This is a genomic window from Agromyces sp. NPDC058136 (assembly GCF_042884375.1).
Lineage (GTDB): Bacteria > Actinomycetota > Actinomycetes > Actinomycetales > Microbacteriaceae > Agromyces.
Window position 1 is genome coordinate 621058 of sequence record NZ_JBHVUA010000001.1, and the last position, 55562, is coordinate 676619.

Sequence of the window (55562 nt, forward strand, 5' to 3'; positions counted from 1 at the left end):
ACCGCGCCGACGATCGGGATGAACGAGCCGAGGAAGACGAGGATCGCGATCGGGACGGCGAGGGGCACCCCGAGCAGCAGGGCGCCGAGTCCGATGCCGATGGCATCGATCGTCGCGACGAGGATCTGCACCTTGACGAAGTTCTGCAGGGTCGTCCAGCCGGCCCCTCCGGCGCCGTCGACGGCGGCGCGGGCGCGTCGCGGGAAGATCCCGACGATCCAGTTCCAGATGCCGCGGCCGTCGATGAGCATGAAGAGCGTCGCGAAGAGGGCGAGCAGCATACCGGCGAGGAAGTGGCCGAGGCTCGAGCCGACCGACAGCGCGCCGCTCCAGACGATGCCCAGGTCCTGCTGCACGGCCGAGACCGCGCGATCGACCAGGTCGTTGAGCTGGGCCTCGGTGATGTGCAACGGCCCTTCGAGGAGCCACTCGCGGAACTTCTCCCAGGCGACGAGCGACTGCGCGGCGAGCTCGTCGGCGCCGCGGGCGATCTGCCAGATGCCGAGCGTGAGCAGGCCCCCGACGACGGCGAGGGCCGAGAGCATCGCCGTCGCGACGGCGAGCCACTTGGGCCAGCGGTGGCGCTGGAGGAAGCCCGAGAACGGGACCAGGAGGGCGCTGAGCAGCACGGCCACGAGGATCGGGATGACGATCAGCCGGAGCTGGATGATGAGGAAGACCACGACCGCGAGCACGCCGCCGACGAGGAGCAGGCGCCACGACCACGCGCCCGCGAGCCGCATGCCGAAGGGGATCGACTCGACCGGGTCGCGCACGGGCTCGGCGGGCTTCGGCGAGGGCTCGGCCGCACGCTCGGCCCACCGTCGCGACCATCGGCCGCGCTTCCCCGCCCCACCAGTCGAGTCCGCCATTGCACCAGTCTAGGCACCGCGTATGCGCGGTTCGGCATGTCGACTGCGACGAGCTCGTGAACGGCGAGCGCAGTGTCGGTCGTCAGCGATAGCGTCGGATGCATCATGGTCGACGTCGTCAGTCCCGCTCTCGCCCGCCGCATCGCCCTCGCAGCGCAGGGTTTCGCCCGGCCGCATCCCTCGGCGGCGGGCACCCGCGCCCTGAACGGGGTGGTCGACCGGCTCGGCCTCCTGCAGATCGACTCGGTCAACGTGTTCGAGCGCAGCCACTACCTGCCCGCGTTCAGCCGCGTCGGGCACTACGATCGGGCCGCGCTCGACCGCATCACCACCGGTCATCGGGGCCGCATGGTCGAGTACTGGGCGCACCAGGCGGCGTACATCCCGCGCGAGCTGTGGCCGCTGTTCGAGTTCCGTCGCGAGGAGTACCGGCGCGCGGGGCACGACTGGGGCGGCTGGGTCGCCGAGCAGCGCGACCTCGCGGTGTGGCTTCGGGCCGAGCTCGCGGAGAACGGGCCGATGCGGGCGAGCGAGATCGAGCACGACGCGAACGAGCGGCGCGGCCCCTGGTGGGGCTGGTCCGACGTCAAGCGCACGCTCGAGATGATGTTCCGCACGGGCGACGTCGTGTGCGTCGACCGGGTGCGCTTCGAGCGGGTGTACGCCCTGCCCGAGCAGGCGCTGCCCGCCGACCTCCTCGGCACCGCCCCGGCCGAGGCCGACGCGGTGCGCGAGCTCGTCGAACGTGCGGCCGCAGCGCAGGGCATCGCGACCGAGGCCGACCTCGCCGACTACTGGCGGATGAAGCGTGCGCCGGTGCGGCAGGCCGTCGCCGAACTCGTCGACGCCGGCGTGCTGCTGCCCGTCGAGGTCCCGGGCTGGCAGACGGGCTCGCGCCCGACACCCGCCTGGCTGCACCGCGACGCGCGCAAGCCCCGTCGCATCGATGCCACGGCGCTGCTCTCGCCGTTCGACCCGGTCGTGTGGTTCCGCCCGCGCACCGAGCGGCTCTTCGACTTCCACTACCGCATCGAGATCTACACGCCCGAGCCCGACCGCAAGTTCGGCTACTACTCGCTGCCGGTGCTCCTCGACGACCGCGTCGTGGGCCGCATCGACCTCAAGAGCGACCGCAAGGCGCGCACCCTGCGGGTGCAGTCCGCGTGGGCCGAGCCAGGTGCGCCCGCCGAGACGGCGGCGCGCCTCGTGCCGGTGCTGCGGCGCGCGGCGGCGTGGCAGGGGCTCGACGAGGTGGTCGTGGCGGGCCGGGGCGACCTCTCCCCCGCGCTTGCGAGCGAGCTGGCCGCAGCTTAGAAGCTGCCGCCCATCTTCTCGAGCCGCTCGATGCGGTCGGCGATCGGCGGGTGGGTGGCGAAGAGGCGGTCCATGACGCCGGGCTTCAGCGGGTCGGCGATCCAGAGGTGCGCCATCGACGAGTTCTGGCGTTGCATGGGCCGGCCGTAGGCGTCGAGCTTCGCGAGGGCTCGGGCCAGCGCGTCGGGGTGACGGGTGGTCATCGCGCCCGTGGCATCCGCCAGGTATTCGCGCTGTCGCGACACCGCGAGTTGCACGAGGCTCGCGACGAGCGGGGCGATGAGCATCGCGACGAGCCCGAAGATCATGACGATGGGGTTGCCGTTGTTGTTGTTCCGGCCGAAGAACGCCATGCGCACGAGCATGTCGGAGATGAACCCGACGGCCACCACGAGGCCGAACACGACCATCGAGAGCCGGATGTCGTAGTTGCGCACGTGCCCGAGCTCGTGCGCCATGACGCCCTCGAGTTCGGCGTCGTCCATGATCTCGAGGAGGCCGGTGGTCGCGGCGACGACGGCGTGCTCGGGGTCGCGCCCGGTGGCGAAGGCGTTCGGCGCCGGGTCGGAGACGACGAAGACGCGAGGCATCGGCGTGCCGGTCGCGATCGAGAGGTTCTCGACGGTGCGCCAGAGGCGCGGGTGCTCGGCCTTCGAGGTGATCTCGACGGCGCCCGACATCGACAGCGCCTGCCGGTCGGCCGTGAAGTACTGGATGAGGGCGTAGCCGGTCGCGACGACGAGCGTCACGATCACGATCGTCAGGTCGTTGTAGATGGCGGCGGCGAGCCAGCCGAGCCCGCCGATGATGGCGAGGAAGAACAGGATGATGAAGACGGTGTTGCGTTTGTTCTTGGCGATCGCGCGGTACAACGACGTCCCTTAGATCAGAACTGGACGCGCGGCGGCTCGGCGATCGCCGCCGGCTCGGTGACCTCGAAGAAGTCGCGCTCGTGGAACCCGAGGCCGCGCACGAACAGCGTGTTCGGGAACACCTTGATCTTCGTGTTGAGCTCGCGCACCCCGCCGTTGTAGAAGCGGCGCGACGCCTGGATCTTGTCTTCGGTGTCGACCAGCTCGGACTGCAGCTGCAGGAAGTTCTGGCTGGCCTGCAGCTGCGGGTACGCCTCGGCGACGGCGAAGATCGACTTCAGCGCCTGCTGCATGTGGTTCTCGGCGGCACCGGCCTGCGCGGGGCCCTGCGCCTGCAGGGTCTCGGCGCGCGCCTGGGTGACCGACTCGAAGACGCTCTTCTCGTGCGCGGCGTAGCCCTTGACGGCCTCGATGAGGTTCGGGATCAGGTCGGCACGGCGCTTCAGCTGCACCGTGATGTCGCTCCACGCCTCATCGACGCGAACGTTCAGCGTGACGAGCGAGTTGTAGGTGGCCCACAGGTAGATGCCGATGATGAGCACGAGTGCGACGACGATGAGGACGGGAATGAGCCATTCCATGGCGCGGACTCCTAGTGCGTTCGGCTGTGATTCTGAGGCTCTGCAATCCTACCGAGCGCCCTTCTCCGCGGCGTCCGTTCCCATGAGACTCGGAGGAACCGCGGTGGATGCTCCGGGGTTAGGCTCAGACTGTGACGGAGCGCTCCACCCCGCGACGCCCCGGTCGTCCGCGCGGCGCGGAGCAGGGCGACCTGCGGGCACGGATCCTCGCCGCGGCGACGGCCGAGTTCGGCGAGCGCGGCTACGAAGCCGCCTCGATGCGGGCGATCGCGCGCCGAGCGGGCGTCGACCCGGCGCTCGTCCACCACTACTTCGACGACAAGCAGCGGCTCGTCGCCGAGGTCGTCGAGGTCCCGCTCCGGCCCGACCGGCTGGTGCGCACCGCGCTCGACGGACCGATCGACGAACTCGGCGCGCGGCTGGTGCGCGCCGTCCTCACCGCATGGGACTCGCCCGCCGTCCGCCCGGCCGCCGTCGCGGCCCTCCGCTCGGCGATCGGGCACGGCCCGGTCGCCCGCATGCTGCGGGAGTTCCTGCGCGGCGAGATCATGCACCGGATCGCCGTGCGGCTCGCCGACGGCGACCTCGACGAGGCGGCCGCCGCCGACGCCGAGCTTCGCGCCGAGCTCGCGGCATCCCAACTCGTCGGGGTGATCATGGTGCGGTACGTGCTCGAGTTCGAACCCCTCGCTTCGCTCCCGGTCGACGAACTCGTCGCACGCGTCGGGCCGGCCGTGCAGTGGCACCTGACCGGTCGTCCCCCGGGGGCTTGACAGGCCTCTGGCGCAGCGAGATATTCAGCACATGCTGAATACTCCGGATGCTCCGGCACCTCAGCCGGGCGCGACCGCCGCGATCATCGCGGAGGACCTCCATGTCGATCGCGGGGGAACGCCCGTGCTCGAGGGGCTCTCGCTCGCGGTGCCGAGCGGCATGATCGTCGGGCTGCTCGGCCCGAGCGGCAGCGGCAAGACCACGCTAATGCGCTCCATCGTGGGCGTGCAGGTCGTGAAGTCGGGCACCATCGACGTGCTCGGTCGACCCGCCGGCAGCAGGGAGCTCCGCCACCGGGTGTCGTACGTCACCCAGCAGGCGAGCGTCTACGACGACCTCACAGTCCGGCAGAACCTGAGCTACTTCCGTCGGGTGCTGGGCGCACCGGCCAGCGACGTCGATCGCGTCATCGAGCGGACCGACCTCGGATCGGTCGAGCATCGCCTCGTGGGCGCGCTCTCGGGCGGCCAGCGCAGCAGGGTCTCACTCGCGGCGGCGCTGCTCGGCAGCCCCGAGCTGCTCGTGCTCGACGAGCCGACGGTCGGCCTCGACCCCGTGCTGCGGGTCGAGCTCTGGAACATGTTCCGCACCCTCGCCGACGAGGGGGTCACCCTCCTCGTGTCGAGCCATGTGATGGACGAGGCGAAGCGCTGCGATCGCCTCCTGCTCATGCGCGACGGGGCACTGCTCGCCGACGACACCGTGCGCGGCGTGCTCGAGGTGACCGGCACCGACGACGTCGAGACGGCGTTCCTCCGGCTCATCGAGCGCGGCGAGCCCGATCTCCGTCCGCGCGACGCCGACGAGGAGGCATCCCGATGAACCTCACCCGGACCTTCGCCACCGCAGGCCGCGTGCTCGGGCAGATCAGGCACGATCACCGCACCATCGCGCTCCTGCTCGTCGTCCCGAGCCTCCTGATCGGCCTCGTCGCGTGGATCTTCGTCGACACCGACGTGTTCGCCGACATCGGCCCGGCGATGATCGCGCTGTTCCCGTTCATCGTGATGTTCCTCGTCACGAGCATCGCGACCCTGCGCGAACGTCGCAGCGGCACCCTCGAACGGCTGCTGTCGATGCCGCTCGGCAAGGGCGACTTCATCCTCGGCTACGCGCTCGCGTTCGGGTTGCTCGCGGTCGCGCAGACCGCGATCGCCGTGTCGTTCGCGGTGTGGGTGTGCGGCCTCGAGATCGAGGGCTCCATCTGGCTGCTCTTCGCCGTGGCGGTCGCCGACGCCCTGCTCGGCACCGCGCTCGGGCTCCTCGCGAGCGCGTTCGCGCGCACCGAGTTCCAGGTCGTGCAGTTCATGCCCTTGCTCGTCTTCCCGCAGATCCTGCTCGGCGGCATCTTCATCCCGACCGATCAACTGCCCGAGGCGCTCGAGGCGATCAGCTCCTGGCTCCCGCTCACCTTCGCGATCGATGCGCTGCAGGCGGTCGCCGCCGACAGCGAGTCGGCCGCGTGGATCACGGCGAAGCTCCTCGTGATCGCGGCGTGGATCGTCGGGTGCATCGTGCTCGGCTCGATCACGCTGCGGCGTCGCACGCCCTGAGACGAGCAGGGGCGGATGCCACGGGCTCCGCCCCGCCCGTGCCGTGCGACCCGCTCGTGCTCGTCAGGCCGTGACGCGCACCCCGTCGAGCACCCGCTCGAGGTAGGGGTTCTGGAAGCGACGCTCTGGGTCGAGCTCGTCCCGCACGGCGAGGAAGTCGTCGAAGCGCGGGTACACCCGGCTGAGCGACTCCGCGGTCTGCGTGTGCATCTTGCCCCAGTGCGGGCGGCCCTCGTGGGCGCGCATGATGTCCTCGACGGCGGAGAAGTACTCGCGCTCGTCCTCGCGGAAGTAGCGGTGCACGGCGATGTAGCCCGACTCGCGGCCGTGCGCGGTCGAGAGCCAGTTGTCGTCGGCGGCCGCGGCGCGCACCTCGATCGGGAAGCTCACCCGCCAGCCCTTGCGCTCGATGAGGGCGCGCACCTCGCGGAACGCCTCGGGCACCGCCGCAAGCGGGATCGCGTACTCCATCTCGCGGAACCGCACGGTGCGGTTCGTGATGAAGACCGACGGCGAGAAGTCGGCGAAGTCGCGGTCGCCCGTGAACTTGTCGACCTGCCTGGCGAAGAAGGGCGTGGTGGCGGGCGCCAGCCGGCCCAGGGCGCAGATGCCCCGGTACAGGCCGTTCGCGAGCACTTCGTCGTCGACCCAGCGCGAGATCCGGCCGAGGGGGTTTCGCGGGGCATCGCCCGGCAGGCGGGTGTTCGTCTTCGTGAGCGCCTGCTCGGTGTGCGGGAACCAGTAGAACTCGAAGTGGTCGGCGCCGCGCACCCGGCCCATCCAGTCGTCGAGCACCTTGTCGAGCGGTTCGGGCTTCTCGACCGCGTGCAGCACGTAGCGCGGCACGAGCTGCAGCGTGAGCTCGACGATGACGCCGAGGGCGCCGAGGCCGAGGCGCACGGCCGGGAGCAGTTCGGGCCGTTCGGTCTCGCTCACGGTGATGAGCTCCCCCGTGCCGGTCACGAGCTTCGCCGCGACGATCTGGGTCGCGAGTCCGCCGAATCCGAGGCCGGTGCCGTGGGTGCCCGTCGAGGTCGCGCCCGAGATCGTCTGCCGGTCGATGTCGCCCATGTTCGGCAGCGCGAGACCGTAGGGTGCGAGCAGCCCGGGCAACTGGTGCAGGCGGGTGCCGGCCGCGAGCGTGACCCGGCCGGTCTCGACGTCGGCGTGGATGACGCCCGAGAGCGAGGTGAGGTCGAGCTGCACGCCCGGCGCCACCGCGATGCCCGTGAAGCTGTGGCCCGAACCGACCGGCTTGATGCGGAGATCGCTCGCGGCGGCCGCGGCGACCGCGCGCTGCACGGCCTCGGGCGAATCGGGTCGCTCGACCCGAATCGGGCGCACCTGTTCGGTGCGGCCCCAGTTGCGCCACGTTGCTCCGGTCGCGGTCACAGGAACGCCTGCCCTTCTCCCCGATACGTCGGGATCATCGCCACGGTCTCGTCGCCGTCGACGACGGCGAACTCGTTCAGGTGCTCGGCGAGCTCACCCGACTTCGTGTGCCGGAACCACACCCGGTCGCCGACGCCCATGCGTCGCGCTGCGCGCCCCGAGACGGGGGTCTGCACCTCGCCGGCCATCTCGCGCGGTTCCATCGTGAGCCCCTCGGGCCAGACGATGCGCGGCAGCCGGTCGGGCGCGGGCGGGCCGGAGGCGATCCAGCCGCCGCCGAGGATCGTGGCGTGCGCCGCGCTCGGGCGGCGCACCACGTCGAGGGCGAAGGCCGCGGCCGGCGCCGGGGTGAAGTGCTCGTAGCCGTCGAAGAGGTGCCCGCCGAACAGCCCCGAACCCGCCGCGATCTCGGTGATCGCGGGGTCGGCCGAGGTGCGTTCGAGCGAACCGGTGCCGCCGCCGTTGACGAACTCGAGTTCGGCGTGCTCGCGCACCGCAGCGACCGCGCGGGCGCGGCGTTCGAGGAGCTCGGGCATCGACCGCGACTGCATCCACCGGTTCACGGCGCCGTCGACGGGGCGTCCGGCCGGCCGGTTCACGACGCCCGCGATCTGCGCCTCGTACGACATCATGCCGACCAGTTCGAACCCGGGGCGCCGCACGATGTACGCGGCGAGCGCGCCCGCGTCGGCCGGGGCGTGCACCGGGGAGCGCCGGACGCCGAGATGGCCGAGCACCGGGGCGTCCCACGAGGCATCCAGTTCGAGGCAGACGCGGATCGTCTCGCGCTTGCCGGGCGGGAGCACCGAATCGATGAGGTCGAGCTGCGCGGGCGAGTCGACCATGAGCGTGACGCGCGCCGCGAAGTCGGGGTCGGTCGCGAGGCGGCGGAGGCTCGCCTTCTCGGCCGTCGGGTAGCCGACGACGACGTCGTCGACCGTGTCGGCGAGCCACAGCGCCTCGGCGAGCGTGTAGGCGAGCACGCCGCGGTACCCGGGCATCGCGAGCAGCGACTCGATGACGCTGCGCACCCGCACCGACTTCGAGGCCACGCGGATCGGAGTGCCGTTCGCGCGCTGGAGCATGTCGAGCGCGTTGTGCCGCAGGGCGCCGAGGTGCAGCGCGCCGACGGGGGCGTCGAGGTGCGTGGTCGCGGCGGTGAGGCGCGGCCAGTACTCGGCGGGTGTGCTCCACGTCTTCGCGTCGCGCTCGACGCTGCCGGTCATGCGCAGTTCGAGGAGGTTCATCGCACGCTCCGCACCCGCGCGACGGCGAACGCCCCGGCGGTCGAGAGCGCCGCACCGAGCAGGAACACGAGCACGAACGATCCCGACACGACGACCGCGGCCGCCCCGATCATCGGTGCGATGGCCTGCGGCACGGCGGAGGCGATGTTCATGATGCCGAGGTCCTTTCCGCGCGACGCGGCGTCGGGCAGCACCTGCGTCGCGAGCGCCTGGTCGACCGAGAGGAAGCAGCCGTAGCCGAGCCCGAGGAGGCCGGCGCCGATCATCGCGACGGTGAGGTCGGGGAAGAGGCCGAGCATGAGCGCGGCGACGCCCTGCAGCGCCGAGGCGACGAACACGAACTGCTTGCGGCGGCCGAGCTTGTCGGAGAGCCGGCCGCCGATGAGCGAGGCGAGGATCACGAACACCATGTAGACGAGCGTCAGCACGATGAGGTCGGCCTCGGCGTTCTCGTCGTTCAGCTGGAACATGAGGAAGTACAGCAGGAGGCTCGTGCCGAGCGCGTTGCCCGTGGAGACGAGCACCCGGCTGAGCAGCGTCCACCCGAAGTCGGGGTGCTTGCGGGGGCTGATCCAGAAGCCCGAGATGATCGTGCGCAGCGTCATCGGGGTGCGCAGCGCGGGCGCGAGGGGTTCGTCGTGCCGGGTGAGGAACGGCACGGCGAGCACGACGAGGATGACGGCGAGCAGCACGTAGCCGAGCGCCGCGTCGGTGACGAGCTCGGTCACGAGCACGAGCCCGACGATGATGCCGACCGCCTGCGGCGCAGACATCCACCCCGACACGAAACCGCGCTGGTTCACCGGAACCTGGTCGGAGATCGTCGCGGTGAGCGCCGCGGTCATGATGCAGAAGCCGATGGATGCCACGACCCATGCCGTGCCGATCGCCCACATCTCGGTCTGCTGGCCGAGCGCGACGAGCGCACCGGCGAAGACGAGCGCGCCGACGAGGATCCACGGGCGACGTCGGCCGAAGCGCGAGGTCGTGCGGTCGGAGAGCGCGCCCGTCAGCGGGTAGGCGATGATCGTCGCGATCGCGGCGATACCCGAGATCGTGCCGAACGCGACGACGGAGTCGACCCAGTGCTCGGGCTGCAGCTCCGCGTCGATCTGTGCGGGCAGGAGCAGCTGCACCGGGGTGAGCTGGGCCATCCAGATGCCGAGCCACACCGTGGCGAACGAGGCGATCCACCCGGCGCCGATGCGGCGGGTCGGTTCGGCGTAGGCGGCCGGTGTGCCGGCCGTGGTGGTGGTCGCGGAGGCGCCGGGGGCGTCTGGGACGTCGGCACGCGTCATCGGGTGTCGGCCATTCTCGTGAGGGCGTCGGCGGCCGCGTGTGCGACCGCCCGGGCGGCGGCATCGTCGCGATCGACGAGCCAGGTCATGGTGAGGCCGTCGGTGAACGCGACGAGCACGCGGGCGACGCGTTCGACGGGCACCGTCCACCGGGCGCCGGCGAGTTCGGCGCCGAGCTCGAGGGTCTCCGCCGCGAGGGCGATGTACTTCGCGTACTGGGCGGCGGCCAGCGGCTGGCGTTCGGGCGAACGCAGCGCGTACTGGGTGAGCTCGAGCATCGCCTGCTCGTGCTCAGGGTCGGCCTTGAGGTGTTCGAAATAGCGCAGGATGCCGGCCTCGATGAGTTCGTGGAGGCTGAGCCCCTGGACCTCGTCCGGGGTGACGGCCTGCTGCTCGCGCGCGACGACGGTGGCGATGAGTTCGTCGATGAGCTCGTCGCGCGACTCGAACGCGTAGTGGAAGCTCGCGAGGCTCATACCGGCCTCGGCGACGATCGCCCGGGTGGTCGCCTGGGCGAGGCCCTTGCGCGAGACGACGGTGAGCGCGGCAGCGATGAGCGCTGCGCGGCGCTCCGAAGCGGAAATGCGGGCCACGATGTCCTCTCGACTCCGATGCCGACGAAGTGGGACGATCGTCCCAGTCGCATCAGTATGCATGAAAACGCTACGACATGCATGCGCGGCAGCCAGTACGCTCGCAACATGCGTCTCGGTGTTCTCGATGTCGGATCCAATACGGTGCACCTCCTGGTGGTCGACGCGCACCGCGGCGCGCGCCCCATCCCGATGACCTCGCACAAGTCGGTGCTGCGCCTCATGCGCTATCTCGACGCGGACGGCGCCATCAGCGAGGAGGGCGTCCGGGCCATCATCGACGCCGTCGGCTCAGCGGCCGCCGCCGCACGTGAGGCCGACATCGACGAGTTCCTCCCCTTCGCGACGTCCGCGATCCGCGAGGCCGCGAACGGCGAGGAGGTCCTCGCCCGCGTCGCCCGCGAGACCGGCGTCGAGCTCCAGGTCCTCCCCGGGGAGGACGAGGCGAACCTCACCTTCCTCGCGGTACGGCGCTGGTACGGCTGGTCGGCCGACAACCTCCTCCTCTTCGACATCGGCGGCGGTTCGCTCGAACTCACCCAGGGCGTCGACGAGATCCCCGAGGTCGCGAGGTCGGTGCCGCTCGGCGCCGGACGCTCGACCGTCGAATTCCTCCCCGACGACCCGCCCACCGAGGCGCAGGTCGCCCGGCTCCGCGCGCACGCCAGGGAGCTCCTCGCGGGCGAGGTCGGCGCGTTCCGCGGGCTCGCCTCCCCCGACCACGTCGTCGGCTCGTCGAAGACGATCCGCTCGCTCGCCCGGCTCGCCGGACACGTCGCCGACGGGGTCGGCTCGAGCGACCGCTACGTGCTCACCCGCCGCGGCCTCGACGACTGGACGCCGAGGCTCGCGAAGATCCCAGCCGACGCCCGCCCGGCGCTACCGGGCATCACCGCCGACCGAACCTTCCAGATCGTGGCGGGCGCCGTCGTGCTCTCCGAGGCCATGCGCGCCTTCGACGTGCGCGAACTCGAGGTGTCCCCGTGGGCGCTCCGCGAAGGGATCATCCTCCGGCGGCTCGACCACATGGACTGAGCGAGGCGAGCGCGAGGCATCTGCTCACGCGCGAAACGGCGGCCGCACAGCCCCCACTGCACGGCCGCCGTCGGTTCTCGTCGGCTGCCGCCTACCCCGCGATCGCCTTCGCCTTCAGCTGCTCGTACTCGGCTTGGTTGATCGCGCCCGAGTCGAGCAGGCGCTTCGCTGTCTCGATCTCGCTCGCCGAGGACGCTCCGCCGCCCGTGCCCGCCACCGTCCTGATGTAGTCGGCGTTCTGGGCCTGCATCTGCTGCACCTCCTGCATGCGGCGCTCCGACATGGACTTGCCACGCGCGATCAGGTAGATGAACGCCGCCAGGAACGGCAGGAACACGAGGAAGATCACCCACAGCGCCTTCGCCCACCCGTTCAGGGTGTGGTCGCGGAAGATGTCGATGATCACCGTGATGAAGATCCAGATGCACGCGACCATCACGTAGAACCAGAAGAGCCAGACCAAGAAGTCCCAGAAGCTGTTGTTCACTGCGGTGTCCTTCCCTCCACGACACGGCCATCGCGCCGTTGTGGCCGAGACTAGACCCGCGAGCGCCCGGGGCGCAGCACATTTCTCGGAGTTCGCCCACGGAGTCTGCCGACACCCGATTCTCGCCCGACACTCGTCCGGTGCTCATCCGGTGCTCCCGCTGGGATTCGAACCCAGACTCGAGCGGGTTTAAGCCGCCTGCCTCTGCCGGTTGGGCTACGGGAGCGCACGTCGTGAGACGCGGAAACGCGGCGCGCCCCGAGGGGCGACGCCGCGTTTCAGCTTAGTCAGCGGCCGACCGCTACTTGGCGGCGACGGGCTCCTTCGCCGCGGGCTTGGCGGCCTTCGCCGGCGCAGGCGCCTCGGCTGCCGGAGGCTTCGGGCGCGCGGCGAACAGCTCGAACTGGGCGCGCGGGTTCTGGACCGCCTCGAGCGAGACGATGTCGCGGCCGAGCCAGAAGTTGTTCCACCAGCCCCAGAACACGCGGAACTTGCGCTCCCAGCTGGGCATCGCGAGGCCGTGGTAGCCGCGGTGCGCGAACCAGGCGATGAGGCCCTTGATCGCGATCTTGCCCGACTGGAACACACCCGAGCCGATGCCGAGACCGGCGACCGCACCGAGGTTCTTGTGGAAGTAGTCCTTCGGCTCCTCGCCGCGGAGCACCGCGACGATGTTCTTCGCGAGGAGCTTGCCCTGACGCACCGCGTGCTGTGCGTTCGGCACGCAGTAACCGCCGACGCCGCCGCCAGAGAGGTCGGGCACGGCCGAGATGTCGCCGGCCGCCCAGGCGTCGGCGATGATCTCCTCGTCGTCGCCGACGCGGAGGTCGGCGCGGGTCTTGATGCGGCCGCGCTCCTCGACCGGCAGGTCGCTCGTGCGCACGATGGCGGGGTTCGCCATGACGCCGGCCGTCCAGACGATGAGGTCGGACTCGAAGCTCTCACCCGTCGACAGCTCGATCTTGCCGTCCTGCGCGCTCGTGAGCTGCGTGTCGAGGTGGATCTCGGCACCGCGCTGCGCGAGGTGCTTGATGACCCAGTGGCTCGTCTCGAGCGACACCTCGGGCATGATGCGGCCCATCGCCTCGATGAGGTGGAAGTGGGTCTCTTCGAACGAGAGCTGCGGGTAGTACTCGAGCAGCGAGCTCGCGAAGGAGCGGAGCTCGGCGAACACCTCGATGCCGGCGAAACCGCCGCCGACGACGGTGACGGTGAGCAGGCGCTCGCGCTCGGGGCCGGCGGGCAGCGTGGCCGCCTTGTCGAAGTTCGAGACGAGTCGGTCGCGGATCGCCACGGCCTCTTCGATCGTCTTCAGGCCGATCGCGTTGTCGGCGATGCCGGGGATCGGGAAGGTGCGCGACACGGCGCCGCCGGTGACGACGACCACGTCGTAGTCGAACTCCCACGGCTCGCCGAGCTCGGGGGTGATCGTCGCGGTCTTGGCGGCGTGGTCGATCTTCGTGACCTTCGCCGTGATGACGTTGGTCTTCTTCAGGTGGCGGCGCTGCGAGGTGACCGCGTGGCGGGCCTCGATCGAACCGGCGGCGACCTCGGGAAGGAACGGCTGGTAGGTCATGTAGGGCAGCGGGTCGACGACCGTCACCTCGGCCTCGCCGGCGCGCAGCCACTTCTCGAGCTTCCACGCCGTGTAGAACCCCGCATAACCACCGCCGACGATGAGAATCTTGGGCACGGTGAATGGACTCCTCAGTATCTGGTGATGCGGATTGATTCGTGCGATCACTGCTCGCGAATGCGCACAGTCCGCCTGGTATGCCGAGTGGCGCCGATGCCCAACAGCGTTGCTAGCGTACCAAATCCTGCGACGAGCGAGAGCGGCACCGTGATGTAGGCCAGCGTCCACGGGGTCGGGAGCAGGGTCGCCGTGCCCTCGTCGGCCGGCGGCGGCGGATCGGCGATCGGCACGATCTCGGATTCGGAGGGTTCGGTGGGCGGTTCCGTCGACGAGGCCCGTCGATGCAGGGTGATCCATTCGGCGAGGCTGCCGAGCGGATTCGCGTCGATCTCCTCCACGTCGGCGTTGAGCGCCGGCACCGGGTCGATGAGCCCGAACCCGTAGAGCGGGCTCGGCACCTCGTGCCCGTTCGGGTCGGCGGTGCGGATGACCCGGTTGATGACGTTCGCCGCGTCGAGGTCGGGGTACTCCGCACGGACCAGTGCGACGAGGCCCGACACGATCGGGGTCGCCGCGCTCGTGCCGTCCCAGATGACGACGCGGCCGTCGGGTCGGACCCCGACGAGGTCTTCGCTCGGCGCGGCGACGCCGAGGGTGATGCCCTGCGAGCTCGCGTCGAGGCTCGCGTTCCCCTCCTTGTCGACACCGGCGACGGCGAGCACCCCTGGGATCGTCGCGGGAGCCCCCACCTCGGTCGTCCCGCTGCCCCGATTGCCCGCTGCGGCGACGACGACGACGTCGTGCTCGAAGGCGTACATGAACGCGTCGTCCCAGCTCTCGGGCCAGTCGCGGGTGTTGCGGGTGAGCGACATGTTGATGACATCGGCGCCGTTGTCGACGGCCCACCGCACGCCCTCGGCGATCTGCTCGTCGTTCGTCTTCGCGGCGCCCGTCTCCTGTCCGAAGGCGACCGACACGGTCAGCAGGGATGCCTCGGGCGCGACGCCGATCACGCCGTTGCCCTCGCCCGTGCCGCGCCCGGCGAGGAGCGAGGCGACCATCGTGCCGTGCCCGCTCTCGTCGGGGTCGCCGACCGGGGTCTGCCCGTCGGGGGTGCCGAGGCCCGAGACATCCGTGCCGCCGGTGACGGCGCCGCGCAGTTCGGTGACGTTGCCGTTGACGCCCGTGTCGATGATCGCGACCGTGACGCCCTTGCCCTTGGTCGAGTTCCACGCGGTCGTGAAGCCGTAGTCGCCGAGCCAGTACTCGTAGTCGCGCACCGTGTCGGCGTGGGCCGGAGCCGCGCCCGCGAGCAGCACCGCGGCAGCCGCGACCGCGGCGGTCGCGGTCTTCGCGAGCGTCGTGGCGAGCCTGCCCCGGCGGCGGGTCACTCTGCGTCGACTCCGTAGTCGGGGCAGCGGCAGACGTTCGGCGACCAGCTCGAGCGTTCGAGCGCGAGGTCGCCGATCGGGTTGAGGCCCGGGCCCGCGGCGAGCGACTGGGCGGCGAGCGCGTGCAGGCACTTCACCCGGGTCGGCATGCCGCCGGCCGAGATGCCCTCGACCTCGGCGACGTCGCCGAACTGCGCGCGGTCGGCGAGGTACTCGCGGTGCGCCTGCTCGTAGGCGGCGCGCACCTCGTCGTCGCTCGCGAGCAGCTCGGTGCACTCGACCATGAGCTGCGCGGCCTCGAGGAACGACATCGCGGCCGTCGCACCCGGGTGCGAGAGGTAGTAGAAGGTCGGGAACGGCGTGCCGTCGGCCAGGCGCGGCGAGGTCGCGACGACGGTCGGGGCGCCGCAGACGCAGCGCGCCGCGATGCCGACGACGTTGCGGGCGGGTCGGCCGAGCTGGGCGGAGACGATGGCGAGGTCGCGCTCGGTGACCTCGTCGAACGGGGGCCGGGTCATCGCGCGCCCTCCGCTTCGGGGGCCGGAGCCGCCGGGTCGCCCGCCTCGGGGGCGAGCCCCGCGGTCATCACGGAGTCGAGCAGGGTGCGCATCCAATCGCCCTTCGATTCGGTCACTTCGGCGGAGACCTCGCGGGTCTCCTCCGTCTTCGCAGCCTGGCTGCGGTCGTCGATGACGAGGTAGCTGACCTCGCCCGGCATCACGTAGTACAGGCGCTCGCGCGCCTGCGTGACGATGAAGGTCTCATCATTCCAGCGTTCGCGCTCGTCGCGCAGACGCTGCACCTCGGTCTCCTGCGCGGCGACCGCGGCGCGCAGCTCGGCGAGCTGCGCCCGCTGCTGCGCGTAGGCCGCGACCGTCGGCGCGAGCACGACGACGGCGAGCACGAGCACTCCCAGCATGATGAGCGAGAAACCTGAGAATCGGATGCCACTGAGCCACCCCGCGCGCACGGCCGCCGTCGATTCGCCGACGACCGGCTTCGCCGAGCTGCGGGGCTTCGCTGAAGCCGTGCTCGCCTTCGCCTTCGCGGTGTTCTTCGCCTTCGCGGACTTCGCGGGCTTCGCAGACTTCGCGGGCTTCGCCGGCGAGGTCGGCGCCGAGGCATCCGGCCGTGAGCCCTGCGGTGCGCGCGAACGCGGCGTGCGCGCGCCCGCCGGATTCGCCGGTCGCCGGGGGTTGCGGGGGGAATCGTCGTTCATCGCCCCTCCTCCGACATGCCCGGCGGACGACGACGGGGGCGGCCACCCGGCCGCCCCCGTCGCTGCTGATCAGCTACGCTGTCACGCCGTGAAGCGCGGGAACGCCGTGCGACCGGCGTACACCGCGGCCTCACCGAGCTCTTCTTCGATCCTCAGAAGCTGATTGTACTTCGCGACGCGCTCCGAGCGGGCGGGCGCGCCCGTCTTGATCTGACCGCAGTTGGTCGCGACCGCGAGGTCGGCGATCGTGGTGTCCTCGGTCTCGCCCGAACGGTGCGAGAGCACCGCGGTGTAGCCCGAGCGCTGCGCGAGCGACACGGCGTCGAGGGTCTCGGTCAGGGTGCCGATCTGGTTGACCTTCACGAGGATCGAGTTGCCCGCGTGCTTCGCGATGCCGTCGGCGAGGCGCTTCGGGTTCGTGACGAACAGGTCGTCGCCGACGAGCTGGAGCTTCTGCCCGAGCTCGGCGGTGAGGGCCGTCCAGCCCTCCCAGTCGGCCTCGTCCAGGGGGTCCTCGATCGAGATGAGGGGGTACGCGGCGGCGAGCTCGGCGTAGTACGCGCTCATCTCGGCCGAGGTGCGGTCCTTGCCCTCGAAGCGGTAGACGCCGTTCTCGAAGAACTCGGATGCGGCGACGTCGAGGCCGAGCGCGATGTCGGTGCCGAGCGTGAAGCCGGCCTTCTCAACGGCCTCCGAGATGAAGTCGAGCGCGGCGCGGTTGTGCTCGAAGTCGGGGGCGAAGCCGCCCTCGTCGCCGAGGCCCGTCGAGAGGCCCTTCGACTTCAGCAGGCTCTTCAGCGAGTGGTAGGTCTCGACGCCCCAGCGGAGGCCCTCGGAGTACGTCGGCGCGCCGATCGGCAGCACCATGAACTCCTGGATGTCGACGCCGGTGTCGGCGTGCGCGCCGCCGTTGATGATGTTCATCATCGGCACGGGCAGCACGTGCGCGTTCGGGCCGCCGAGGTAGCGGAAGAGCGGCAGGTCGGCGGCGTCGGCGGCCGCCTTCGCGACGGCGAGCGAGACGCCGAGGATGGCGTTCGCGCCGAGCGCGCTCTTGTTGTCGGTGCCGTCGGCCTCGATGAGCGCGGCGTCGACGAGGCGCTGGTCGCTCGCGTCGAGGTCTTCGATGGCCGGGCCGAGCTGGTCGAGCACGGCGTCGACGGCCTTCTGCACGCCCTTGCCGAGGTAGCGGTCGGCGTCGCCGTCGCGCAGCTCGTAGGCCTCGAATGCGCCGGTCGAGGCGCCCGAGGGCACCGCCGCGCGGGCCAGGGTGCCGTCGTCGAGCAGCACCTCCACCTCGACGGTCGGGTTGCCGCGCGAATCGAGAATCTCGCGCGCGCCTACAGCTTCGATGAATGCCACAGTGGACTCCTCGTGTGGTGGGGTGACTGGGTGGAAGACTCCGTCGTGATCCGCGGACAAGTCTAGAGGTCGAGGATGTCTCGCGCTTGCGCCCGATCCCGACCGCGACCGGGTGGGCGAAGTTGGCGCGATCCATGCGCAGATTGACGCCGGATCACCCCTCGACGAGCGCCGCTACGCGCGGAGCTCGCGGAACTCGAGCGACGCCGCGCCCTCGGTCGCCGCGGTCACCGTCGCGAAGGCGTCGAAGCCGTCGGCGGTCACCCGGTCGAGCAGCGCCCGGAAGTTCTTCACGCGGCGTTCGAGACGAACGCGGGTTCCGGATGCCACGAGCTCGGCCTTGAGGGCGAGCAGGCGCCCCTGCGGGACATCCCCGTCGTAGACGAGCACGATCGCGCGCGGGCGCGCGTCGTCGTCGATCTCGAGGAGGTCGACGATGCGCTCGAAGCCGATCGAGAAGCCGCAGGCCGGGACGTCCTGCCCGAGGAATCGGCCGATCATGCCGTCGTAGCGGCCGCCGCCGCCGAGCGAGTAGCCGAACCCGGGGTGCGCGATCTCGAAGATCGTGCCGGTGTAGTAGCCCATGCCGCGCACGAGCGTCGGGTCGAACTCGATCGACGCCTCGGGCAGCGCGGCGCGGAGCGCGAGGAGGTCGGCGTACGCGGCCTGGTCGAGCCACGCGGGCGGCGGAGCGATGCCGTCGTGGAGGTGCCAGTCGGCGGTCGTGAGCCCCCCGAGCGCGGTCGCCACGTCGACGTCGGCCGAGACGGCGCCCGTCTCGGCGAGTTCGGCGGCGACGCCCGCGACGCCGATCTTGTCGAGCTTGTCGACCGTGATGAGGGCGCGCTCGCGCAGCGCCTCGTCGACGCCCCACGAGGCGAGGATGCCCTGCAGGATGCGCCGGTCGTTGATGCGGATCGTCGTGCCCGTGAGCCCGAGCGCGTCGAGCGTCGCGACGGTCGCGGTGAGCAGTTCGAGCTCGGCGAGCTGCCCCGCCTCGCCGATGATGTCGATGTCGCACTGCACGAACTGGCGGTAGCGGCCCTTCTGCGGGCGCTCGGCGCGCCACACGGGTGCGATCTGGATCGAGCGGAACACGGGCGGCAGCGCCGCACGGTGCGTCGCGTAGAAGCGGGCGAGCGGCACGGTCAGGTCGTAGCGCAGGCCGAGGTCGGCGAGGGCGAGGGCATCGCCGGATGCCGCGGCCGCCGCGAGGTCGTCGGACGTGAGGCCGCGCTTCATCACCGCGAAGGCGAGCTTCTCGTTGTCGCCGCCGAGGCCGGCGTGCAGGCGGCTCGAGTCCTCCATCACGGGGGTTTCGATCTCGTCGAAGCCGTGCGCCGCGTAGACGCCGCGGATCACGCCGAGGGCGTGCTCGCGGCGGGCCTTCTCGGCGGGGAGGAAGTCGCGCATGCCGCGCGGAGGAGTGACGGAAGCGGCCATGCGTGCCATTCTTCCAGTTGTGCGGGTCGCCTCGGTGCGAGGCCCCGTCTCACCCGGGGAAGGGGCACGATGGCGGGCATCACGGTGCAGCAGGCCGCACGTTCGTTCGGCGAGGTGCACGCGGTCAGGCGGGCGAGCTTCGAGGTCGCGCCCGGCACGGTCGCCGGGCTCATCGGCCCGAACGGCGCCGGGAAGACGACGCTGCTCCTGATGCTCGCGACCCTGCTCGCCCCCGACACCGGGACGATCCGCGTCGCGGGGTACGACCCCGTCACCGAACCCCACCAGGTGCGGCGACGCATGGGCTGGATGCCCGACGTGCTCGGCTCCTGGCCGACGCTGTCGGTGCGCACCGCACTCGCCACGAGCGGCCGCATGTACGGGATGGGTGTCGACGAGGCATCCCGCCGTGCGCAGCAGCTCATCGACCTCGTCGACCTCGCCCCGCTCGCCGAACAGCCCACCCGGGTGCTCTCGCGAGGGCAGAAGCAGCGTCTGAGCCTCGCCCGTGCGCTCGTGCACGACCCCGAGGTGCTCCTCCTCGACGAACCGGCCTCGGGGCTCGACCCCGGCGCGCGCACGCAGCTGCGCGAACTCGTGCGCCGGCTCGCCGGCGAGGGCAAGACGATCCTCGTGTCGAGCCACGTGCTCGCCGAGCTCGAGGAGATGGCCGACACCGCGGTCTATCTCGCGGCGGGCACGACCGCCGCCCCCGAGGAGGTCGCCCGCGCGGGCCGGACCGCGCGAAGCTGGCGCATCCGATCGCTCGACGCAGAACGCCTCGCCGCGGCGCTCGCGGCCGCGGGCTTCGGGGAGGTCGCCGTCGCCGACCGCGCGGGCACCGTCGTGCCGCTCGCGAGCGAGGAGGATGCGGCGCAGCTCGTCGCGCACCTCGTCGGCTCGGGGGTGCCGATCTCCTCGTTCGCCCCGGCGGTCGGCGACCTCGAGCACGTCTTCCACGACCTCAACCGCGAGGCGCGGGCGCCCGACGGCGACGAGCACGATCCCGGCCGCGAGGGAGGCGGGGCATGAGCGGGTTCCTGCAGGGCATGTGGCTCATCGTCGTGCTCGACCTCAGGCAGCGGGTACGGGGCGTCGCCTGGTACGTGCTGCTCGGCGTGTTCGTGCTGCTCGTCACGGCGGTCACGGCGCTCGTCGTCGTCGCGACGAACGCGTGGGACACGGGCGGCGGCGGCGTGTTCTCGACGGTCGTGTTCTTCGTGCTGCTGCTTGGCACGCTCGTCTCCCCCGCGCTGAGCGGCAACGCGATCAACGGCGAGCGCGAGGCGGGCACCCTCGCGACGACGCAGGTCACCCTCGTCACGACGGCGCAGCTCGTCGTCGGCAAGTGGTTGGCGGCGTGGATGACGGCGCTCGCGTTCCTCGCGGCCTCGGTGCCGTTCCTCGTGTTCGGGGTCGTGCTCGGGCAGGTGGAGGCCTCGACGATCGCAGTGTCGCTGCTCGTGCTGGCGATCGAGGTCGGCGTGATCGCGGCGATCGGCGTCGGCCTGTCGGGTGTGCTGACGCGCCCGCTGTTCTCGGTGGTCGTCACATACCTCGTCGTCGCGGCGCTCTCGATCGGCACGGTCATCGCGTTCGCGCTCGGCGGTTTCGCGATGCAGTCGCCGACGACGCACACCTACATCAGGGTCGACTACGACCGGCTCGACGAGGACGGCACGGTGCCCGAGGGCGAGGAGGTGCCGTGCCTGCCGCCCGAGGTCTCCGAGTCCCGGACGCCGCGGTTCGACTACGTGTGGGGCGTCCTCGCGGCGAACCCGTACGTCGTCGTCGCTGACGCCGCGCCGGGAGCCTTCGACGAGCACGGCTCGCCGCGCGACCTGTTCGGCTGGATCGCGGTGGGAGTGCGCCAGGCGCAGCACGCCCCCGAGCTCGAGACCGTGTACGACGAGTGCACGGAGTGGCGCGAGTACGGCGCGTACGGCTACACCGGCGACGTGGACTACGAGACCACCCAGGAGATCTACGACCGCTCGGTGCCGTCGTGGTTCGTCGGCCTCGCCATCCACGTGCTGCTCGGCGCGGGTGCGCTCGCGTGGGCGTGGCGGCGCACCGAGGTTCCCGCGCGGCGGCTCGCGGCAGGGAGCCGCATCGCCTGAGCCGAGCGAGGGACAAGTCGGTCGAGTAGGGAGCGAAGCGACCGTATCGAGACCACGGCGACAGGGTCTCGATACGCTGCGCTACTCGACCGGCGAGGGCTGCTCGGTGCGGCGCACCTCGGCCTCGAACTCGCGCACGGCGGCGCGCAGCGCGCGCTCGGCGTCGAGGCCCTGTGCACGGGCGGATGCCACGAGCCCGAACAGCTGCCGGCCGAGCTCCTCCTCCGTGGCGGGTGCGACGACGGCGTGTTCCGCGGGCGTCGGCCACGGGGCATCCGACGCCGCCACCCCCGCGTTCTCGGCCTTGCCGAGCACCTTGCGCGCGAGCGCGAGCGCCGGCATGCCGCGCGGGACCCCGTCGAGCACGCTCGTGCGATGCGGCTTCTCGTCGGCCTTCAGGTCCTCCCAGAAGGCGACGACGTCGTCGGCGGTCTCGGCCTCGCGGTCGCCGAAGACGTGCGGATGCCGCGACACCATCTTGGCCGTCATGTGCCGGGCGACGTCGTCGATGTCGAAGCGCTCGTCGCCTGTGTGCGCGGCGATGTCGGCGTGGAAGAGCACCTGGTAGAGCACGTCGCCGAGCTCTTCGAGCATCTCGGCGCGGTCACCCGCCTCGATCGCGTCGATGAGCTCCCAGCACTCCTCGACGAGGTACTGCACGAGCGACTCGTGGGTCTGGTCGGCGTCCCACGGGCACCCGCCGGGGGCGCGCAGCAGGGCGACGGTGGCGACGAGCTCGTCGAGGCCGGGGTGGGGTGCTGGCTGCGGTGCGCTCATACCGGCAGCCTAGGCGGCGGCCCCGACCGCCGCACGAAGCCGCAGTGCTCGGTGGCTCGGCTCTCGTCGGTTCAGTGCACGAGGGCGAGCAACAGGCCCACGCCGATGAACAGCACGCCGAAGACGGTGTTCATGACGCGCTGCCCCCGCACGGATCGGGTGAAGCGGCGCATGCCGTGCGCGGCGAGCGCGAAGAAGCCCCACATGACGATCACGTCGACCGCGATCACCGTCGCCGCGACCACGAGGTACTGCGGCAGCAGCGGCTCGTTCGGGCGGATGAACTGCGGGAGGAAGGCGAGGAAGAACACGATCGCCTTCGGGTTCAGGAGGTTCACCCAGAGGCCCCTGCGGAACATCGACCAGCGCGACTCGGGGGCCGCGGCCGGCGCCTGCACCGAGGCATCCGCCCCGCCCGCTTCATCGCCGCCTGCGACGTCGGGCTCGTCGACCGGGCGGGGCTTCGCGATCAACTGCCGGATGCCGAGGTAGACGAGGTAGGCCGCGCCCGCATAGCGGATCACCTCGAACGCGATCGGCGAGCTCGCGACGAGGACGCCGACGCCCGCGGCGACGATGAGGATGTGCACGACGAGCGCAGCCTGCTGCCCGAGGATGCCCCAGATGGAACGCCGGAACCCGTGCGCGAGCGAGTTGCCCATCGTGTTGATCGCCCCCGCGCCCGGCGTGAAGCTGATGACGAAGCAGGCGGCGAGGAGCGTCGCCCAGAGCGAGAGGGTCACCGCTCAAGCGTAGGCGCGGCGAAGAGGTGCGCGTGCCGCCCCGTGCGCGCCCGGCGCGCGCCGCCCGATGTGCCCGGCGGCCGCCCGATAGACTCGATCGCGGAGTGCCGGGAAGTCTGGTCGGCCGGCGGGAGACCGTCGTCATCGTCCTTCGGCGTCACCTCACGGCCTCGGTCCGTACGTGCACGCGACTTCCCGAACTGGGGTCCCATGAACTTCCTCCGATCCGAGCGCTGGTCCGCGGGCCTGCTCCTCATCGCCGCGGCGCTCGGCCTGCTCCTCGCGAACACCGCCGCCGGCCCCGCGCTCATCGAGCTGAACGACACGCACCTCGACCTGTCGTGGATCGGGCTCGACCTGTCGATCGGGCACTGGATCAGCGACGGCCTCCTCGCGATCTTCTTCTTCATCGTCGCCGTCGAGCTGAAGCGCGAACTCGTCATCGGCGAGCTCAACAGCCTCTCGAAGGCACTGCTGCCCGCGATCGCCGCCGTCGGCGGGGTCGTCGTGCCCGCGCTCATCTTCATCGGCTTCACCGCCGGCACGCCGACGGTCGACGGCTGGCCCATCCCCACGGCGACCGACATCGCCTTCGCGCTCGGCGTGCTCGCCGTGTTCGGCACGTGGATCCCGACGCGCGTGCGCGTGTTCCTCCTCGCGCTCGCGGTGCTCGACGACCTCATCGCGATCCTCATCATCGCGTTCTTCTTCACGAGCGACGCCGACCTCGCCTCGATCGGCTTCGCGGGCATCGCGATCGCCCTGTTCGGGGCGGTGAGCAAGCTCCTGAAGCCGCGCTCGAACTGGATCCTCTCGCGTCGCGCGCAGTGGCCGATCATGCTGCTGCTCGTGGTGCTCGGCGTGCTCGCCTGGTACTTCACCTACCGTTCGGGCGTGCACGCGACCATCGCGGGCGTCGCCCTCGGCCTCGTCATGGCCCGGCGCCCCGGCGGCCGCGCGGTGCACGCCCTCGAGCCCTGGTCGAACGGCGTGATCCTGCCGCTGTTCGCGTTCTCGGCGGCGATGGTCGCCATCCCGCAGGTGCAGCCGAGCGAGCTCGACCCGGCGTTCTGGGGCATCCTCGTGGGCCTGCCCGTCGGCAAGATCATCGGCATCATGCTCGCCGGCGGCATCGGCGGGCTCATCGCGCGACGCCGCTCGGGCACCCCGCTCACGATGGGCGACCTGCTCATCGTCGGCGCGCTCGGCGGCATCGGCTTCACCGTGTCACTGCTGATGAACGAGCTCGCCTTCGCCGGGCTCCCCGAGGTCGCCGACGAGGGCACCCTCGCCGTGCTGCTCGGCTCGGGCATTGCGATCGTCGTGTCCGGCGTGCTCGTCAGCGTCCGTTCGGCGCAGTACCGACGAAGCGGGGCGCAGGCCGGGCCGGGCGGGGCGTTCTCGCGATGAGCGGGCAGCAGACGCCCGGCGGCGAGCACGCCGAGGGATTCGACCCCGCCGCCCGTCATCTCACTGCGGCGCTGCACGAACGGCGACTCCGTGGCATCCGCAAGGCCGTGCACCTGATGCTCCTCGTCGGCGGCGAGGCGACCGGTCTCGGCGGGCCCTCCATCGCCGACCTCATCGTGACGCGCACCGACACCGGAGCCCCCGTCATCCGCACGAGCGCAGGCAGCCTCGAGGAGGCCGATGCGCTGCTCCGGCAGATCAACGACGACCTCGAGGCGCTCACCGTCGAGGAGTTCCTCGCCGAGTGGGGGCACCTGAAGCCCTGAGGCCCGCCACACCATCGGAGATCGCCGCAACCTCGGTCGCATCGGCACCGATCGGTCCGAACCGGTGGTGATCTCCGAGGTCGTGGCGGAGCTCAGACCGCCGAGACCGGCGGCGCCGCCGTCCCGTCGCTCGGCTCGAAGATGTTCGTGACGAGCCGCGACACCCACTCGATGAGCTCGGCGTCGGGCAGCATCTCGCCGCCCGGCATCGGGAACGGCACGAGGATGACGTCGTTCTGCGCGAAGTGCTTGGCACCCTGGTACATGCGCTCGAGACGCACGCGACGCGAATCGGGGATCTTCGCGGGCGCGATGCGCAGCTTCGACCCGGTCGCGAGCAGGTCGCTGAGCCCCGCGAGCTGCGCCTGCCGGCGCAGGCGCGAGACGGCGATGAGGTGCTGTACCTGTTCGGGCGGGGTGCCGTAGCGGTCGACGAGCTCCTCGATCACCGTGTCGATCTGCTCCGGCTTCGCCGACGGCGCACTCGCGGCCGAGAGCTTCTGGTACGCCTCGAGGCGCAGCCGCTCGCTGTCGACGTACTCCTCGGGGATGTGCGCATCCACCGGGAGCTCGAGGCGCAGCTCGGTCTGCCCCTCGGCGACGTCGCCGCGGAACGCGGACACCGCCTCGCCGATCATCCGCAGGTACAGGTCGAACCCGACGCCCGCGATGTGCCCGGCCTGCTCGGCGCCGAGCAGGTTGCCCGCGCCGCGGATCTCGAGGTCCTTCAAGGCGATCTGCATGCCGCCGCCGAGCTCGTTGTTCGCGGCGATCGTGGAGAGCCGGTCGTGCGCCGTCTCGGAGAGCGGCTTCGCCGGGTCGTAGAGGAAGTACGCGTACGCCCGCTCGCGACCGCGACCGACGCGCCCGCGCAGCTGGTGCAGCTGGCTGAGCCCGTACTTGTCGGCCTTGTCGATGATGATCGTGTTCGCGTTCGAGATGTCGAGGCCCGTCTCGATGATCGTCGTCGAGACGAGCACGTCGAACTTGCGCTCCCAGAAGTCGTTCACGATCTGCTCGAGCACGTGCTCGTTGAGCTGGCCGTGAGCGACGGCGATGCGCGCCTCGGGCACGAGCTCCGCGAGCTGCGCGGCGACCCGGTTGATCGACGAGACCCGGTTGTGCACGAAGAAGACCTGGCCTTCGCGCAGCATCTCGCGACGGATCGCGGCACCCACCTGCTGCTCGGAGTACGGCCCCACGAAGGTGAGGATCGGGTGGCGGTCCTCGGGGGGCGTCGCGAGGGTCGACATCTCGCGGATCCCGGTGACGGCCATCTCGAGGGTGCGCGGAATGGGCGTCGCGCTCATCGCGAGGATGTCGACGTTCGTCTTCAGCTTCTTCAGCGCGTCCTTGTGCTCGACGCCGAACCGCTGCTCTTCGTCGATGATCATGAGGCCGAGGTCTTTGAACTGCACCTTCTCGGTGAGGATGCGGTGGGTTCCGATGACCATGTCGACGGTGCCGTCGGCGAGACCCGCGAGCGTTTCGCGCACCTCCTTGTCGGTCTGGAACCGGCTGAGCGGGCGCACCCGCACCGGGAACCCGGCGAAGCGCTCGCTGAACGTCTCGAGGTGCTGCTTCGCGAGCAGGGTCGTCGGGACGAGCATCGCGGCCTGCTTGCCGTCCTGGATGGCCTTGAACGCGGCACGCACCGCGACCTCGGTCTTGCCGAAGCCGACGTCGCCGGCGAGCAGGCGGTCCATCGGGATGGGCCGCTCCATGTCGGCCTTCACCTCGTCGATGGTCTGCAGCTGGTCGTTCGTCTCGACGAACGGGAACGCCTCCTCGAGCTCCTGCTGCCACGGGGTGTCGGGGCCGAAGGCGTGCCCCTTCGCGGCCATGCGCGCCGAGTAGAGCTTCACGAGCTCGACGGCGATGTCGCGCACCGCCTTGCGGGCCTTGTTCTTCGCCTGCGACCAGTCGCTGCCGCCCATCTTCGACAGCGACGGCGCCTCGCCGCCGACGTACCGCGAGAGCAGGTCGAGCTGGTCGGTCGGCACGAAGAGGCGGTCGCCCGCCTGCCCGCGCTTCGACGCCGCGTACTCGAGCACGAGGTACTCGCGCACCGAGGTGGGCTGCTGCTGGATGCCGGCGGTGCGGCTCGGCCCCTTGGGCCGCGTGCCGGTCGCCACCTCGCGCTGCACCATCTCGACGAACTTGCCGATGCCGTGGGTCTGGTGCACCACGTAGTCGCCGGCCTTGAGCTGGAGCGGGTCGACGACGTTGCGTCGACGCGTCGCGAGCTTCTTGCCCTGCCGCGCGTCGTAGCCGGCGGCACGACCGTAGAACTCGGCCTCGGCGATGAGGCCGAGCTTCGCCTCGGGCACCTCGAAGCCGCGGGCCGCGTCGGCCTGCACGAGGTAGGCGACACCGGCCTCGAACTCGTCGGGCGTCTCGTCGACGATGCGTGCCGCGAGGCCCGCCTCGGCGAGCACGTCGCGGGCGCGCTCGACGAGGCCGTGCCCCGCCGAGGCCATGACGAGCGACCAGCCCTCGCGGAGGCGCTCGCCGACGTGCTCGACCGCGCCCTCGACGTTGCCCTGGAAGCTCGGCATCGCGTTCGCCGCGACCCGCCGGGTGGCTGCGGCCGCACGCGCCGCCTGCTCGGCGGCGTCGCCGGCCACCGCACCGCCCGCGGCTCCGGCCGCAGCGACCACTTCGGCGGCGTCGCCGAGGTCGAAGCTCGAGAAGTTCCACCACACGCGGGCCGGGTCGGGCTCGCCGGGGGCGCTGTAGAGCGTGGCGTCGCGGAGCGCGCGCACGGTGAGGAAGTCGCCCGCCGCGAGGTCGATGGGCGCCTCCGCGCCATGGGTCGCCGCCATCCACGCGGCCGAGAGGAACTCGCGGTTCGTCTCGCCGAGGCTCACGGCGCGGCCCGCGACGCGCTCGGGTTCGAGCACCGCGACCGCCGCGCCCTCTGGCAGGTAGTGGGCGATCGAGACGAGCCGGTCGAGCAGCGCGGGCGCGAGCGACTCCATGCCCTCGACCGGGATGCCCTCGGCGACCTTCTCGAGCAGGGCCGAGAGGCTCGGGAACTCGTGCACCATCTCGCGGGCGCGCTGGCGCACCTGCTCGGTGAGCAGGAGTTCGCGGCTCGGCGAGAGCACGACGCGTTCGACGGGTTCGGGCAGCGAGCGCTGGTCGGCCACCGAGAAGGCGCGCAGCTCTTCGACCTCGTCGCCGAAGAACTCGACGCGCACCGGGTGGTCGGCGGTCGGCGGGAACACGTCGAGGATGCCGCCGCGGACGGCGAACTCGCCGCGTCGGGCGACCATGTCGACCCGCGCGTAGGCGAGGTCGACGAGCTCGACGGCGAGCTTGGAGAGCTCGTGCCCGCGGGCGCCCTGCACGAGCTCGATGGGGGCGCGGTCGGCGAGGTTGTCGGCGAGCGGCTGCAGGGCGGCGCGCACCGAGGCGACGATGACGAGCGGATGCTTCGCGGCCGACGCCGACCACTCGCGCATGCGGCGCAGGGCGTGCAGTCGCCGACCGACCGTCTCGGCGCTCGGCGAGAGGCGCTCGTGCGGCAGCGTCTCCCATGCGGGGAACTCGAGGATCTCGGCGTCGCCCGGCAGATACGGCGCGAGCGAGGCGCGCATCGCCTCGCCCTCGCGGCTCGTCGCGGTGACGACGAGCAGGGCGGGCGGATGCCCCGCCTCGACGCGCCGCGAGAGCAGGCCCGCCAGCAGCGGGGCGTCGAGCCCGGCCGGGGCCGAGAAGTCGGCGCTCAGCAGGGCCTCGGAGAGGGCGCCGTCGATGGTGGAGGCGCGCGAAAGCGCCGTGTTCAGACCCTGCAGATTCACCCGACGAGTCTACGCGCGGCCACCGACACGGTCAGAGGGACCCGAGCAGCTGCGTCGCCTTCTTCCGGGAGACCGGGTTCTGCGGATCGGAGACCCCGGCGATCGGCGCGTCGGCGGAGACGAATGCGTCGGCCTCCTCGGCGACCGTGCGCACCCCCGCGATGGCGGTGCGCACGAGCGGAGCCGCGCCGAAACCCGCCGTGGGGTCGCCCTTGCGCGTGCTCAGCGGCACCACGAAGAGCTCGGTCTGCGCCTCGGGAAGCGCTCGGGCCGCGACGACGACGACCGTCGGCGCGATCGCGCGACGGAGGCCAGGGACGAGGTCGATCGGCACGAAGTCCTCGAGCAGGTCGGCGACGATGCCACGGCGCCACGACTTCCCGCGGTCGCCGATGCGCACCGCCTGCGCCGTCCAGGGCGAGCCCTCGGCGCGCAGGGACGCGTCGAGGTCCTCCTCGCGACGGACGAAGCCTTGAGCGAGCAACTGGTCGACACCGAGCTGCACAGAATCGGCGGGGGTGAACCGCAGCACGAGACGCCGCCCGGTGAGGGCCCCCTGGTGCTGCAGCTCGAGGAAGCGGGCGTCGTCGGCCGACACGCTCACATTCCCCAGAGCGCGCCGACGCGCTCGTCGGCGTTCCGGTAGATCTCGGAGACGTCGGCAGCCGCGGCGGACGTCAGCTCGAGCACCGCGGAGAGGTGGTCGAGCTCGGCGCTCCATGCCGAGTACCGGCTCACGAACGCCTGCTGGGCGGCGCCGTCCCATTGGCCTGCGAGCGCGTTGGCCGAGGTGCGCAGTCGGTCGAGCTGAGCGCTGAGCTCGGCGTGGACGCCGCTCAACGTCGATGCCGAGCCGCTGAGCGTCTCGGGGGTCACACGGAAATCAGACACGGTGCGTTCCCTTCTTCTCAGGCGTTGTCGTCGTGCGCGGTGCGACGGATCGAGCGGAGCGCCTCGGCGATCCGCGCGGCCGCGGCGTCGTGGGCGGCCGCCGACTCCGCCGACGCGTGCGAGACGACGGCCGCGGGGCTCGGCTCCTCGCCGTCGCCCTGCTCGTCGGCCTCGCGCCACTCGTCCGCGAGGTCCTGCATCTGCTGCTGCGAACGGTCGCGCAGCGCGCGCGCCGCCTGCGAGTCGTCGCCGCCGGTGAAGACCGCCTCGAGCGAGGTCTCGCCGAGATCGATCCGCTGCTGCACCCGCTGCCAGTCGGCGCCGAGTTCGCCCTTGCGCGCACGGGCCGCGAGCTGCTCGCGCGCCTCATCGTTCTGCGCGCGTTCGGCCTCGATCTCCGCGTCGAGCTCGGCCTCGGCCTCGGCGAGCCGCTCGAGCGCCTCTCGGAGCATTTCGTTGACGTCCATCACACCCTCGCTGCCGCGCCGCGGGCGAGGCCCTCGGCGAGATCCGCCATCCGGAACGCAGAGTCGGAGAGGTTTGAGATCCCGGAGACCATTCCCGACACGACGTCGTACACGATGTTCACGTACTTGTACGCCTTGAGCACGTCCTGCGTCAGATCGACGAGGCTGATGCCGGCGGTGACCGCCGCGGCCACCCAGCCCGCGATCGGGATCGCGGCCTCGGCGGCGAGGATGAGCAGGCGGTCCTGGATCTTGCGCAGGATCTTGAGGATCAGCTTCGCCGCCTCCTTCGCGGCGATGGCGAGCCCCTTGAGCATCGTCGACACCGTGCCGGCCGGCCCGCTGAGCACGCCGTGCGCCTGCGAGGTGGCGGTCGCGGCGACGAGGAACGCCTCGGACCCCTTGCCCGTCCAGCTCGCCATCGACGGGAGCAGCCCCGCGGCATTCTGCGAGAGGCCGTTGAGCGCGTCGCTCGTGTGCGTCCACGCGAAGGCCCCCTCCTTCATCCGGGTCCAGTTGCCGGTGAAGGGCTTCGTGATCTCCTCGAGCAGCGAGTAGCCGAACAGCTTCTCGAAGATCCAGTCGACGCCGCCGAAGATGACGCCCGCACTCCAGCGGATGTTCTCGATCTCGGGATCGTCGGCGTGCGGCGTGACGAGGAAGGAACGCACGTCGCAGGCCTCCGTCACGTCGCGCGGGCCGGAGAGCCCGTCGCGGACGCGGTCGCCGGCCCGGCTGCCGGTCTCCTGGGCCCACTCCCCTGCGCTGTAGCCGTCCCAGAAGGCCTGGTTGAAGAGATTGCCGTCGGGCTCGCCGTAGCGCGACGGCGCGCCGTTCAGCGGCGCGCCCAGCGTGGGCGAGGCGGGCGGGGCGTAGGGCGACGGGTTCAGCCCGAGCTGGCGGGCGACCGCGCCGATGCGGTCATGCGCCTCGCGCTCGGCCGAGACGTAGCTCTCGCGGGTCTGCCCCATGCGCGAGGCGCCCTCGTCGAAGACCCGCGCCGAGAGGTCGAGCGCCTGGTCCGCGACGTCGAGGAGCGCGTCGTTGATCGGGAGGAGCATCTGCAGGATGAGCCCCATGTCGCCCGCGTCGAGTGTCGCGTATTGGCGGAGGTGCTGCTTGACGGCGCGACTGTGGTCGCCCTGCCGCTCGAGCACCTGCTCCGCCAGGGCAAGATTGTTGAAGTCGACCTCGATGGCACCCACCTCTTCCGCAGCCGTGCGCTTCTCGCGCACGAGTCACCCTACCTGCTGCTTCGTCGCTCTCGAATGCGGGTTCCACCATTCGGCGGGCCTGCGTCAGTGCACGCCGATAGCATTGGCGCCGCACGCGAAACGCAGGAGGACGCATGATCATCGCCGCCGCAGACGGCTCGGCCCTCGGCAACCCCGGCCCGGCGGGCTGGGCCTGGTACGTCGACGACGAGCGCTGGGCCGCCGGCGGGTGGAAGCACAGCACCAACAACGTCGGCGAGCTCACCGCAGTGCTCGAGCTGTTCCGCGCGACCGCGCACCTCGACGACGAGCTGCTCGTGCAGTGCGACAGCCAGTACGTCATCAACTCGGTGACGAAGTGGATGCCCGGATGGAAGCGCAAGGGCTGGCGCAAGGCCGACGGCAAGCCCGTCATGAACGTCGAGATCCTGAAGGAGCTCGACGCCGAACTCGTCGGTCGCCGCTACCGCTTCGAATGGGTGAAGGGCCACGTCGGCCACCCGATGAACGAGGCCGCCGACGAGCGCGCGCGGGCGGCCGCCGAGGCGTTCAAGAGCGGGCGGCCCGTGCCCTCGGGCCCCGGCTGGTCGGACGGCGGCGAGCGCGTGGCATCCGGCCCTGAAATCGACGAAGCGGTCGACGAGATCGACGACACCGCCGACGATGCGGTGAGCGACGCCGACGAGGTGCCCGCGACGCTCTTCGACCTCGACGAGGCGCCCGACGCGTGGCAGACCCTCACGGTAGAACTCTCGACCGAGGAGCACGAACGCCTCGTGCAGCGGGCGCGCGCCGAAGGGGTCTCGCCCGAGGAGTTCCTCCGCGGGCTGATCTGACGGTCGCGCCCCGCGCTCAGGCCGGCGAGTGGAACCGCTGCTGCGCGGCGACGAGCCCGTCGGAGGCGATCGCCTCGACCGCGTCGGCAGCCTCGCCGATGAGGATGCCGAGCGTCTGCCGTTCGGTGCCCGAGAAGTCCTTGAGCACGAAGTCGGCCGGGTCCTGGCGGCCGGGCGGGCGTCCGACGCCGACGCGCACCCTGAGGTAGTCGGGGCCGAGCGCCTTCGAGATGTCGCGCAGCCCGTTGTGGCCGCCGTGACCGCCGCCCTGCTTGAGCTTCACGGTGTCGAACGGCAGGTCGAGTTCGTCGTGCACGACGATGAGCCGCTCGGGCGGGATCCCGTAGAACTTCACGAGCGCCGAGACCGGACCGCCCGAGGTGTTCATGTACGAGTTCGGCTTCGCGATGACGAGCTTCGGCGCGCCGGGGCGCACGAAGCCCTCGGCGACGCGCGACGGCGTCTTGTGGCTCTTGAAGGCGGCGCCGACGCGCGAGGCGAGTTCGTCGGCGACCATCTGGCCGACGTTGTGGCGGTTGCCGGCGTACTGCGCCCCGGGGTTGCCGAGGCCGACGACGAGCCAGGTGTTCGCGGCCACGATGGGTTCCTTCCGGGGGCGCAGGCGGTCGAGGAGTCCGATGATCGTCTCCGTTCGCGAGATTCGAGAGAGCGTGCCGGTGACAGCACGAGGGCCTGCGGCCCGCTCCGAGCGTACCCGGAGCGGCGCCGCAGGCCCCTGCGAAGCGGTGTGCTTACTCGGCCGACTCGGCCGCGGCCTCTTCGGCCGGAGCCTCTTCGGCCTCGGCGGCCTCGGCGGTCTCGCCGAGGTCGACCTTCTGCGGGGTGTGCACGTTCACGACGAGCGCGTCGGCGTCGCTGAGGAGCGTCGCGCCCTTGGGCAGCTCGACGTCCTTCGCGTGGATCTGGGTGCCCTCTTCGAGGCCCTCGACCGACACGACCACGTTCTCGGGGATGTGGGTCGCCTCGACCTCGAGCGAGAGGGTGTGGGCGTCGAGGTCGGCGATGGTGCCGGCGGCGGGCTCGCCCTCGACGTGCACGGGAACCTCGACCTGGACCTTCTCGCCCTTCTTGACGACGATAAGGTCGAGGTGCTCGATGATCTGGTGCACCGGGTCCTTCTGGACGTCCTTGACGAGGACGAGCTGGCTCTTGCCGCCGATCTGGAGGTCGAGCACGGCGTTCGCCTTGCGGATGAGGAGGCCCACCTGGTGCGCGGGCACGGTGACGTGCTGCGGCTCGGTGCCGTGGCCGTAGATCACGGCGGGGATGCTGCCGGCGGCGCGGATCTTGCGCGCTGCGCCCTTGCCGAAGCTCTCGCGGGCTTCTGCGATGACCTTGTTGTCGTCGTCCATGATGTCTCCTAGATAAAGCGGGCGCACGGCCCAGATCGTGTGTCTGTCGTTTCGACTCGAACGCGCGCAGTGACCTGCGCAGAGCGTGAGGAAAAGCCGTGGAGCCTGCTCCTACCGCGTCGATCACGGATGCCTCGCCGACCGTTCGCACGGGCGGCGGAGCGTCCCTCGCCGAAGTCCAATCGCCTAGTCTACCCGAACCCCGCTGCGCGGCCGATTCGACGGTTCGGCCCGCTCAGTCGAGGCCGGTCAGGCCGAGCGCGGTGCGCACGTCCTCGACGAGTTCGGGCGGGCTGCGGCGCACGTCGATCACGATGCCGCGCTCGTCGTCGCCGAGGGGTTCGAGCGCGTCGAACTGCGAGGCGAGCAGGCTCGCGGGCATGAACTCGTGGGTGCGGGCGCGCTGGCGCTCGGCGATGAGCTCCGTCCCTCCGGCGAGGTGCACGAACACGATGTCGGGCGCATGCACCGCGAGCCGCTCGCGATAACGCCGCCTGAGGGCCGAGCACGCGACGACGATCGGGACCCCCGCATCGAGCTCGGCGCCGATGCGCAGGCCGATGCGGTCGAGCCACGGCGCGCGATCCTCGTCGTCGAGCGGGCGCCCCTCGGCCATCTTCCGCCGGTTCGCGGGCGGGTGCAGGTCGTCCCCGTCGACGAACGGCACGCCGAAGGCCTCGGCGAGCGCGGCGCCGACGGTCGACTTGCCCGAGCCCGAGACGCCCATCACGACGAGCGGAGTTCGCAGGACCTCGGTCACGCAGCGAAACTATCGCATGCGACCCGCACCGGGATCCCGTTCGCCGCTCCTCACCGCAACACCGTGCAACCGTGAGGCGCGCTCACAGTACGCTGGAACGGACCCCACCCCTTTTCTTCGAGGAGAGTTACGTGCCTGTCACCCCATCAGCAAACATCGGCGTCGTCGGACTCGCGGTCATGGGGTCGAACCTCGCCCGCAACCTCGCCAGCCGCGAGGGCAACACCGTCGCCGTGTTCAACCGCTCCCCCGAGCGCACGCGCACCCTCGTGACCGAGCACCCCGAGGCCGGCTTCGTCGCGAGCGAGTCGTACGACGACTTCGTCGCCTCGCTGCAGAAGCCGCGCACCGCGATCATCATGGTGCAGGCGGGCAAGGGCACCGACGCCGTCATCTCCGAACTGGCGAGCCGCTTCGAACCGGGCGACATCATCGTCGACGGCGGCAACGCGAACTTCCACGACACCATCCGCCGCGAGGGCGAGATCTCGCCCACCGGCATCCACTTCGTCGGCACCGGCATCTCGGGCGGCGAGGAGGGCGCCCTCAACGGCCCCTCGATCATGCCCGGCGGCACCGCCGAGTCGTACGAGACCCTCGGCCCGATCCTCGCCTCGATCGCGGCCCGCGCGCCCGAGGACGACGCCCCCTGCGTCACCCACGTCGGCACCGACGGCGCCGGCCACTTCGTCAAGATGGTGCACAACGGCATCGAGTACGCCGACATGCAGCTCATCGCCGAGGCGTACGACCTCATCCGCCAGGGCACCGGCAAGTCGCCCGCCGAGATCGCCGACATCTTCGCCGAGTGGAACACCGGCGAGCTCGAGAGCTACCTCATCGAGATCACCGCCGAGGTGCTCCGCCAGGTGGATGCCACGACGGGCGAGCCGCTCGTCGACGTCATCCTCGACTCGGCCGGCGCCAAGGGCACGGGTGCGTGGACGGTGCAGAACGCCCTCGACCTCGGCGTGCCCGTCTCCGGCATCGCCGAGGCCGTGTTCGCCCGCAGCCTGTCGTCGCAGCGCGGCCAGCGCGCCGCCGCGGCGGGCCTCCCCGGCCCCTCGGGCGAGTTCGCAGTGGCCGACCCCGACGCCTTCATCGACGACGTGCGCCAGGCGCTCTACGCCTCGAAGATCATCGCGTACTCGCAGGGCTTCGACGAGATCATCGCGGGCGCCGCGCAGTTCGGCTGGGACGTCAAGAAGGGCGACATCGCCCGCATCTGGCGCGCCGGCTGCATCATCCGCGCCCGCTTCCTCAACCGCATCGCCGAGGCGTACGCCGAGAACCCCGAGCTCGTGGCCCTCGTCGTCGCGCCGTACTTCGCCGACGCCGTCACCGGCGCGCAGGAGGCGTGGCGCCGGGTCGTGGTCGCGGCGGCGCAGTCGGGCATCCCCGCCCCGGCTTTCAGCTCCTCGCTCGCGTACTACGACGGCCTGCGCGCCCCGCGTCTGCCTGCCGCCCTCGTGCAGGGCCAGCGCGACTTCTTCGGTGCGCACACCTACCAGCGCGTCGACAAGCCGGGCGTCTTCCACACGCTCTGGTCGGGCGACCGCAGCGAGATCGAGACGACGCCCTCGTCGCACTGACGTCCCGCGTCGGGGCGACCACACACCTCGACGATCCCACGTGCCGGGCCCGGCGCGGCCGAGCGCCGCGCCGGGCCCGCGCTCGTTCGGTCCTGTGCGCGTTCGCCGGGCCCGCCCTGGTCCGGGCGCGCGCCCGCTAGGCTCGGCGGAGGAGGTGCGCGATGCCCGAACCGAAGTGGCGCCAGGAGGGCGAGGACCCCGACTACCGATTCACGCTCGCGAACGAACGCACCTTCCTCGCCTGGATCCGCACCGCCCTCGCGCTCCTCGCCGGCGGCGTGCTGCTGCACCAGTTCGCCACCGCGCTCGACCCGCGCCTCGTCGTCACCGTGCTCTCGGTCGGCCTCGGGCTCTTCGCCGCGATCCTCAGCCTCGTCTCGTACACGCGCTGGCGGGCGAACGAGATCGCGATCCGGCACGGGCGCCCGCTGCCCTACAGCTGGGTGCTGCCGATGCTCGCCGCGATCTGCCTCGTCGTGAGCGCCGTGCTCACCGTGCTCCTCCTCACCACCTGAGCGTCATGGCGCCGCACATCATCCCCGCGACGGGCGATCCCGGGCTCCAGCCCGAGCGCACCGCGCTGTCGTGGAACCGCACGGCCTTCGCGATCGCCGTGAACGCGCTGCTGTCGCTGCGCATGGGCCTCGTGTCGAGCGAGCCGTGGCTCGTCGCGATCGGCGCCCTGCTGCTCGCCGCGGCGGGCGCGGTCGTCGTGATCGCCGTCGTGCGCCGTCGGCAGCTCTCGGGGACGCACCTCGTGATCACCGCGCCCCGCGCCGCCTTCATCGGGGTCGCCCTCACGACCTTCGTCGCGAGCGTCGGCGGCATCGCCTCGGTCCTCATCGGAGGTTCGTTCGCATGAGCGACGAACTGCGCGGCCTCGACGACCCGCCCGACGACGGCTCGCGCGACGAGGGCCCCGTGTACGGCGCCCGGCGCCGCCGGGTGCTGCGGGTCACCGTGCTGGTCGCCCTCGCCGCCCTGGTGCTGCCGCTCGTGCTCTCGGTCTGGGGGCAGGCCCAGTCGGCGGCGGCGCGAGCCTGCGCGGTGTACGTCGAACGGTTCTCGGCCGATGCCGTGGGCTCGCGGGTCTCGCTCGATCTCTTCGCCGAGGGCGGCCCGGGCTGGGTGTGCTCGGCGGTCTCCCCCGGCGGCACCGAGACCCCGCTCGCGAACCTCGGCCTCCTGCCGGGCGCGGCCCGCCCGATCGGCCCCGACGAACAGCCCACCTGAGCAGCACCCCGAGCGACCCCGACGGCGTCGCTACGGGGCTCGACGGAGGCTGCTCCTTCGAACTATCTTGATCTCGAGAGAGTTCGGAGGCCCGCATGCTGCATCACGTCCAACTCGCCTGTCCGCCCGGCCGCGAGGCCGCGCTCCGCGACTTCTACACCGGAGTGCTCGGCTTCGCCGAACTCGAGAAGCCGCCGGCGCTCGCGTCACGAGGCGGCTGCTGGTTCCGCGGCCACGGCATCGAGCTGCACCTCGGGGTCGACCCCGAGTTCGCCCCGGCGAAGAAGGCGCATCCGGGCCTCCTCGTCGCGGGGCTCGACGCGTGGGCGGACCGACTCCATGACGCGGGATACCCCGTGCACTTCGACGACGGCTTCCCGGGGATGCGCCGTTTCTACAGCGAGGACTGCCACGGCAACCGGCTCGAGTTCCTCGAGCCGATCGAGTGAGGCACCGGCGCGCCGCGCTTCACCCGGCGTCGGGTTCGTCGGGGAACACCCGCTTGTACTTCCGCCCGTCGGCGAGCTCGACGGTCTCGGCCCGCAGCAGCCCGCGGTTCACCCGCTGGTAGATCGCATTCGCCGTCACCCCGAAGCGCGCTGCGGCCTCGGCGACCGAGAGGCCCGGAAGATCGGTCGGCGCGCTCGACGGCCGCTCGCGCTTGCGCTTGCGGCTCGCCTCCTGTCGTTCGACGATCGCCGAGTCGTCGCCCGCCCAGCGGTACTTCGCCGCCGAGGGGCTGAGGCCTGCGGCCTCGCCGATCTCGTCCCACGAGGCGCCGCCGGCGAGCGCGTCGCGTGCGGCGGCGAGCACGGCCGGGTCGGCTTCGAGGGCGGCCACGAGCGCGCGGATGCCACGGAGCCGCTCGAGCGGCGAAGCATCCGTGTCGTCGCCCGCATCACCGGCGCCCGAGGCGAGCGCCTCGAGCGCGACGAGCTCTGCGAGCGCCCTCGCGCTCTCGTCGGAGAGGAACGACACGGCGACGGCCCGCTCAGCCGTTCAGCAGGCCGTTGCGCACCTCGCGGCGCAGCACCTTGCCGATGAGCGACCGCGGCAGGTCGTCGGCCGGGAGGATGCGCTTGGGCACCTTGTACGGCGTCAGGCCGTCGCGGACGAAGTCGCGGATCGCCTTCTCGTCGAAGTCGGCGCCGTCGCGGAGCACGACCACGGCCACGACCTCTTCGCCCGAGTGCTCGTCGGGGAGACCCACGACCGCGGCGTCCTCGACGTCGGGGTGCGAGCGCAGCGCCTCCTCGACCTCGCTCGGTGCGACGTTGAAGCCGCCCGTGATGATGAGCTCCTTGATGCGGTCGACGATGCGCACGAAGCCCTCGTCGTCGATCGAGACGATGTCGCCCGTGCGGAACCAGCGCTGGCCGCCCTCGGGGTCGTCGACGAAGACCGCCTCGGTCTCTTCGGGCTTCTGCCAGTAACCGGAGAACACCTGCGGGCCGCGCACGACGAGCTCTCCCTCGGTACCCGGCGCGACGTCGACCATCGGGTTCTCGGGGTCGACGACGCGGCACTCGGTCGACGGCAGCGGCAGGCCGACCGTGCCGGCCTTGCGATTCGGTGCGACCGGGTTCGCCATGAGCACCGGCGAGCACTCCGAGAGGCCGTAGCCTTCGACGAGGTAGCCGCCCGTCGCCTGCTCCCAGGGGTCGACGACCTCGGCAGAGAGGGGCATCGCGCCCGAGATGGCGATCTGGATGCCCTCGAGCGACACCCCCGCGGCGGCGGCCGACTTCGTGAGTCGGTCGTAGATCGGCGGCACCGCAGGCAGGAACGTCGCCGGGCGCTTCTTCACGACCTTCAGCACGAGGTCGGGGTCGAACTTCGGGAACAGCACGAGGCGGGCGCCCATGCTCATCGCGAAGGTGAGGCACAGGGTCAGCCCGTAGGCGTGGAACATCGGCAGCACCGCGTACACGACCGAGGTGCCGCGCGGCACGTCGGGCACCCAGGCGCGCGACTGGGCCGCGTTCACCAGCAGGTTCGCGTGCGTGAGGGTCGCACCCTTCGGGCTGCCCGTCGTGCCGCTCGTGTACTGGATGAGGGCGACGTCGTCGACCGTCGGCGCGATGATGTGCGGGTCGATCGGCTGCGAGCCGGTGAGCTCGGGCCAGCGCACGGTGCCGCGCACCTTCGTCGTGAGCGCCGCCCGCGACTCGCGCGCCTTCGGGATCGGGAGGCGCAGGAGCGCGCGCGTGAGGAACGGCATCGCCCGGGTCACGTCGACCGAGACGATGTGCGCCACGGCGACATCGGCCGGGAACGCCTGGATCGTCTCGACGACCTTGTCCCAGGCGATCACGACCCGCGCGCCGTGGTCCTCGAACTGGTGGCGGAGCTCCCGCGGCGTGTACAGCGGGTTGTGCTCGACGACGATCGCGCCGAGCCGCAGCACCGCGTAGAACGCGACGATGTGCTGCGGGCAGTTCGGCAGCACGAGCGCGACGGGGTCGCCCTTCTGCACGCCGAGCAGGCGCAGCCCCTCTGCGACGCGCTCGATCTCGTCGCCGAGCTCCCGGAACGTCATCGTGCGCTCGAAGAACTCGAGCGCGACGTTGTCGGGGTACTGCTCGACCGAGGAGCGGATCAGGTCATACAGCGACCCCTCGGGCCCCTCGATGTCATCGGGAACCCCCGCGGCGTAGCTCGCGAGCCAGGGCCGGGGCGTCGTGATCGCCATCAGCCGGGCCTACGCCTCGCCGTTGAACATGCTCGTCACCGAGCCGTCCTCGAAGACCTCGCGGATCGCGCGACCGAGCAACGGCGCGATCGGCAGGATCGTGAGCCCGTCCCACTGCTTCTCGGGCGGCAGCGGGATCGTGTCGGTCACCACGACCTGATCGATCGCCTCGTCCTGGAGGCGCTCGGCGGCCGGGTCGCTGAAGATCGGGTGGGTCGCGGCGACGATGACCTTCTCGGCCCCGCTCGCCTTGAGCGCCTGCGCGGCCTTCACGATCGTGCCGCCCGTGTCGATCATGTCGTCGACGAGCAGGCACACACGGCCCGCGACGTTGCCGACGATCTCGTGCACGGTCACCTGGTTCGCGACCTTCGGATCGCGGCGCTTGTGGATGATCGCGAGCGGCGCGCCGAGGTCGTCGGCCCAGGTGTCGGCGACGCGCACGCGGCCCATGTCGGGCGAGACGACCGTGAGCTTCTCGCGGTCGTCGGCCGACAGGCTCTCCTGGAAGTGGCGCAGCAGCACGGGCTTCGCGAAGAGGTGGTCGACGGGGCCGTCGAAGAAGCCCTGGATCTGCGCGGCGTGCAGGTCGACGCTCATGATGCGGTCGGCGCCGGCCGTCTTCAGCAGGTCGGCGACGAGGCGCGCCGAGATGGGCTCGCGGCCGCGGCCCTTCTTGTCTTGCCTGGAGTACGGGAAGTACGGGGCGACGACGGTGACGCGCTTCGCCGAAGCGCGCTTGAGCGCATCGAGCATGATGAGCAGCTCCATGAGCCACTCGTTGACGGGCGGGCCGAACGACTGCACGACGAACACGTCGCAGCCGCGCACCGAGACCTCGAACCGGGTGTAGATCTCACCGCTCGCGAAGGTGCGGTGCTCGGTCGGTGCGAGTTCGGTGCCGAGCACTGCGGCGACCTGCCCCGCGAGCGCGGGATCGCTGCGGCCCGTGACGACCACGAGACGCTTCTTGGTCTTGGCCTGCAGGCCGGGTGCGATGTTGTTCTCCAGGTCGAGATCGACGACCTTCTTCTTGCGCCCCATTGTTCGCCTTCTGCTCACTTGCCTCGTTCGCCGGACCGCGCCTCGGCGGCGACACGTGCCGCCTCCGTACCGGGTCGATGTTCTTCGACCCACCCCTCGATGTTGCGCTGAGGGGCGACGCTGAGTGCCAGTGCTCCGGCGGGGACGTCCTTCCGGACGATCGCACCGGCGCCGGTCTTCGCTCCGGCACCAAGCCTAACGGGCGCGACGAGCACGGTGTGCGAACTCGTGTGCACCTGATCGGCGATCTCGGTGCGGTGCTTGTCGACGTCGTCGTAGTTCGCGGTGATGGTGCCCGCGCCGAGGTTCACTCCGCGCCCGATGACGGCATCGCCGACGTACGAGAGGTGAGGGACCTTGCTCCCCTCGCCGATCCGCGTGTTCTTCGACTCGACGAACGCGCCGATCTTGCCGTCGGCGCCGAGCACGGTGCCCGGGCGGAGGAACGAGAACGGGCCGACCGTGGCGCCCGCGCCGATGACGGCGAGCGTGGCGTCGGTGCGACGCACGTCGGCGTTCTCGCCGACCTCGCAGTCGACGAGGGTCGTGTCGGGGCCGACCGTGGCGCCGGTCGCGATGACCGTGGCGCCCTTCAGCTGCGTGCCCGGGCGGATGGTCACGTCGGGCTCGATCTTCACCGCGAGATCGATCCAGGTCGTCGCCGGGTCCTCGACGGTCACCCCGGCGAGCTGCCAGCCGCGCACGATGAGCGCGTTCAGGCGGGCGGCCGCCTCGGAGAGCTGCGCGCGGTCGTTGACGCCCGCGACAAGCCACGGCTCGGCGACCGGGACGGCCTCGACCTCGGAGCCGGCCGCGCGGAGCAGACCGATCACGTCGGTGAGGTACTTCTCGCCCTGCGCGTTGTCGGTCGTGAGGTTCGCGAGCTGGTCGCGGAGGGCAGCCGCGCCGAAGGCGTAGATGCCGGCGTTGATCTCGGCGATGGCCCGCTCGTCGGCCGTGGCATCCTTCTGCTCGACGATGCGGTCGAATGCGCCCGCCTCGCTGCGCACGATGCGGCCGTAGCCCGACGGGTCGTCGTAGATGGCCGAGAGCACCGAGGCGGCGGAGTGGGTACCGCGGTGGCGGCCGAGGAACTCGGCGAGGGTGTCGGCGTCGAGGAGCGGCACATCGCCGTTGAGGACGAGCACGTCGCCGTCGAACCCCTCGGGGAGCGCGGCGATCGCGAGCTCGACCGCACGGCCGGTGCCGTCGATCTCGTCCTGGTCGACGAGCACGGTGCCCGGAAACCCGGTCTCGATCGCCGAGGCGACCCGCTCGCGCTCGTGGCGCACTACCGCGATGACGTGCGCGGCGTCGAGCGCGCGCGCCGTGGCGAGCACGTGGCCGACGATGGGAGCCCCGGCGAGCGGGTGCAGCATCTTCGGCAGCGAGGACTTCATGCGGGTGCCCTGGCCAGCGGCGAGGACGATGATCGCGAGATTCTGGTCGGTCATGCGGCTTCCTGTGGTTGCGGCGGCGTCGGGTCTCAGAGGGCTCCGCCACCAGGATTCGAACCTGGACCGAACAGCTCCAAAGGCTGTCGTGCTGCCGTTACACTATGGCGGATCGCGCGCCGGTCGCCCCGCGCACGCGCCCTCAAGTCTGCCATGTCGAGCGCCGCGGCATGACGCGGATGCCACGTGCCAGGCGCCCCGACGCGGGATAATGGCCGGATGAACGACGCAGACGAGGTCGACCGGATCGTCGACGACTGGGAGCGCGAACGCCCCGACCTCGACTTCGCCCCGTTGCAGGTGCTCTCCAGGGTCGCGCGGCTCGCGAAGCACCTCGACCGCGCGCGGCGTCAGGCCTTCGCACGCTCCGAGCTCGAGGCATCCGAGTTCGACGTGCTCTCGGCGCTGCGCCGGGCCGGCACGCCCTACCGGCTCTCCCCCAAGGCGCTGCTGCAGCAGACGCTCGTGTCGAGCGGCACGATGACGAACCGCATCGACCGGCTCGTCGAGCGCGGCCTCGTCACCCGGCAGACCGACCCGAACGACGGCCGCGGGATCCTCGTCGAGATGAGCCCCGCCGGCCTCACCCGGGTGGACGCGGCCATCACCCGCCTCGTCGACGCCGAGGCCGAGCTGCTCGCCCGCCTCCCGGCGGCCGAGCAGAAGCGGCTCGCGGGGCTGCTGCGCAAGCTCAGCCTCGGGTTCGACATCCTGTGATCGCGCGGCGCCCGCTCAGCGGCGCAGCACCTTGCGGGCCAGCCAGTTGCCGAGGAACTGCAGCGCCTGGACGAAGATGACGATGAGCAGCAGCGTCGCCCAGGTGATCGCCGGCTCGAACTGCCGATAGCCGTAGGTGAGAGCGAAGGTTCCGAGCCCGCCGCCGCCGATGAACCCGGCCATCGCGGTCATGTCGACGATCGCGACGACGATGAAGGTGTAGCCGAGGATCAGGGGGCCGAGCGCCTCGGGGATGACGACCGTACGGAGGATCCGGATCGGGCCGGCCCCCATCGCCCTGGCCGCTTCGATAGCGCCCGGGGAGACCGTGATGAGGTTCTGCTCGACGATGCGCGAGATCGCGAAGGACGCGGCGATCGACAGCGAGAAGATGAGCGCGTCGTTGCCGATGCCGACGCCGATCACGTACCGGGCGAGCGGCTGCACCGCGGCGAGGAAGATGATGAACGGGATCGGGCGGAAGAAGTTGATGACCACGTTCAGCAGGTTGAACACCACGCGATTCGGCAGCAGGCCGCCGGGCCGGGTGCTGTAGAGCACGACGCCGAGCACGAGACCGATCGCCCCGCCGATGAGCAGCGTCATCGTGACCATGTACAGGGTCTCGTACGCGGCGACCCAGAACTCCGGGCCCAGTTCGAACAGGCGATCCATCAGGCGACCTCCGTCACTTCCACGCGCGCGGCGATCGAGGCGAGCGCGGCGTCGATCGAGGCGTCCTCACCCCTGATCGCGAGCGTCAGGTGACCGAACGCCCGGCCCTGGATGTCGTTGATGCCGCCGTAGACGAGCTCGAAGTCGAGGCCGGCCTGGGCGAGCTCGAGGAAGACCTGCGCCTGCGAGGCGTCCCCGTCGCGGAAGGAGATCGTGACGATGCGCCCTTCGTGGCGCTCGCGCAGCACGGCGAGCTCTGCGGGCGAGGGCACGCCCTTCACGACGGTCGAGACGAAACGCTGCGACGAGGAGTTCTGCGGGGTCGAGAACACGTCGAACACGTCGCCGTCCTCGATCACGCGGCCGCCGTCCATGACGGCGACCTTCGTCGCGATCGACTGGATGACGTCCATCTCGTGCGTGATGACGACGATGGTGACGCCGAACTCGCGGTTCACTCGCTTGAGGAGCTCGAGCACCTCCTGCGTCGTCTCGGGGTCGAGCGCGCTCGTCGCCTCGTCGGCGAGCAGGAGCCGCGGCGAGGTCGCGAGCGCGCGAGCGATGCCGACGCGCTGCTTCTGCCCGCCCGAGAGCTGCTCGGGGTAGGACTTCGCCTTGTCGGAGAGCCCGACGAACTCGAGCAGTTCGGCCACGCGCGGCGCGATCTCGGCCTTCGACCAGCCCGCCACCTTCAACGGGTACGCGATGTTGCCCTGCACCGTCTTCGAGGTGAAGAGGTTGAACTGCTGGAAGATCATGCCGATGCCGAGCCGGATCGTGCGGAGCTCCCGCTCGGGCAGCCCCGTGATCTCGCGACCGTCGAACTCGATCGAGCCCGAGCTCGTCGGCTCGAGCGCGTTGATCAGTCGCACGAGGGTCGACTTGCCGGCGCCCGAGTAGCCGATGATGCCGTAGACGTCACCGTGCTCGATGTCGAGGGTGACGTCGTCGACGGCGACGACCTCGCGGCCGCCCTTCTCTGGTGCCGGGTACGTCTTCGTGACGTTCTTCAGGGCGACGAGCGCCATGGTGTCTCTCCTCCGGACTCGTGGTCCTCTGGAAACGCGCATCGGGCGGTGGGACCTCGTGGGTCGCCACCGCCCGCGCGGCGGAACGGGTGGAACGGGATCAGCCCTTGGCGGCCTTGGTGTCGGACTCGACCTTGGCGAGCGACTTCTCGAGGTCGGCGACCGGGGTGGTCACCGGCACGCCGGTGCCGCCGGAGGCCTCGACGAGGCCGGCCTGCACCTCGGGGTCGGTCTGGAAGATCTCGACGAGCTTCTTGTAGGTCGCGTTGTCCTTGTCTTCGGCGCGGGTCGCGAAGATGTTGACGTAGGGCAGCGCGTTGGGGTCGCTCGGGTCGTCCTTCGCGATCGCGTCCTCGAAGGTGAGGCCGGCGTCCTCGACGAAGTCGTTGTTGATGACCGCGGCGGCCACGTCGGGCAGCGAGGTCGGGGTGAGCGACGCCTCGAGGGCGGTGACCTTGACGCGCGAGGCGGCCTCGTCGACGTCGGCGAGGTCGGAGAAGATCGTGCCGCCGCTCTTCAGCTCGATGAGGCCGGCCGACTGCAGCACGAGCAGCGCGCGAGCCTGGTTCGACGGGTCGTTCGGCACGGCGACGGTCTCGCCGTCCTTGATGTCGTCGGCCGACTCGTACTTCGTCGAGTAGAGGCCGAGCGGGTAGATCGCGGTCGCGCCGACCGGAGTGAGGTCTTCGCCGGCCGATACGTTGTAGTCGGCGAGGTACACGATGTGCTGGAACTGGTTGAGGTCGAGCTCGCCCTCGGTGGTCGCGGGGTTCGGCTGCGCGTAGTCGGCGAAGTCGACGATCTCGATGGTGATGCCCTCGTCGGCCGCGGCCTCTTCGAACGCGGCCCACTGCGGGTCGCCCTTGCCGACCACACCGATCTTCACGACCTCGCTCGCCGCGTCGCCGTCGCCGCCCGCGGCGGGGGTCGCGCAGGCCGCGAGGCCGAAGATGAGGGGCGCCGCAGCGAGTGCGGCGATGAGCTTCGTGGTGCGGTGTGACATGGGTTCCCTTTCGCTACGGGCGCCGCGATCAGGGTGCGGATGGGCGTGGAGCAGGCATGGCTCCGCCACCGTTGGTTTTCGGCGGGGGCTTCGATGCCGCGATCGCGGGCGCATGTCTACGCTAAGCGAAGGTTCTTCGCCCTGTTGACCACGTGGTCACAATCGGTCACAGCTTCTGCGACGTCAGGCTTCGAGAATCTCAGATACTTCGAGCCAGCGGGTCTCGAGGTCGGCGACGGCGGTCTCGAGCGCACGCAGCTCGTCGCCGAGGGAGCCGAGCCCCACGTAGTCGGACTGGTCGTGACGGGCGAGCTGCTCGTGCTTCGCGGCGATCTCGCCCTGCAGCTTCTCGAGCTTGCGGTCGATCGCGGAGAGCTCCTTCTCGGCGTTGCGGCGGTCGGCGCCCGAGAGCGCCTCCGCAGGCCGCGCGGCGGGTTCGGCCTCATCTGGTCTCGAGACGCGTCCGGCTGCGCCGGGCGCTCCTCGACCGGCGGAGGCCTCACCGGAGGCGCGCGCGGCATCCACCCCCGCCCGCAGCTCGAGGTACTGCTCGATGCCGCGCGGCAGGTCGCGCAGGTGCCCGTCGATGATCGCGAGCTGCCGGTCGGTGACGCGTTCGATGAGGTATCGGTCGTGCGAGACGACGAGGAGGGTGCCCGGCCACGAGTCGAGGAGGTCCTCGATGGCGGCGAGCATGTCGGTGTCGAGGTCGTTGGTGGGCTCGTCGAGGATGAGCACGTTCGGCTCCTGCAGCAGGATGAGGAGGAGCTGCAGGCGGCGCTTCTGCCCTCCCGAGAGGTTCTTCACGGGCGTCGAGAGCTGTGCGCTCGTGAACCCGAGCCGCTCGAGCAGCTGCCCGGGGGTGAGCTCGACGGCCTTCGAGCCCTCGCCGATCGAGTAGCTCGACCGCTGCTCGGCGACGACCGCGGAGACGCGCTCGTCGGCCCACTCGGCGAGTTCGGCGAGCTCCTGGCTGAGGGTCGCGATGCGCACCGTCTTGCCGCGCTTGACCCGGCCCGTCGTCGGTTCGACCGCGCCCGTGACGAGTCCGAGCAGCGTCGACTTGCCGGCGCCGTTCACCCCGAGGATGCCGGTGCGCTCGCCGGGCGCGATACGCCACTCGAGCTCGTGCAGCACCGTCTTCACCCCCGTCGGCGACTCGGCCGACGGGTACTCGACGCCCACGTCGAGCAGGTCGACGACGTCCTTGCCGAGGCGCGACACCGCGAGCCGCGACAGCTCGACGGGGTTGCGCACGGGCGGCTCGTTCTCGATGAGCTGGTTCGCCGCCTCGATGCGGAACTTCGGCTTCGAGGTGCGCGCGGGCGCACCGCGCCGCAGCCACGCGAGCTCCTTGCGCATGAGGTTCTGACGCTTCGCCTCGCTCGCGGCGGCCATGCGGTCGCGTTCGACGCGCTGCAGCACGTACGCCGCGTACCCGCCCTCGAAGGGTTCGACGATGCCGTCGTGCACCTCCCACGTGGCCGTGCAGACCTCGTCGAGGAACCAGCGGTCGTGCGTGACGACGACGAGCGCGCCCTGCCCCTGCGGCCAGCGACTCTTCAGGTGCCGGGCGAGCCATGCGATGCCCTCGACGTCGAGGTGGTTCGTCGGCTCGTCGAGGAACAGCACGTCCCAGTCGTCGATGAGGAGGGCGGCGAGACCCACCCTGCGGCGCTGCCCGCCCGAGAGGCTGCCGATCTGCGCCTGCCACGGGACATCGGCGAGGAGCCCGCCGATCACGTCGCGCACCTTCGCGTCGCCCGCCCACACGTGCTCGTCGATGCCGCCGACGACCGCCTCGGCGACCGTCTTCGCCGGGTCGACGACATCGGCCTGGTCGAGCATGCCGATCCGGATGCCACGGCGCTGCGTGACCCGGCCGCCGTCGGGTTCGAGGCGACCGGCGAGGAGCTTCATGAGCGTCGACTTGCCGTCGCCGTTGCGGCCGACGACGCCGACGCGGTCGCCCTCATCGATGCCGAGGGTCACCTCGTCGAAGACGGTGCGCGTCGGGAATTCGAGATGCAGGCGCTCAGCGCCGAGGAGGTGTGCCATGACCTGTCAAGGCTAGCCGCCCGGGGACGACTCGGCGGTCGAGTTGCGACGAAGGAGCGTATCGAGACCCCGCGCCACGAGATGCTCGTCAGCTGCGCAGCACTCGCGCCCCGTGCACCGCGCCGTGCACGTGCAGGGCGTTGAGGCGTGCCGCCGAGAGCGCGACCTGCAGTTCGATCGCCGAGTCGGCGTCGTCGACGAGGAACGCGACCGTCGGCCCCGAACCGGAGACGATGCCGGCGAGCGCGCCGTTCGCCTCGCCGAGCTCGAGGATCGTGCCGAGGCCGGGCGCGAGCCCGAGGGCGGCGGCCTGCAGGTCGTTGTGCAGCGCCGCCGCGAGCTGCCGGGCGTCGCCCGCGCGGAGCGCCTGCAGCACCTCGGCGTCGACGACGGGCGAGGCGATGCCGGGGTCGGCGCCCGGGTCCGCCTCGCGGCGCCGATCGAGCTCTCGGTACACGCCGGGGGTCGACAGGCCGAACTCGGCGACGGCGAGCACCCAGTGGAACGACCCGGTCGCCAGTGCAGGGCTCAAGCGGTCGCCTCGGCCCGTGCCGATCGCGGTGCCGCCCGTGAGCGAGAACGGCACGTCGGCGCCGAGCTTCGCGGCGAGCCCGTGCAACTCGTCTTTCGTGAGGCCCGTGCCCCACAGCGCGTCGCACGCCACGAGGGTCGCCGCGGCATCCGCCGAGCCCCCGCCCATGCCGCCCGCGATGGGCACGTGCTTCTCGATCTCGAGACGCACACCGCCGGGCACGCCCGCGGTGCGCGCGAGCAGCTTCGCCGCCTTGATCGCGAGGTTCGACCCGTCGGCCGGCAGGCCCGACACGTCGATCGAGCCGCCGAACACGACGCTGAACTCGTCGTCGGGCCACGCCCGCACGTCTTCGTAGAGCGAGACCGCCTGGTACGCGGTGGCGACGTCGTGGTAGCCGTCGGGCTGCACCTCGCCGACGCGCATGAACAGATTGATCTTGCCGGGCGCCCGGACATGCACTGCCTCGTCGGCCCAGGCGATCGTCATGCCCCCACGCTACCCGACGGTTCGCCGGGCGGGGCGGTCACGGAACGGCCGGGCGAGCCGTCAGGCCTCGACGGCGGCCAGCCACTCGCGCATGCGCGCCTTCAGCTCGGCGAGGCGCTCGTCGCCGGGCAGCCGACCCCAGGTGAGGCCGATCGCGCTGCGCCCGCCCGCGCGGTCGCTCGCGCTCGCGAGCACGAACTCGCCGCCCTCGAGCGGGAAGCGCGCGGTCGGATGCTTCGCCGTCACGTTGAGCGCGAGCGGCGCCGTGCCGAGCTCCCGCTCGACGACGGCCGCGAGCGCGCGCAGCGCGACGGTCTTCTCGAGCTCGACGGTGCGGGTGACGCTCGCCTCGTACGTGCCGTCCTGACGCTGTCCGGGGCGGCGGATCCCGCGGGCCTGCTCGTACGCGACCGTCACGTGCTGCGCCCACCACGGATCGACCCCGTGCTCGGCCACGAGCCAGGTCGCGATCGCCTTGTGCACCCACGCGTCGCGCTGCGCGCCCTCCTCGTCGAGGCGGGCGAACCACGTCTCGCGGGACTCGCCCGTCGCCTGAGCGACCGCGTCGTCGCCGACGTTCGCGGTGTTCGCGTTCACCGGGCCGGATGCCACGTGGTCGCCCTCGCTCAGGCCTTCGCCGCGCGGGCCACGCGCAGGAAGTCGGCCACGACGAGCTGCTCGCCGCGCGCCTGCGGGTCGACACCGGCAGCTTCGAGCACCGCCGCAGCCGAGGCGGCCGAGCCGCCGAGCACGCCCGAGAGCGACTGGCGCAGCATCTTGCGGCGCTGCTGGAACGCGGCGTCGACGAGCGCGAACGTCGCGAGCCGCTCCTCCTCTGAGCCCGGCATCCCGTCGTGACGGTCGAAGCCGACGAGCACCGAGTCGACGTTCGGCACCGGCCAGAACACCATGCGCGACACCTGCCCCGCGGTGCGCCACTTCCCGTACCAGGCGGCTTTCACGCTCGGGGCGCCGTAGACCTTCGAGCCGGGCTCGGCGGCGAGGCGGTAGCCGACCTCGGCCTGCACCATGACGATGCCCGAGCGCAGCGAGCCGAAGTGCTCGAGCAGGTGCAGCAGCACCGGCACCGAGATGTTGTACGGCAGGTTCGCGACGAGCCGCACCGGTTCGCCGGGCAGCTCGGTGACGCGCATCGCGTCCTCGGTGACGACGGTGAGCCGGGTGCCCGGCTGCATGATCGACGCGGTGTGCGGCAGCTGGGCGGCAAGGCGCTTGTCGATCTCGACGGCGACGACGTCGGCGCCGGCTTCGAGCAGGCCCAGGGTCAGCGAACCGAGGCCGGGGCCGATCTCGAGCACGGTCTCGCCGCGCTCGACGCCGGCAGTCTGCACGATGCGACGCACCGTGTTGCCGTCGTGCACGAAGTTCTGGCCGAGCTTCTTCGTCGGCGTGACGTCGAGGAGCTCCGCGAGGTCGCGGATCTCGGCGGGCCCGAGCAGGCGCGCCTGCGGCGGGCCGTCGGTCTCGGCCTCGTGGCGGTGCGCGGTCACTCCGCGTCGCCCGTCGTCGTCGTGATCGCCCCCTGCACGGGGTCATCCTCCCACGAGCCGTACACGGCGAGCGTGTTCGACGCGAGTTGCGCGCAGAACTCGTCGAGCGGGGCGCCGAGGGTCTCGGCCATGAATCGCACGGTATGGGGCACGAGGTAGGGCGCGTTCGGGCGCCCGCGCAGCGGCACCGGCGTGAGGTACGGGGCGTCCGTCTCGACGAGGATCAGCTCGCGCGGCAGCACCCGGAGCGACTCGCGCAGGTTCTCGGCGTTCTTGAACGTCACGTTGCCGGCGAACGAGCAGTACCAGCCCTCGGCGGCGGCGATGCGGGCGAGGTCGACGCCGCCCGAGTAGCAGTGGAACACCGTGCGCTCGGGCGCGCCGACCCGGCGCAGCGTCGCCACGACGTCGTCGTGCGCGTCGCGGTCGTGGATCTGCATGGCGATGCCGTGCCGCTTCGCGATGTCGATGTGCGCCTCGAAGGAGCGGAACTGCGCGGGCCGCCCGGGCTCCTCGGTGCGGAAGAAGTCGAGCCCGGTCTCACCGACGGCCCGCACCCGCGGCTGCGCGGCGAGCGCGTCGATCACGGCGATGGCCTCGTCGAGCGAACCGGATGCCTCGAGCTCGGGCGCCTCGTTGGGGTGCAGCGCGACCGCGGCGAGCAGCCGCGGCTCGCGCGCGGCGAGCTCGGCCGACCACCGGCTCGTCGCCACGTCGGTGCCGACCTGCACCGCACCCGCGACGCCGACCGACGCGGCACGCTCGAGGTGCTCGTGCACGTCGAGCAGCGTCTCGGGGCGCCCGGGAGGGGCGTCGCCCGAGGGCTCGAGGTGGGTGTGGTTGTCGTAGACCGCGACGGGCAGCGGTTCGGGCAGCGGCGGGTATTCGGGCGTCACCCGCTACTCCGCGACCTCGACGCGCGGGAACAGCGCCTCGAGCGGCGACACCTGCGTGCCGAGCGGGGCCTCGTACGCGCGGTCGATGCGGGCCTCCTGCACCGTGCCGGGCGCGCCGAGCGCCGTCCACAGCTTCTCCGCCGCGACGGGCGTCACCGGCGAGAGCAGCACCGCGAGGGTGCCGAGGCCGCGGTAGGCGGTGGCGAGCACCGTCTCGAGCCGCTCGCGGTTCGCCGGGTCCTTCGCGAGGGCCCACGGCTCCTCGGCGGTGAGGTAGCCGTTCAGGGCGTCGACGAGCTCCCAGGCCGAGGCGATCGCCTCGTGGATGGCGATGCGGTCGACGGCCTGCCACGCGGCATCCGTCGCCCGGCGCTCGACCGAGGCGATCTCGATGTCGGCGGGCTGCAGGGCACCGGCCGTCGGCACGGCGCCGTCGCAGTAGCGCGTGATCATCGCGACGACGCGCGAGGCCAGATTGCCGAAGCCGTTCGCGAGCTCGGCCTGGTAGCGGGCCGCGAGGTCCTCCCACGAGAACGAGCCGTCCTGGCCGAACGCGATCGCGCGCAGGAAGTAGTAGCGGAACGCGTCGGAGCCGAACGTCTCGGTGATCTGCTCGGGCGCGATGCCGGTGAGCTTCGACTTCGACATCTTCTCGCCGCCGACGAGGAGCCAGCCGTGACCGAAGACGCCCTTCGGCACCTCGAGGCCCGCAGCCATGAGCATGGCCGGCCAGATGACGGCGTGGAAGCGCAGGATGTCTTTTCCGACGATGTGCTGCGCCGGCCAGCGGCGGGCGAACTCCTCGTCGTCCTGGCCGTAGCCGACGGCGGTGATGTAGTTGAGGAGGGCGTCGAACCAGACGTAGACGACGTGGCTCTCGTCCCACGGGACCTTCACGCCCCAGTCGAACGTCGAACGCGAGATCGACAGGTCGGCGAGGCCCGAGCGCACCCAGCCGAGCACCTCGTTGCGCGCCGACTCGGGCTGCACGAAGTCGGGGCGCTCGTCGTAGAGCGCGAGCAGGCGGTCGGCGAACGCCGAGGTGCGGAAGAAGTAGTTCTTCTCGTGCAGCAGCTCGACCGGCTTCGAGTGGATGGCGCAGACGAGCTGCCCCTCGTACTCCCCCGCGCCGGGCACGAGGTCGGACTCCTGCTTGTACTCCTCGCAGCCGACGCAGTAGTAGCCCTCGTACTCGCCCGTGTAGATGTGGCCGTCGTCGTAGAGCTTCTGCAGGAACTTCTGCACGTTCTCCTCGTGACGCGCGTCGGTCGTGCGGATGAAGTCGTCGTTCTCGATGTCCACCGTCTCGAGGAGCGGGATCCACGCGTCGGCCACGAGCTTGTCGGCCCACTCCTGCGGGGTGACGCCGTTCGCGGTCGCGGTGCGGAGGATCTTCTGGCCGTGCTCGTCGGTGCCCGTCAGCATCCAGGTGTCGTCACCGGCCTGCCGGTGCCAGCGTGCGAGCACGTCGGCGGCGACTTCGGTGTACGCGTGCCCGATGTGGGGCACGTCGTTGACGTAGAAAATGGGCGTGGTGATGTAGAACGAGGAGGCTTCGGCCATGCGCTCAATCTTATGGGCGAGCGGATGCCACTTCGTCCGTGTTACCCGGCCGGCATAGCCGTTACCCGGGCGGCCTAGCCGCGCCGGGCCTCGGCTTCCGCCACCGCCGCCTCCTCGGCCCGCCGTTCGCGACGACGCCGCCGCACGCTCCCGTCGCCGATCGCGGGCGGCACGGCCTCGGTCACGTCGAGGTGCTCGTGCGGGGTCGGCACGCCGAGGGTCACGTCCTGCTCCTTGATCGCGGGCTCGCGCACCCGCTGCCCCGGGTACTCGACGACGCGCATGCCGAGCACGATCTTGCCCGGGGCGTCGCGGCGGTCGAGCGCCCGGTAGGCCTCGGCGACCTCCTCGAGCGGGAACACGTCGGCGATCGGCAGACGCACGCGTCGTGCGGAGACGAGGGCGGCGACCCGGCCGAGGGCGACGACATCGCCGGCGACCGCGGCGACCGCGTCCTGCCGTTCGACCGCCGCGCGGTCGAGCACGGTGAGGATCCGCGAGCGCGGGACCCCGAGCTCGAGCGCCGCGGCGGTCTCGCCGCCGAGGAAGTCGAGGAACGCCGACACCGGGCGGGCGTGCTCGGTCGCCTCGACGATCGCGCGCGCGCGTTCGGCGAGCCCCGGCCCGTACCCGGTCGGGATGACCCCGAACTGGCGCAGGAAGTCGAAGCGCTCCGCCGTCGTCGTCCCGATCACGGTCGCCCCGCGGAGACGCGCGAACTGTGCGGCGAGGCAGCCCACCCCGCCCGCGGCGGCCGTCACCACGATGGTGTCGTTCGGGCCGAGCGAGAGGCGTTCGACGGCGTTCCAGCCGGTCGTGCCGGCGACGTGCAACGACCCGGCGACCTCCCACGAGAGGCCGGACGGCTTCGGCATCAGCTGCGATTCGGGCACGACGACGTGACTCGCCTGCGCCCCGCGTGCGACGAAGCCCATGACCTCGTCGCCTCGGGCGAAGCGGGCGACGCCGGGCCCGGTCGCGATGACGACGCCGGCGAGGTCGGTGCCCTGCACGGCGGGAGTCTCGACGGGTGGCTCGGCCCCGTGCTCGCCGCGCCTGGCGGCGCTGTCGGCGGGGTTGAGCCCTGCGGCGAACACCTCGACGAGCACCTCGCCCGGCCCCGGCCCGGGGACGGGCACCTCCTCGACCCGCAGCACCTCCGGCCCACCGAACTCCGCGAATCGGACGGCGTGGGCGCCGCCTCCGTGCGTTCCGCGCGTGACATCCATCTCGTACCTCCCTGATCGGGCGATACCCCGATTATCCCCCCGTTCGGGGGGTTCCGCGCGGGGGTTGCGCCGAGCGTCCAGAGGGGCGAGGATGCCGCGGCGCGGGCTTACTCGCCCGGCGCGCGCCGCGCGGCGAGGGCCGCTTCGTAGAGGTCGCGCTTGCCGAGGCCGGTCTCGGCGGCGACGAGCGCGGCGGCCTCCTTCAGACGCGTGCCCGAGGCGGCGAGGCCGAGCACGCGCTCGAGGGCCCCCTCGGGGTCGATCGCGGTCTCGCCCGCGCCGCCGACGACGATCACGATCTCACCGCGCACGCCGGCGGCCGCCCACTCCGCGAGCTCGCCGAGCGGGCCGCGGCGGACCTCCTCGTGGAGTTTCGTGAGCTCGCGGCACACGGCCGCCGGCCGTTCGGGGCCGAAGGCCTCGGCGAGCGACTCGAGGCTCGCGGCGAGCCGCGACGGGCCCTCGAAGAAGACGAGGGTGCGGCGGTCCCCCGCGAGCTCGGCGAGACGGCGCGAACGCTCCCCCGCCTTGCGCGGCAGGAACCCCTCGAAGGCGAAACGGTCGGTCGGGAGACCCGACACGGCGAGCGCGGTCACCACGGCGGACGGGCCGGGGATGACGGTCACGAGCACGCCCGCGTCGGCTGCGGCGGCGACGAGCGGGAACCCCGGGTCCGAGACGGTGGGCATGCCGGCGTCGCTCAGCACGAGCAGGTCGGTCTCGCGGGCGAGCTCGACGAGCTCGGCGGCCTTCTGACGTTCGTTGTGCTCGTGCAGGGCGATCAGCCGGGGCCGGTTCGCGATGCCGAGAGCGGCGATGAGCCGCTGCGTGACCCGGGTGTCCTCCGAGGCGATGACCGTCGCGGTCTCGAGCGCCTCCCGGAGCCGGGTGGAGGCGTCACCGAGATTGCCGATGGGCGTCGCACCGAGGATGATCATGCCCTCAAGTCTGTCCTAGGGTTGGGCGCATGAGTGTCGACGCGTCGGTGGAGCCCACGGGTTCCCGACTCGACGACTGGTGGGCGCGTCAGATGTCCACCCCCGCTCGCCGCCGGCTCTGGTACTGGGGCGGCCCCGCCGTCGTGACGCTGATCGCGGCCGTGCTGCGGTTCTGGAACCTCGGGCACCCGCAGCAGATCGTCTTCGACGAGACGTACTACGTGAAGGACGCGTGGACCCTGCTGCAGCACGGGTACGAGTCGCGCTGGCCCGACGGCGCCGACGCCGACTTCGCCGCGGGCGACACGAACCTGTACCTCGACGCACCCTCGTACGTCGTGCATCCGCCGCTCGGCAAGTGGATGATCAGCCTCGGCATGGCCGCGTTCGGCGCGGGTGACGCCTTCTGGTGGCGCGCCTCGACGGCGCTCGCCGGCACGATCGCGGTGTTCCTGCTGACGCTCATCGGCCGTCGCCTGTTCTCGTCGACGGCCCTCGCGGTGACCGCCGGCCTGCTCTTCGCCGTCGACGGCAACGCGATCGTGATGTCGCGCGTCGCCCTCCTCGACAACTGGGTGATGCTCTTCGCGCTGCTCGGCTTCTGGTTCGTGCTGCTCGACCGCGCGCACGCCGAGCGTTCGCTCGACGCGCGCCTCGCAGCGGCCTGGGCGGAGGGCCGCGATCCGCACTTCGGCCCCGCGCTGTGGGCGCGCCCGTGGGTGATCGCCGCGGGGGCGGCGTTCGGCGCGGCAACCGCGGTGAAGTGGTCGGGGCTGTGGTTCCTCGCGGCGTTCGGCCTCTACCTCGTCCTCGTCGACGCGCTCGCCCGCCGCCGCGCCGGGGTGCCGTTCTGGCTCAGCGCGGCGGTGCTCAAGCAGGGTCCGGTCTCGTTCCTGCTGCTCGTGCCGGTCGCGGCGGTCGTGTACCTCGCCTCGTGGACGGGCTGGCTCACGACCGAGGGGGGTTACGACCGGCAGTGGGCCGAGACGGCCGGCAACGCGGCGACCGGGCTGTTCTCCTGGGTTCCGCTGCCGCTGCAGAGCCTCTGGCACTACCACCAGTCGGCCTACCAGTACCACATCGGGGTGCACAGCGAGCATCCGTGGCAGTCGAACC

General features: G+C 71.4%; 56 protein-coding genes and 2 tRNA genes (2 of these 58 only partly in view). 17 read left to right on the forward strand and 41 right to left on the reverse strand.

Features of this window, described 5'->3' with window-relative positions:
* Positions 1-872: the 5' portion of an AI-2E family transporter gene (locus tag ACFVTX_RS02885; protein ID WP_386897867.1), read on the reverse strand. It extends 370 nt beyond the left edge of the window; 872 of the gene's 1242 nt are visible here — the first part of the coding sequence; its start codon is at positions 870-872; its stop codon lies off the left edge, out of view.
* A 105-nt stretch (positions 873-977) separates the two neighbouring features.
* Here ACFVTX_RS02885 and ACFVTX_RS02890 point away from each other — a divergent pair, with 105 nt between their 5' ends.
* Positions 978-2186, forward strand: coding sequence for a winged helix-turn-helix domain-containing protein (locus ACFVTX_RS02890; RefSeq protein ID WP_386897869.1), 1209 nt, complete (start codon positions 978-980; stop codon positions 2184-2186).
* Here the strand turns inward: ACFVTX_RS02890 and ACFVTX_RS02895 are convergent.
* On the reverse strand, positions 2183-3058 hold the full coding sequence (locus ACFVTX_RS02895) for a M48 family metalloprotease (protein WP_386897871.1): 876 nt from the start codon (positions 3056-3058) through the stop codon (positions 2183-2185). The two genes, ACFVTX_RS02890 and ACFVTX_RS02895, sit on opposite strands and share 4 nt — an antisense overlap.
* A gap of 14 nt (positions 3059-3072) precedes the next feature.
* Positions 3073-3639 (reverse strand): LemA family protein, encoded by a 567-nt coding sequence (locus tag ACFVTX_RS02900; RefSeq protein WP_386897873.1) that lies wholly within the window; start codon positions 3637-3639, stop codon positions 3073-3075.
* A 131-nt stretch (positions 3640-3770) separates the two neighbouring features.
* Here ACFVTX_RS02900 and ACFVTX_RS02905 point away from each other — a divergent pair, with 131 nt between their 5' ends.
* The 3 genes from ACFVTX_RS02905 to ACFVTX_RS02915 are packed head-to-tail and all read left to right on the forward strand — an operon-like array spanning position 3771 to position 5966.
* Positions 3771-4412, forward strand: a complete 642-nt coding sequence (locus ACFVTX_RS02905; protein WP_386897875.1) for a TetR family transcriptional regulator — start codon at positions 3771-3773, stop codon at positions 4410-4412.
* 31 nt (positions 4413-4443) lie between these two features.
* Positions 4444-5235 (forward strand): ABC transporter ATP-binding protein, encoded by a 792-nt coding sequence (locus ACFVTX_RS02910; RefSeq protein WP_386897877.1) that lies wholly within the window; start codon positions 4444-4446, stop codon positions 5233-5235.
* The gene (locus tag ACFVTX_RS02915) at positions 5232-5966 is read left to right on the forward strand and encodes an ABC transporter permease (protein ID WP_386897879.1); all 735 of its coding nucleotides are present in this window, start codon (positions 5232-5234) and stop codon (positions 5964-5966) included. The genes ACFVTX_RS02910 and ACFVTX_RS02915 overlap by 4 nt, the downstream gene beginning before the upstream one ends.
* Positions 5967-6029: 63 nt before the next feature.
* On the opposite strand, the gene ACFVTX_RS02920 is transcribed toward ACFVTX_RS02915, so the two are convergent.
* Genes ACFVTX_RS02920 through ACFVTX_RS02935 form a run of 4 tightly spaced genes read right to left on the reverse strand, consistent with a single transcriptional unit; the run spans position 6030 to position 10496 of the window.
* Positions 6030-7358 carry a D-arabinono-1,4-lactone oxidase gene (locus ACFVTX_RS02920; protein WP_386897881.1) on the reverse strand — a complete coding sequence of 443 codons (1329 nt, stop codon included), beginning with the start codon at positions 7356-7358 and terminating at the stop codon, positions 6030-6032.
* Positions 7355-8605 (reverse strand): alanine racemase, encoded by a 1251-nt coding sequence (locus ACFVTX_RS02925; RefSeq protein WP_386897883.1) that lies wholly within the window; start codon positions 8603-8605, stop codon positions 7355-7357. The genes ACFVTX_RS02920 and ACFVTX_RS02925 overlap by 4 nt, the downstream gene beginning before the upstream one ends.
* Positions 8602-9903 (reverse strand): MFS transporter, encoded by a 1302-nt coding sequence (locus ACFVTX_RS02930; RefSeq protein ID WP_386897885.1) that lies wholly within the window; start codon positions 9901-9903, stop codon positions 8602-8604. The genes ACFVTX_RS02925 and ACFVTX_RS02930 overlap by 4 nt, the downstream gene beginning before the upstream one ends.
* Positions 9900-10496, reverse strand: coding sequence for a TetR/AcrR family transcriptional regulator (locus ACFVTX_RS02935; protein WP_386897887.1), 597 nt, complete (start codon positions 10494-10496; stop codon positions 9900-9902). The genes ACFVTX_RS02930 and ACFVTX_RS02935 overlap by 4 nt, the downstream gene beginning before the upstream one ends.
* Positions 10497-10604: 108 nt before the next feature.
* Here ACFVTX_RS02935 and ACFVTX_RS02940 point away from each other — a divergent pair, with 108 nt between their 5' ends.
* Entirely contained in the window at positions 10605-11531 is a 927-nt protein-coding gene (locus ACFVTX_RS02940) for a Ppx/GppA phosphatase family protein (RefSeq protein ID WP_386897889.1), read from the forward strand.
* 91 nt (positions 11532-11622) lie between these two features.
* Here the strand turns inward: ACFVTX_RS02940 and ACFVTX_RS02945 are convergent, their stop codons facing one another.
* The 8 genes from ACFVTX_RS02945 to hisS form a co-directional block, all read right to left on the reverse strand.
* A complete protein-coding gene (locus ACFVTX_RS02945) occupies positions 11623-12018 on the reverse strand; it encodes an SHOCT domain-containing protein (protein WP_386897891.1) in 396 nt (131 codons plus the stop codon).
* Positions 12019-12170: 152 nt separating this feature from the next.
* Positions 12171-12244, reverse strand: a tRNA-Leu gene (locus ACFVTX_RS02950).
* Between the two features lie 75 nt (positions 12245-12319).
* A complete protein-coding gene (locus ACFVTX_RS02955) occupies positions 12320-13711 on the reverse strand; it encodes an NAD(P)/FAD-dependent oxidoreductase (protein WP_386897893.1) in 1392 nt (463 codons plus the stop codon).
* 47 nt (positions 13712-13758) lie between these two features.
* Positions 13759-15045: a S8 family serine peptidase gene (locus tag ACFVTX_RS02960; RefSeq protein WP_386897894.1), complete on the reverse strand. Its 1287-nt coding sequence runs from the start codon at positions 15043-15045 to the stop codon at positions 13759-13761.
* Positions 15042-15563, reverse strand: coding sequence for a DUF501 domain-containing protein (locus ACFVTX_RS02965; protein ID WP_386897896.1), 522 nt, complete (start codon positions 15561-15563; stop codon positions 15042-15044). Before ACFVTX_RS02965 ends, ACFVTX_RS02960 begins: the two co-directional genes overlap by 4 nt.
* The gene (locus tag ACFVTX_RS02970; protein ID WP_386897897.1) at positions 15560-16264 is read right to left on the reverse strand and encodes a septum formation initiator family protein; all 705 of its coding nucleotides are present in this window, start codon (positions 16262-16264) and stop codon (positions 15560-15562) included. The genes ACFVTX_RS02965 and ACFVTX_RS02970 overlap by 4 nt, the downstream gene beginning before the upstream one ends.
* An 81-nt stretch (positions 16265-16345) precedes the next feature.
* Positions 16346-17626, reverse strand: a complete 1281-nt coding sequence (gene eno, locus ACFVTX_RS02975; protein ID WP_376947243.1) for a phosphopyruvate hydratase — start codon at positions 17624-17626, stop codon at positions 16346-16348.
* Between the two features lie 174 nt (positions 17627-17800).
* Positions 17801-19069, reverse strand: a complete 1269-nt coding sequence (gene hisS / locus ACFVTX_RS02980) for a histidine--tRNA ligase (RefSeq protein ID WP_386897900.1) — start codon at positions 19067-19069, stop codon at positions 17801-17803.
* Between the two features lie 69 nt (positions 19070-19138).
* Here hisS and ACFVTX_RS02985 point away from each other — a divergent pair, with 69 nt between their 5' ends.
* Both ACFVTX_RS02985 and ACFVTX_RS02990 read left to right on the forward strand, forming a co-directional pair.
* On the forward strand, positions 19139-20101 hold the full coding sequence (locus ACFVTX_RS02985; RefSeq protein ID WP_386897901.1) for an ABC transporter ATP-binding protein: 963 nt from the start codon (positions 19139-19141) through the stop codon (positions 20099-20101).
* Entirely contained in the window at positions 20098-21189 is a 1092-nt protein-coding gene (locus ACFVTX_RS02990; protein ID WP_386897903.1) for an ABC transporter permease, read from the forward strand. The genes ACFVTX_RS02985 and ACFVTX_RS02990 overlap by 4 nt, the downstream gene beginning before the upstream one ends.
* 81 nt (positions 21190-21270) lie before the next feature.
* Here the strand turns inward: ACFVTX_RS02990 and ACFVTX_RS02995 are convergent, their stop codons facing one another.
* Positions 21271-21966, reverse strand: a complete 696-nt coding sequence (locus ACFVTX_RS02995) for a MazG family protein (protein WP_386897905.1) — start codon at positions 21964-21966, stop codon at positions 21271-21273.
* Positions 21967-22037: 71 nt separating this feature from the next.
* Positions 22038-22709 (reverse strand): LysE family transporter, encoded by a 672-nt coding sequence (locus ACFVTX_RS03000; RefSeq protein ID WP_386897907.1) that lies wholly within the window; start codon positions 22707-22709, stop codon positions 22038-22040.
* Between the two features lie 210 nt (positions 22710-22919).
* Here ACFVTX_RS03000 and ACFVTX_RS03005 point away from each other — a divergent pair, with 210 nt between their 5' ends.
* Positions 22920-24119 (forward strand): Na+/H+ antiporter NhaA, encoded by a 1200-nt coding sequence (locus ACFVTX_RS03005; protein WP_386897909.1) that lies wholly within the window; start codon positions 22920-22922, stop codon positions 24117-24119.
* Entirely contained in the window at positions 24116-24445 is a 330-nt protein-coding gene (locus ACFVTX_RS03010) for a hypothetical protein (RefSeq protein WP_386897911.1), read from the forward strand. Before ACFVTX_RS03005 ends, ACFVTX_RS03010 begins: the two co-directional genes overlap by 4 nt.
* A gap of 92 nt (positions 24446-24537) precedes the next feature.
* Here the strand turns inward: ACFVTX_RS03010 and mfd are convergent, their stop codons facing one another.
* Genes mfd through ACFVTX_RS03035 form a run of 5 tightly spaced genes read right to left on the reverse strand, consistent with a single transcriptional unit; the run spans position 24538 to position 30844 of the window.
* The gene (gene mfd / locus ACFVTX_RS03015) at positions 24538-28251 is read right to left on the reverse strand and encodes a transcription-repair coupling factor (RefSeq protein ID WP_386897912.1); all 3714 of its coding nucleotides are present in this window, start codon (positions 28249-28251) and stop codon (positions 24538-24540) included.
* Positions 28252-28282: 31 nt separating this feature from the next.
* On the reverse strand, positions 28283-28849 hold the full coding sequence (locus tag ACFVTX_RS03020; protein ID WP_386897914.1) for a hypothetical protein: 567 nt from the start codon (positions 28847-28849) through the stop codon (positions 28283-28285).
* Between the two features lie 2 nt (positions 28850-28851).
* Positions 28852-29142, reverse strand: a complete 291-nt coding sequence (locus ACFVTX_RS03025) for a WXG100 family type VII secretion target (protein ID WP_386897916.1) — start codon at positions 29140-29142, stop codon at positions 28852-28854.
* A 17-nt stretch (positions 29143-29159) separates the two neighbouring features.
* Complete coding sequence (locus tag ACFVTX_RS03030; protein WP_386897918.1) at positions 29160-29609, reverse strand: hypothetical protein; 450 nt, start codon at positions 29607-29609, stop codon at positions 29160-29162.
* Entirely contained in the window at positions 29609-30844 is a 1236-nt protein-coding gene (locus ACFVTX_RS03035) for a hypothetical protein (protein WP_386897920.1), read from the reverse strand. Before ACFVTX_RS03035 ends, ACFVTX_RS03030 begins: the two co-directional genes overlap by 1 nt.
* Positions 30845-30957: 113 nt before the next feature.
* Here ACFVTX_RS03035 and ACFVTX_RS03040 point away from each other — a divergent pair, with 113 nt between their 5' ends.
* The gene (locus tag ACFVTX_RS03040; RefSeq protein ID WP_386897922.1) at positions 30958-31659 is read left to right on the forward strand and encodes an RNase H family protein; all 702 of its coding nucleotides are present in this window, start codon (positions 30958-30960) and stop codon (positions 31657-31659) included.
* 16 nt (positions 31660-31675) lie between these two features.
* Here ACFVTX_RS03040 and pth read toward each other — a convergent pair whose 3' ends face one another.
* From pth to ACFVTX_RS03055, 3 genes are all read right to left on the reverse strand, one after another.
* Positions 31676-32257, reverse strand: a complete 582-nt coding sequence (pth, locus tag ACFVTX_RS03045) for an aminoacyl-tRNA hydrolase (RefSeq protein WP_386897924.1) — start codon at positions 32255-32257, stop codon at positions 31676-31678.
* A 154-nt stretch (positions 32258-32411) separates the two neighbouring features.
* Positions 32412-33032, reverse strand: a complete 621-nt coding sequence (locus tag ACFVTX_RS03050; protein ID WP_386897926.1) for a 50S ribosomal protein L25/general stress protein Ctc — start codon at positions 33030-33032, stop codon at positions 32412-32414.
* 235 nt (positions 33033-33267) lie between these two features.
* Positions 33268-33792 carry a gluconokinase gene (locus ACFVTX_RS03055; RefSeq protein ID WP_386897928.1) on the reverse strand — a complete coding sequence of 175 codons (525 nt, stop codon included), beginning with the start codon at positions 33790-33792 and terminating at the stop codon, positions 33268-33270.
* 131 nt (positions 33793-33923) lie between these two features.
* On the opposite strand from ACFVTX_RS03055, the gene gndA reads away from it, so the two are divergent.
* The 5 genes from gndA (at position 33924) to ACFVTX_RS03080 (ending at position 37066) form a co-directional block, all read left to right on the forward strand.
* Complete coding sequence (gndA, locus tag ACFVTX_RS03060; protein ID WP_386897930.1) at positions 33924-35384, forward strand: NADP-dependent phosphogluconate dehydrogenase; 1461 nt, start codon at positions 33924-33926, stop codon at positions 35382-35384.
* A gap of 161 nt (positions 35385-35545) precedes the next feature.
* The gene (locus ACFVTX_RS03065; protein ID WP_386897932.1) at positions 35546-35899 is read left to right on the forward strand and encodes a YidH family protein; all 354 of its coding nucleotides are present in this window, start codon (positions 35546-35548) and stop codon (positions 35897-35899) included.
* Between the two features lie 5 nt (positions 35900-35904).
* The gene (locus ACFVTX_RS03070; RefSeq protein WP_386897934.1) at positions 35905-36246 is read left to right on the forward strand and encodes a DUF202 domain-containing protein; all 342 of its coding nucleotides are present in this window, start codon (positions 35905-35907) and stop codon (positions 36244-36246) included.
* On the forward strand, positions 36243-36617 hold the full coding sequence (locus ACFVTX_RS03075; protein WP_386897936.1) for a hypothetical protein: 375 nt from the start codon (positions 36243-36245) through the stop codon (positions 36615-36617). The genes ACFVTX_RS03070 and ACFVTX_RS03075 overlap by 4 nt, the downstream gene beginning before the upstream one ends.
* 95 nt (positions 36618-36712) lie before the next feature.
* Positions 36713-37066 carry a VOC family protein gene (locus ACFVTX_RS03080; protein ID WP_386897937.1) on the forward strand — a complete coding sequence of 118 codons (354 nt, stop codon included), beginning with the start codon at positions 36713-36715 and terminating at the stop codon, positions 37064-37066.
* A gap of 19 nt (positions 37067-37085) precedes the next feature.
* On the opposite strand, the gene ACFVTX_RS03085 is transcribed toward ACFVTX_RS03080, so the two are convergent.
* The 5 genes from ACFVTX_RS03085 to ACFVTX_RS03105 form a co-directional block, all read right to left on the reverse strand.
* Positions 37086-37595, reverse strand: coding sequence for a hypothetical protein (locus ACFVTX_RS03085; protein WP_386897938.1), 510 nt, complete (start codon positions 37593-37595; stop codon positions 37086-37088).
* Positions 37596-37608: 13 nt separating this feature from the next.
* On the reverse strand, positions 37609-39309 hold the full coding sequence (locus ACFVTX_RS03090) for a long-chain-fatty-acid--CoA ligase (protein WP_386897940.1): 1701 nt from the start codon (positions 39307-39309) through the stop codon (positions 37609-37611).
* Between the two features lie 9 nt (positions 39310-39318).
* Positions 39319-40353, reverse strand: a complete 1035-nt coding sequence (locus ACFVTX_RS03095; protein WP_386897942.1) for a ribose-phosphate diphosphokinase — start codon at positions 40351-40353, stop codon at positions 39319-39321.
* Positions 40354-40367: 14 nt separating this feature from the next.
* Positions 40368-41807, reverse strand: a complete 1440-nt coding sequence (gene glmU / locus ACFVTX_RS03100) for a bifunctional UDP-N-acetylglucosamine diphosphorylase/glucosamine-1-phosphate N-acetyltransferase GlmU (RefSeq protein WP_386897944.1) — start codon at positions 41805-41807, stop codon at positions 40368-40370.
* 40 nt (positions 41808-41847) lie between these two features.
* Positions 41848-41919: transfer RNA gene (locus ACFVTX_RS03105), tRNA-Gln, on the reverse strand.
* A 107-nt stretch (positions 41920-42026) separates the two neighbouring features.
* Here ACFVTX_RS03105 and ACFVTX_RS03110 point away from each other — a divergent pair.
* Complete coding sequence (locus ACFVTX_RS03110) at positions 42027-42524, forward strand: MarR family winged helix-turn-helix transcriptional regulator (protein WP_386897946.1); 498 nt, start codon at positions 42027-42029, stop codon at positions 42522-42524.
* A gap of 15 nt (positions 42525-42539) precedes the next feature.
* Here ACFVTX_RS03110 and ACFVTX_RS03115 read toward each other — a convergent pair whose 3' ends face one another.
* The 11 genes from ACFVTX_RS03115 to rsmI form a co-directional block, all read right to left on the reverse strand.
* Complete coding sequence (locus ACFVTX_RS03115; protein ID WP_386897947.1) at positions 42540-43199, reverse strand: methionine ABC transporter permease; 660 nt, start codon at positions 43197-43199, stop codon at positions 42540-42542.
* Positions 43199-44227 carry a methionine ABC transporter ATP-binding protein gene (locus ACFVTX_RS03120; protein ID WP_386897949.1) on the reverse strand — a complete coding sequence of 343 codons (1029 nt, stop codon included), beginning with the start codon at positions 44225-44227 and terminating at the stop codon, positions 43199-43201. Before ACFVTX_RS03120 ends, ACFVTX_RS03115 begins: the two co-directional genes overlap by 1 nt.
* 100 nt (positions 44228-44327) lie before the next feature.
* Complete coding sequence (locus tag ACFVTX_RS03125) at positions 44328-45230, reverse strand: MetQ/NlpA family ABC transporter substrate-binding protein (protein ID WP_386897950.1); 903 nt, start codon at positions 45228-45230, stop codon at positions 44328-44330.
* 183 nt (positions 45231-45413) lie between these two features.
* The gene (locus ACFVTX_RS03130; protein ID WP_386897952.1) at positions 45414-47288 is read right to left on the reverse strand and encodes an ABC-F family ATP-binding cassette domain-containing protein; all 1875 of its coding nucleotides are present in this window, start codon (positions 47286-47288) and stop codon (positions 45414-45416) included.
* A gap of 88 nt (positions 47289-47376) precedes the next feature.
* A complete protein-coding gene (locus ACFVTX_RS03135) occupies positions 47377-48309 on the reverse strand; it encodes a 4-(cytidine 5'-diphospho)-2-C-methyl-D-erythritol kinase (protein ID WP_386897954.1) in 933 nt (310 codons plus the stop codon).
* A 60-nt stretch (positions 48310-48369) separates the two neighbouring features.
* Positions 48370-48921 carry a hypothetical protein gene (locus ACFVTX_RS03140; RefSeq protein ID WP_386897955.1) on the reverse strand — a complete coding sequence of 184 codons (552 nt, stop codon included), beginning with the start codon at positions 48919-48921 and terminating at the stop codon, positions 48370-48372.
* A 14-nt stretch (positions 48922-48935) separates the two neighbouring features.
* Positions 48936-49820, reverse strand: a complete 885-nt coding sequence (gene rsmA / locus ACFVTX_RS03145; protein WP_386897957.1) for a 16S rRNA (adenine(1518)-N(6)/adenine(1519)-N(6))-dimethyltransferase RsmA — start codon at positions 49818-49820, stop codon at positions 48936-48938.
* Positions 49817-50716, reverse strand: a complete 900-nt coding sequence (locus tag ACFVTX_RS03150) for a TatD family hydrolase (protein ID WP_386897959.1) — start codon at positions 50714-50716, stop codon at positions 49817-49819. Before ACFVTX_RS03150 ends, rsmA begins: the two co-directional genes overlap by 4 nt.
* 3 nt (positions 50717-50719) lie before the next feature.
* The gene (gene metG / locus ACFVTX_RS03155; protein ID WP_386897961.1) at positions 50720-52279 is read right to left on the reverse strand and encodes a methionine--tRNA ligase; all 1560 of its coding nucleotides are present in this window, start codon (positions 52277-52279) and stop codon (positions 50720-50722) included.
* A 74-nt stretch (positions 52280-52353) separates the two neighbouring features.
* Positions 52354-53508: an NADP-dependent oxidoreductase gene (locus tag ACFVTX_RS03160; RefSeq protein WP_386897963.1), complete on the reverse strand. Its 1155-nt coding sequence runs from the start codon at positions 53506-53508 to the stop codon at positions 52354-52356.
* A gap of 107 nt (positions 53509-53615) precedes the next feature.
* On the reverse strand, positions 53616-54446 hold the full coding sequence (rsmI, locus tag ACFVTX_RS03165; RefSeq protein WP_386897965.1) for a 16S rRNA (cytidine(1402)-2'-O)-methyltransferase: 831 nt from the start codon (positions 54444-54446) through the stop codon (positions 53616-53618).
* 29 nt (positions 54447-54475) lie between these two features.
* Here rsmI and ACFVTX_RS03170 point away from each other — a divergent pair, with 29 nt between their 5' ends.
* Positions 54476-55562: the 5' portion of a dolichyl-phosphate-mannose--protein mannosyltransferase gene (locus ACFVTX_RS03170; protein WP_386897967.1), read on the forward strand. The gene runs 476 nt beyond the window's last position; only the first 1087 of its 1563 coding nucleotides appear in the window; its start codon is at positions 54476-54478; its stop codon lies beyond the right edge, outside the window.

Bases quoted from the DNA above. Each gene is read 5' to 3' on its own strand.
- glmU (WP_386897944.1), bottom strand. From the start codon at position 41,807: ATGACCGACCAGAATCTCGCGATCATCGTCCTCGCCGCTGGCCAGGGC.
- ACFVTX_RS03075 (WP_386897936.1), top strand. From the start codon at position 36,243: ATGAGCGACGAACTGCGCGGCCTCGACGACCCGCCCGACGACGGCTCG.
- ACFVTX_RS02985 (WP_386897901.1), top strand. From the start codon at position 19,139: ATGGCGGGCATCACGGTGCAGCAGGCCGCACGTTCGTTCGGCGAGGTG.
- ACFVTX_RS02900 (WP_386897873.1), bottom strand. From the start codon at position 3,639: ATGGAATGGCTCATTCCCGTCCTCATCGTCGTCGCACTCGTGCTCATC.
- ACFVTX_RS02915 (WP_386897879.1), top strand. From the start codon at position 5,232: ATGAACCTCACCCGGACCTTCGCCACCGCAGGCCGCGTGCTCGGGCAG.
- ACFVTX_RS03090 (WP_386897940.1), bottom strand. From the start codon at position 39,309: ATGGCGATCACGACGCCCCGGCCCTGGCTCGCGAGCTACGCCGCGGGG.
- ACFVTX_RS02995 (WP_386897905.1), bottom strand. From the start codon at position 21,966: ATGAGCGCACCGCAGCCAGCACCCCACCCCGGCCTCGACGAGCTCGTC.
- metG (WP_386897961.1), bottom strand. From the start codon at position 52,279: ATGGCCGAAGCCTCCTCGTTCTACATCACCACGCCCATTTTCTACGTC.
- ACFVTX_RS02890 (WP_386897869.1), top strand. From the start codon at position 978: ATGGTCGACGTCGTCAGTCCCGCTCTCGCCCGCCGCATCGCCCTCGCA.
- hisS (WP_386897900.1), bottom strand. From the start codon at position 19,069: ATGGCCGCTTCCGTCACTCCTCCGCGCGGCATGCGCGACTTCCTCCCC.
- ACFVTX_RS03070 (WP_386897934.1), top strand. From the start codon at position 35,905: ATGGCGCCGCACATCATCCCCGCGACGGGCGATCCCGGGCTCCAGCCC.
- ACFVTX_RS02930 (WP_386897885.1), bottom strand. From the start codon at position 9,903: ATGACGCGTGCCGACGTCCCAGACGCCCCCGGCGCCTCCGCGACCACC.
- ACFVTX_RS02925 (WP_386897883.1), bottom strand. From the start codon at position 8,605: ATGAACCTCCTCGAACTGCGCATGACCGGCAGCGTCGAGCGCGACGCG.
- rsmI (WP_386897965.1), bottom strand. From the start codon at position 54,446: ATGATCATCCTCGGTGCGACGCCCATCGGCAATCTCGGTGACGCCTCC.
- ACFVTX_RS03005 (WP_386897909.1), top strand. From the start codon at position 22,920: ATGAACTTCCTCCGATCCGAGCGCTGGTCCGCGGGCCTGCTCCTCATC.
- ACFVTX_RS02970 (WP_386897897.1), bottom strand. From the start codon at position 16,264: ATGAACGACGATTCCCCCCGCAACCCCCGGCGACCGGCGAATCCGGCG.
- ACFVTX_RS03065 (WP_386897932.1), top strand. From the start codon at position 35,546: ATGCCCGAACCGAAGTGGCGCCAGGAGGGCGAGGACCCCGACTACCGA.
- ACFVTX_RS03135 (WP_386897954.1), bottom strand. From the start codon at position 48,309: ATGACGATCGCCTGGGCCGACGAGGCAGTGCATGTCCGGGCGCCCGGC.
- ACFVTX_RS02990 (WP_386897903.1), top strand. From the start codon at position 20,098: ATGAGCGGGTTCCTGCAGGGCATGTGGCTCATCGTCGTGCTCGACCTC.
- ACFVTX_RS03110 (WP_386897946.1), top strand. From the start codon at position 42,027: ATGAACGACGCAGACGAGGTCGACCGGATCGTCGACGACTGGGAGCGC.
- ACFVTX_RS02910 (WP_386897877.1), top strand. From the start codon at position 4,444: ATGCTGAATACTCCGGATGCTCCGGCACCTCAGCCGGGCGCGACCGCC.
- ACFVTX_RS03095 (WP_386897942.1), bottom strand. From the start codon at position 40,353: ATGGGGCGCAAGAAGAAGGTCGTCGATCTCGACCTGGAGAACAACATC.
- ACFVTX_RS03160 (WP_386897963.1), bottom strand. From the start codon at position 53,508: ATGGATGTCACGCGCGGAACGCACGGAGGCGGCGCCCACGCCGTCCGA.
- ACFVTX_RS02965 (WP_386897896.1), bottom strand. From the start codon at position 15,563: ATGACCCGGCCCCCGTTCGACGAGGTCACCGAGCGCGACCTCGCCATC.
- ACFVTX_RS03125 (WP_386897950.1), bottom strand. From the start codon at position 45,230: ATGTCACACCGCACCACGAAGCTCATCGCCGCACTCGCTGCGGCGCCC.
- ACFVTX_RS03030 (WP_386897918.1), bottom strand. From the start codon at position 29,609: ATGGACGTCAACGAAATGCTCCGAGAGGCGCTCGAGCGGCTCGCCGAG.
- ACFVTX_RS03040 (WP_386897922.1), top strand. From the start codon at position 30,958: ATGATCATCGCCGCCGCAGACGGCTCGGCCCTCGGCAACCCCGGCCCG.
- ACFVTX_RS03050 (WP_386897926.1), bottom strand. From the start codon at position 33,032: ATGGACGACGACAACAAGGTCATCGCAGAAGCCCGCGAGAGCTTCGGC.
- ACFVTX_RS03120 (WP_386897949.1), bottom strand. From the start codon at position 44,227: ATGGCGCTCGTCGCCCTGAAGAACGTCACGAAGACGTACCCGGCACCA.
- ACFVTX_RS03010 (WP_386897911.1), top strand. From the start codon at position 24,116: ATGAGCGGGCAGCAGACGCCCGGCGGCGAGCACGCCGAGGGATTCGAC.
- ACFVTX_RS02940 (WP_386897889.1), top strand. From the start codon at position 10,605: ATGCGTCTCGGTGTTCTCGATGTCGGATCCAATACGGTGCACCTCCTG.
- ACFVTX_RS03115 (WP_386897947.1), bottom strand. From the start codon at position 43,199: ATGGATCGCCTGTTCGAACTGGGCCCGGAGTTCTGGGTCGCCGCGTAC.
- ACFVTX_RS03080 (WP_386897937.1), top strand. From the start codon at position 36,713: ATGCTGCATCACGTCCAACTCGCCTGTCCGCCCGGCCGCGAGGCCGCG.
- ACFVTX_RS03130 (WP_386897952.1), bottom strand. From the start codon at position 47,288: ATGGCACACCTCCTCGGCGCTGAGCGCCTGCATCTCGAATTCCCGACG.